Origin of the sequence: Roseivivax halodurans JCM 10272 (assembly GCF_000521785.1) — a bacterium.
GTDB classification, from domain to species: domain Bacteria; phylum Pseudomonadota; class Alphaproteobacteria; order Rhodobacterales; family Rhodobacteraceae; genus Roseivivax; species Roseivivax halodurans.
This window is the reverse complement of record NZ_JALZ01000012.1, coordinates 1-56,025: the sequence shown is the minus strand read 5'-3', so window position 1 is coordinate 56,025 and position 56,025 is coordinate 1. Positions and strand designations below refer to the sequence as shown.

Genomic DNA, 56,025 nt, shown 5'->3' with positions numbered 1-56,025 from the left:
CCGTCAGCAGCCGGCCGAAGGCGCGCGCGGCCACATAGCCGGTGGTGCCCTCGATGGGCCAGTCGGGCGGCAGCTGCTCGGGCCCTGTCAGGATCTTCTCCGCCCAGATGGGCGTATCCGGCAGACGCGCCCGAAGGCGGGCGAGATACTGCGCCGGGTCGAGCAGCCCGTCGATATGGTCGAGCCGGACGCCCTGCACGATGCCGGCCTCCACGAGCTCGAAGAGGAGCGCGTGGCTGTCCTCGAAGACTTGCTCCTCCTCCACGCGCAGACCGATGAGCCCGGTCACGTTAAAGAAACGCCGATGCGCGATTGCATCGGCTTCCGTCCGCCAATGGACCAGCCGCCAGGGCTGCTCGGCATGCAGCGCGCGGATGGCGTCCCTGTCTCCAGAACGCGCGGCGGCGAGGCCGGGCGTGTCGGCGAGCGGGATCCTGAGCCCGCCGGTATCGAGCGCAGGGCCGTCCTCCTCGTCCACCACGGTAAAGCCGTCCTCCGCCAGATGCGTCTCGAAGGGGGCTGGCAGCCAAGGCAGGCGCAGCCTCTGCGACCAGTCGATGTCGAAGTGACGGGCGTAGCGGCTGTCGGTGCCCCAGCGCATGACGTCGCGCAGCCATGGCGCCTCGGGCGAGAAGGCCATGTGGTTCGGCACGATGTCGAGCACGAGCCCCAGCCCCTCGGCCCGCAGGGCGCGCGACAGCCTCTCGAGCCCCTCGCGGCCGCCAATCTCCGGTTCAACCTCGGTCGGGTCGGTCACGTCGTAGCCGTGGGTCGATCCCGGCGCCGCGGTGAAAAGCGGCGAGGCGTAAAGATGGCTCACGCCCAGGTTGCGCAGATAGGGCGCAATGCCCGCGGCGCGGTCGAAATCCATCCCCTCGCGGAACTGAAGCCTGTAGCAGGCGGTGGGCAGCTCCATCATGTCCTCTCTTTCGGGGCGGGGCGTGGCCGCTCCTCGCGCATCAGCGCGGTCACTCTGGCAAAGACGGGATGCGCCGGGAGCGCGTCGAGATCGACGGGGCAGCGTGGGCGCCAATTGGGATATTCGTCGGTCGTGCCCGGCAGGTTCGTCGGTGCCTCAGGGCCCACGAGATCGGCAAGCCGAACCCCGGTCAGAAGACAGGGCGTCCGGGCGATGAAGCGGTGCGCGGCGTCGAGCACGGCGTCGGGCAGGGTGCCCGAATGGATGTCGGCTGCGCCTTCGAGCCCCGCGTCCCTGCGCAGCTTCGAGACGAGGTCGGCGCGTTCCTCGGCGCGGTGAGCGGCATCCGCCGCCGATCGCTCTGGGCCGACCATGCCGTATTCCCGGCGGAGCTCCACGTCCTCACCGCGCCACCAGCCTGCCAGAACCGGCAGATCGTGGGTCGAGAGGCAGGCGAGCGCCTTGACCGGATACTCCGCCGCGGAGACAAAGCCGCGCTCGGTCTGCTCGAAATAGAGGATCCGGTACGAGAGGATGTTCGCCTCGGCCATCGCGTCCCGGAACCCTGCCGGCACGAAGCCGAGATCCTCGCCGATGACGAGGGCCTCGTGCTCCCGCGATAGCCGGGAGAGCGTGCGCAGCATGTCGGGAAAGGGAAAGCGGAGATGGGTTCCGCGGGCCGGGCTTTCGCCTTCGGGTACCAGAAAGAGCTGCCACAGCGCCATCGCATGATCGATCCGCAACGCGCCTGCATCGTGGAGCTGCGCCGCGATCATCTCGGCGAAGGGGGCGAAATCCTGCGATTCCAGCGCGACCGGCGAGGGGGCCGAGAGACCCCAGACCTGACCTTCGGTCGCAAACATGTCTGGCGGCGCGCCGATGGCGAGACCGGGCAGTTCCGCGGCGGCGCCCGACCAGGTCGAGGAGCCGTCGGGCGCTTCGCCCACCGCGACGTCGAGATAGAGCCCGATCCGCATGCCCGCATCGAGCGCGGCCTCCTGCGCCTCCCGCAGTTGCAGTCTCGCGATCCACTGGAGCCAGAGATGGAACGCAACGTCCTGCGCCAGCCGCTCGGCCATCTCGGCCACCTGCGGGCTGTTGGGATCCCGCATCTCCTCGGGCCAGTCGCGCCAACCGGCACCGTGACCCTCGGCGGCCATGCGGGACGAGATCGCCTCGAAGAGCGCGTGCAGCCTCAGGGGAGTGCCCCCCTCGGCGCAGAAGGTTTCGAAGTCCTTCGCGTGCGCGCCGGCGGGTGGCTGCGCGTCGAACGCCGCGCGGAGGGCGCGCAGCTTGACCTCGGCGACGGCGGGATAGTCGACGAGATCGCCGGACCGCAGGGCGCGGGCCTCTTCGGTGTTTTGGGCCCCCGGGACGCGGTCCGGGGCGATGTAGAGCGGGTTCAGAAAGCGGCGGTTCGACGGAAAGAACGGGCTGCGCCGGTCAGGATCGGCAAGAAAGAGCGCGTGCACGGGATTGATGCCCAGAAAGTCTGCGCCTGCCGTGGCGCAGATCCGGGCGAGCTCGGCGAGATCCGCAAAATCGCCGATGCCCCAGTTCCGGGCCGAGCGCAGCTCGTAGAGCTGGCAGAAGATGCCCCAGGCCGGCGCGTCGGACAGCTCCCCGGGAAGATGGCATCGAGCCTCCTCGGGCACCGTCATCCGCTCGGGTGCGGGATGCCCCTCGGGCTCAGCCTCGGGATCGACGTGCAGCCCCTCTAGGATGAGCCGCTTGGTCTCGTCCGGGACGGGCCTCATGGGGCCACCCTCGGGATCGTCGTATGCGAGGGTCAGGCCGTGATGGCGCGAGATGCGGTCGAGTGGGCTCGTCATGATGCCTCCCGAAGCCAGTGTTGCACACTGTGCGGCGCGCCGAGCCCGCCGATGCTGTGGATCTCCGTGCCCTCGGGCGCGGGCAGATCGCAGGGGGTCTCCGAGAGGTTCGCGCGAAGCTGCAGCACAGCGCCGCCGAGCTGCCAGTCCACCGCGAGCGCGCCGTCACGGACCAAAAGGACACGGCCGGCATGCCCTCTCGCGCCGCCGAGAAGGGGTACGATGCGCTCGGACCTGATCTGCAGCAGGCGCCGTGTCAGATCGAGCCGGGCACGCCCTTCCGGCGTCTCGCGGCGGCTGCGGTCGAGTGTCGAGGCGAGAAAGGTGGCGCGGTCGATCGGGTCGGGTACCTGGCTCGTATCGCCCGAGGCGAAGGCGGCGAAGTCCGCGAATTCGCGGCGCCGCCCCTCGGTCACAGCCCGGCCGAGTTCTCCCTCGAAATCGGTAAAGAAGCAGAAGGGGCGCGTCTCGCCGTATTCGTCACCCATGAACATGAGCGGGATGTGCGGCGACAGCAGCAGGATGGCGGTCATCGCCTCCATCATGCTCTCGGAGGTCAGCGCCGAGAGCCGTTCTCCGAAGGCGCGGTTGCCGATCTGATCGTGGTTCTGCAGGAAGTCGACGAAGGCTGCGGGCGGCAGATGGCCCGAGGGCTCGCCCCGCTGCGCTCCCTCAAGGGTCGCCTCGCCTTGATAGGCGAAGCCCTCGGCCAGGGACCTCGCGAGGAGGTCCCAATGGCCGCGCGCGAAATCGCCGTAATAGCCTTCGGTCTCGCCGGTGGCGCAGACATGGGCGGCGTTGTGGAAATCGTCGTTCCATTCCGCCGTGAAGAGAGGCACCGATCCGTCCTCGGTGCGCCAGTGAAGATGCGTGACGTTGCGGTTGTCCTCGGTTGTCAGATGGATCGGGCGGTCGGTGACGCGGGCGCGGATCTCCCGAGCGATCTCGACCAGGAGTTCGGGGTCCGATGCGTCCCGGATCTGGTCCACCGCGTCAAGCCGAAGCCCGTCGAGGCCGAACGCCTCGAGCCAGTAGATGGCGTTCTCGATGAAGAACCGCCGAACCGGTAGCCGGGCGTAGTCGATCCCGGCGCCCCAGGGCGTATGTCGGTCCTCGTCGAAGAACGAGGGCGCGTAGGCGTGAAGGTAATTCCCGTCCGGGCCGAAGTGGTTGTAGACCACGTCGAGCAGCACCATCATCCCGAGCCTGTGCGCCGCCTCGACGAGGGCCCGCAGATCGTCGGGGCTGCCATAGGCGGGGTGGGGTGCGTAGGTCAGGACGCCGTCGTAGCCCCAGCCGCGGCTTCCCGGAAAATGCGCAACCGGCATCAGTTCGATCGCCGTGACGCCGAGATCCTTCAGCGGCGCAAGGTGTTCGATGGCTCCCTGGAAGGTCCCCTGGTCGGAGAACGTCCCGACATGCAACTCGTAGATCACTGCCTCTTCCCAGGGGCGGCCGGGCCATGTCGCCACCTTTGGCGCGGCGGTGACCAGCGAAGGGCCGTGCACGTCGCTCTCTTGCCGGCGCGACGCCGGGTCGGGCACCACCATGCCGTCCGGCAGAACAAAGTTGTAGGGCGTGCCTTCCGGGGCTTCGGTTTCGAACTCGAACCAGCCGTCGCCGGCGGCCGACATGGGAACGTCACCCGCGGGCAGGCGAAGGCCGAGCGTGTCGATCCCGGGCGCCCAAAGGCGGAACCGCGTCCGCGTGCCGTCCAACGGCACAGCACCCCAGGCGGGAAGGTCACTCATTCTCGAGCTCCGCGGAGGAGAAGGTTTCCAAAAGGATCAGCGACCGCGCGGGCAGGGCGATCTCGCCGCCGTCGACAACGCTCCCGTTCCAGGGATCCGCGACGCCCTCGGCGGTATGGACGAGACAGGTCCAGCGCCGCGAGGCGTCCCCCGGAAGCCGGAACGCCCGGTCCTCGTGACCTGCATTCATCGCCATCAGCACAAATGTCTCGGTCTCGTGAAGCAGAAGGCCCAAGGCGCGCCGGCTCTCGTCTTCCCAGTCCTCCGGCTGCATCTCGCCCCCCGAGGGTTTGAGCCATCTGGCGTAGCGACGCTCGCGGGGGTCGGCGCCCTCATGCAGGAACCGGTCGGCGCGGAAGAGGCCGCGCGAGGTGCGGATCTCGATCAGCGACCGGGTGAAGGTCTCGAAGGCCATGTCCCGTTCGGAGGGCTCCCAATCCAGCCAGTTGATCGGGCCCGGCTGGCAATAGGTGTTGTTGTTGCCGTCCTGAGTGCGGCCGCGCTCGTCCCCCATGAGGATCATGGGAGTGCCTTGGGTCAGCAGCTGTGTTGCCATCAGGTTGCGCCGCTGCCGGTCTCGGAGCGCGATGATCTCGGGATCGTCGGTCGGCCCCTCGACGCCGCAGTTCCAGCTCAGGTTGTGGCCGTGGCCATCCTGATTGTTCTCGCCGTTGGCCTCGTTGTGCTTCTCGTTGTAGCTGACGAGGTCCATCAGCGTGAAGCCGTCATGGGCGGTCACGAAGTTGACGCTCGCCCAGGGCCGGCGGCCGTTGTGCTGGAAGATGTCCGCCGATCCCATCAGGCGCGCACCCATCTCGGGTGCCATGCCGGGATCGCCCTTCCAGAAGGCGCGCGCGGTGTCGCGGTACCGGTCGTTCCACTCCGCCCAGCCCGGGGGGAAATTGCCCACCTGATAGCCGCCGGGGCCGGTGTCCCAGGGCTCGGCGATGAGCTTGACGGTCGAGAGGATGGGATCCTGCCGCACCGCCTCGAGAAACACGGCGTGCTCGAAATAGGTGTCGCGGTCGCGTCCGAGCGTCGTCGCGAGGTCGAACCGGAAGCCGTCCACGTGGCATTCCTGAACCCAGTAGCGCAGCGAATCCATCACCATCTGCAGCACGCGGCTTTGCCTCAGGTTCAGCGAGTTGCCGGTGCCCGTCGTGTCGAAGTAGTAACGCGGATCGTCCGCTAGAATGTAGTAGCTGGCGTTGTCGATGCCGCGGAAGCTGAGCGTCGGCCCGAGTTCCGAGCCCTCGGCCGTGTGGTTGTAGACGACGTCGAGGATGACCTCGATGCCGGCCTCGTGCAGGCGCCGGACCATCAGCTTGAATTCGTGCAGCCCGCCCTGATCGGTGAGGTAGCGCGGAGCAGGGGCGAAGAACCCCAGCGTGTTGTAGCCCCACCAGTTTGCGAGGCGATTCTCGACGAGATGGCGGTCGTCGTAGAAGGCCTGCACCGGCAGAAGCTCGAGCGAGGTGACGCCGAGTTTCACGAGATGCTCGATCACGCGCGGATCTGCGAGGCCCTCGAACGTGCCACGCAGATGCGGCTCGATATCCTCGCGACCGGCGGTCATGCCGCCGACATGCGCCTCGTAGACGATGGTGCGGCCCCAGGGCACGTCGGGCCGGACGTCTCCGCCCCAGGTATGGGCCGGGTCCACGACAACGCATTTGGGCATGACGAATGCGCTGTCGCGCCGGTCGAAGCTGAGATCGCCCTTCTCGTGCCCGACCTTGTAGCCGAAGACCGCATCGTGCCAGCGCAGATTGCCGTGATGCTGGAGCGCGTATGGGTCGAGCAGCAGTTTGTTGGGATTGAACCGATGCCCCTCCTCCGGCGCGTAGGGCCCGTGGACACGGTAGCCGTAGAGCTGTCCGGGACGCACCTCGGGAAGGTAGCCGTGCCAGACCTGGTGGGTGAACTCCGGCAACTCTACCCGTTCGACCTCGCGCTTCCCGCGGCTGTCGAAGAGGCAGAGCTCGACCTTCGTGGCGTTGGCCGAATAGATGGCGAAATTGGTGCCCGAACCGTCCCAGTGGGCACCGAGAGGTACGTCCGAGCCCGACTGAAGCCGGTACCCGGTGAGCGTGGCGGGAGCGTCCATTCTTTACTCCGGAATGAGGAAGAGCGTTGCCAGCGGCGGCAGCGTCAATGTCAGGGAGGCCGGTTGGCCATGCATTTCGGTGTCGCGGGCGGTGACGCCCTCGCCATTGGTCACGCCCGATCCGCCGTAATCGGCGCAATCGGTGTTTAGCCGTTCGCGCCATGCGCCCGATTGCGGCACGCCGAACGAGAAGCCCTCGCGCACGACCGGAGCCATGTTGCAGATCACGACCACGGGCGGTGTGCCCGCATGGCCGCGGCGCACGAAGGAGAAGGCGTTGTTCTCGGTGTCGCCGCCCTCGATCCACTCGAACCCTTCGGGCACGCAGTCGCGCTCGTGCAGCCCGGGCGCCTCGCAGTAGAGAGAATTAAGGTCGCGCACCAGACGCTGCAGACCCGCATGGTCCGGCTGCTCGAGCAGGTGCCAGTCGAGCGATACGTCGTGGTTCCACTCGCGCTCCTGACCGAACTCGCCGCCCATGAAGAGCAGCTTCTTGCCTGGGTGCCCCCACATGAATCCGTAATAGGCGCGCAGGTTCGCGAATTTCTGCCAGCGATCTCCCGGCATCTTGTTCAGCATCGAACCCTTGCCGTGCACGACCTCGTCGTGGCTGAGCGGCAGCACGAAGTTCTCTGAAAACGCGTAGTGCAGGCCGAAGGTCATGTGATGGTGATGGTATTTCCGGTTCACCGGATCCTCGGCCATGTAACTGAGCGTGTCGTGCATCCAGCCCATGTTCCACTTGAAGTCGAAGCCGAGACCGTCTTCGTCCAGCGGCCGGCTGACCCCCGGCCAGGCGGTGCTCTCCTCGGCGATGGTGAGCGTGCCGGGGACATAGCGTTGCACTGCGGCATTGGTTCCCTTCAGGAAGTCGATCGCGTCGAGATTCTCGCGTCCGCCGTACCGGTTGGGAACCCAGTCGTCGCCCTCGCGCGAATAGTCGAGATAGAGCATCGAGGCGACGGCATCGACGCGCAGGGCGTCGACGTGGAATTCCTTCAGCCAGTAGAGGGCGGAGCCGCGCAGGAAATTCGCAACTTCCTGGCGCCCGAAATTGTAGACGAGCGTGTTCCAATCCCGGTGGAAGCCCTGCCGCGGATCCTCGTGCTCATAGAGCGCCGTGCCGTCGAAACGGCCAAGCCCGTGCGCATCCGCCGGGAAATGCGCCGGCACCCAGTCGACAATGACGCCGATCCCGGCATTGTGCAGCGCGTCCACCATGGAAGCGAACGCCTTCGGCTCGCCAAAGCGGGAGGTGGGGGCGTAGAGCCCGACGGGCTGATAGCCCCACGACCCCGAAAAGGGATGTTCGGAAACGGGCAGAAACTCGACATGCGTGAAACCCATCTCGCCGACATAGTCGATGATCTGGTCCGCCAGCGCCTCGTAACCGAGCATTTCGCCGTCACCGCTGCGGCGCCAGCTTCCGAGATGCATCTCGTAGATGGAGACGGGCTTCTCGCGCTGATCGGCCCGGCGCGCCTCCATCCAGCCGGCATCGGTCCATTCGTATGAGATCGGGCCCTCGACGATCGAGGCGGTTTCGGGCGGCAGCTGCGCGCGGAAGCCGACCGGGTCTGCCTTCATCGGCTGCAGCTGACCGTAGGCATCGAGAATCTCGTACTTGTAGAGCTCGCCCTTCGACACGCCGGGAAGGAAGATCTCCCAGACGCCCGAGGCCCCGCGGCGCCGCATCGGATTGCGCCGCCCGTCCCAGGCGTTGAAGTTGCCCACGACGCTGACCCGTCGTGCGTTCGGCGCCCATACGGCGAAGACGGTGCCGTCTTGCCCGTCGATCCGCGCGGGATGTGCACCGAGACGCGTGTAGAGTTCCTCGTGCCGGCCCTCGGCCAGGAGATACTCGTCCATGTCGCCCAGCACCGGCGCGAAGGCATAGGGATCGATCCGTTCCCATTCGTGCTCCTGAGTGGACCGGCAGAGCAGACGGTAGGCAAAAGGTTTGCGGTCCATCCCGAGCGCGGCGTGGAAGAAGCCCTCGGGATGGATGCGCTCGAGCTTCGTCACCGCCGTGCCCTTGTCGTCGAGCAGCTCGACTTCGGCGGCATCCGGCGCAAATACGTTGATCACCATGCTGCCGTTTTCGGCTTGGTGCGGACCGAGGACGCGGAACGGATCGCCATGGGTGCCACGAAGGATCGCGTCGATCTCGCCGGCCGCCGGTGCGGTGGGCGGCATTGCGGTTTCCGTCATCGCCGGTCTCCGTTCTCCATCAGCGCCAGAAGTCCCCTAAGCGGAATGTCGGTCCAGTCCGGGCGCATCGCCATCTCGTAGCCCACCTCGTAGGCCGCCTTTTGTATCAGAAAGAGATCGAGAAGGGCCTCTTCGAACTCGGGATCGGACGGGTGCAGCGACGCCCCCGCCATGGCGTCACGATAGGCTGCGAGGAACGCGCCCTGAGTTGCGCGGCGCCAACCTTCCACGTTCTCGGCGGTGCGCTCGGGATCCGCGCCGAGCTCGATCCGGTGACGGACCGTGGACCAGAGCGCGTAGTCGAAGCTCCTCAGCATCCCGGCCACGTCCCGGAGCGGCGAGGATTTCGCCTGACGCTCGGCAAGGCCACGCGCGGGCTCGCCTTCGAAATCGATGATGAGCACGTCGTTCTGCACGACGAGGACCTGGCCCAGATGATAATCGCCATGGATGCGGCTCAGACCGCCGGAGGGCGCATGGTCCCGGACGGCGTCGAGACGAGCGAAGAGCGCGTCCCGACCCTGCCGAACCCGCTCGGCCAGGGCCTTGCCGTCTTCAGTCAGGTTGGCGTGACGCCCCTCGAGCCTCTCGAGAACGTCAGACAGCTCTCGCCTTGTATCCTCGACGAAGGCCTCAACCGAGCGCTGGGTCAGAGTCTCCTGCGAGAAAGCCGAACCTTCGGCACCGCTCGCCAGCGCGCAATGCAGCTCCGCGGTCCGCCGACCCAGGACAGAGCCGAGGTCGAGTCCCCCGCTCACCATCGGCGCATCCTCCTTCGCGCCGGGATCTGTGTCGTGGTCGCCCATTTCCTGGCGTTCCATGTCCCGGTCGAGGGTCTCGGTCACGTATGTCCAGGCATCGCCCTGATTGCGCACGAATTCGAACGCTGCGGCGAGCGTGGTGGTCGAGCCCTCGCCGGTCGTCCAGTCGATCGTGCCCAGCAGGGCGGGGCTGGCGTCGAACTCCGTCTCCTCGGTGAGAAAGCGGGCGATTTCGATATCCGGCTGCACGCCCTCGCGCAGACGCCGGTAAATCTTGAGGATCGCGGCGTCGGAGAAGGCGACCGAGGCATTCGATTGCTCTGCCGACAGGAGGCGCGGTTCTCCGAGCTCGCCGAGGTCGGCGAGGCGCTCGCTGCCGTGAAAGTCGATCCGGCCCGATCCCGCCTCGATCGCGCGACGCTCGCCCAGGCGCCGAATGAGCGCATGCGCCATCTCCTCGTCGACGACGCCATCGAGCACGGCGCCGACGCGGCTCGCGCGTCTAAGCTTCGCCAGAGTGGCAGGCAGGCGCGGCGACAGGGTCAGCGCATCCTCGCCCCAGACAGCCGAGAGCGGGAGGAAGTAGCGCTGGGTCTCGCCGCCGACCTCGACATCAATCACGGACAGCATGTGGCGCCCGTCTTCGAGCTCGGCCAGCTGGTGCAGCGCGACCTCCTCGATCCGCTTTTCCTTGCCTGCGAACCAGCGTTGCAGGGGAAGGTACTCGCGCAGCGTCCCGTGCACGAAATCGCGGCCCGAGCGGTCGGCGAGGGCGGTCGAGATCTTGCCGTCCCGCGTGGTCAGGGTCAGGAAGTCCGGCAGCATCGGCGTGTAGGACGTATGCCAGGCGGGCGCGTCCTCGTCCGTCAGCAGGAACCAGTAGAAGCCGTAGGCCGGCAGCGTCAGCAGATAGGGCAACTCGCCTACCGGCGGGAACCGCGACTGGCCGGTGAGTTCGACCGGCACCCGGCCGGCGAAGGCGCCGAGGTCGATCTCGGCCGCCTGCGCCTGCCGCGAGAGGTTGGCGACACAGAGCACAGCCTCGTTCTCGGTCCGGCGCAGATAGGCCAGAACCTTGCGGTTTTTCGGATAAAGCAGCTCGATCTCGCCGCGGCCGAAGACGTCGTGGCGCTGGCGCACGGCGATCATCCGCTTCATCCAGTTGAGGAGCGATGAAGGCGAGCTCTGCTGCGCCTCGACGTTGACGGCCTGATAGCCGTGCACCGGGTCCTGAAGCGTCGGCAGGTAGAGCTGCTGCGGGACCGCGCGCGAGAAGCCCGCGTTGCGGTCGGCCGACCATTGCATCGGCGTGCGCACGCCATCGCGGTCGCCGAGGTAGTAATTGTCGCCCATGCCGATCTCGTCGCCGTAATAGACGATCGGGGTGCCGGGCATCGAGAAGAGGAGCGAATTCAGAAGCTCGATCTTGCGCCGGTCGTTCTGCAGCAGCGGCGCGAGCCGGCGGCGGATGCCGAGATTGATGCGCGCACGCTTGTCGGCGGCGTAGGTCTCCCAGAGATAGTCGCGCTCCCGGTCGGTGACCATCTCGAGGGTCAGCTCGTCGTGGTTGCGCAGGAAGATCGCCCACTGGCATTCGGCGGGAATATCTGGCGTCTGGCGAATGATGTCGGTAATCGCGTGGCGGTCTTCCTGCGCCACCGCCATGTACATCCGCGGCATGAGCGGAAAGTGGAAGCCCATGTGGCACTCGTCGCCGTCGCCGAAATAGGGTCTCGTGTCCTCGGGCCACTGGTTCGCCTCGGCGAGCAGCATCCGGCCTTCGTAGTGCTTGTCGAGATCGGCGCGGATGGCCTTCAACACGTCATGCGTCTCGGGGAGGTTCTCGTTGTTGGTCCCGTCGCGCTCGATCAGGTAGGGGATTGCGTCGAGGCGCAGCCCGTCCACGCCCTTGTCGAGCCAGAAGTGCATCACGTTGAGAACCGCCTCGAGCACCTTGGGGTTGTCGAAATTCAGATCGGGCTGGTGGTGGAAGAAGCGGTGCCAGAAATACTGGCCGGCGACCGGGTCCCAGGTCCAGTTCGACGGCTCGGAATCGGTGAAGATGATCCGGGTTTCGGGCCATTTGCCCGGATCGTCGGACCAGACGTAAAAATCGCGCTCCTCGCTCCCGGGCGGCGCGTTACGGGCGCGCTGGAACCACTCGTGCTGGTCGCTCGTGTGGTTGATCACCAGCTCGGTGATGACCTTGAGGCCGCGGCGGTGCGCCTCGTCCACGAAACCCTGGAAATCCTCCATGTCGCCGTAGGAAGGGTTGATCGCCTTGTATTCCGCGATGTCGTAGCCGTCGTCCCGCAGCGGGGAGGGATAGAAGGGCAGGAGCCAGATCGCTGTCGCCCCCATCTCCTGCACATGGTCGAGCCGCTGCATTAGGCCCTTGAAGTCGCCGATCCCGTCGTTGTTGCTGTCCTGGAAGGCCTTCACGTGCAGCTGGTAGATGACCGCGTCCTTGTACCAGTCCTCGGGCGTCGTCTTGGGATCGGCTGCGACGAGTTGCGGAGCGACATTCATGCGGCGCCTCCCGGTGGCGTGAGTTTCCAGATGGCGTAGGGACGGCTCTGCGGATCGAGCGCGAGCGTGTGATCCTTGCCGTGCCAGGAGAAGCGGTTGCCTTGGATGAGGTCCTGCACCTCCACCGACGCCTCGTCGGGCAGATCGAACTCCCAGAGCGGCACCTCGAAGCCGAACTCGGCGGCGCCGTGCGGGTCGATCAGGACATGGAACAGGAGGTAATTCTGGCTCGCCGCGTCGAACCGTCCGTAATAGAGGACGCGGTCGTCGAAGGCGGGGAAGAACTTCAGGTTCAGGAAGTCCTTCATCGCCGGCTCCTCGCGCCGGATACGGTTGATGAGCCGGATGTCGTCCTTGATGTGGCCGTCCGCGTCGAAATCGCGGTGCTTGAGCTCGTATTTTTCGGAGTCGAGATATTCCTCCTTGCCCGGCAGCGGCGCCGCCTCGCAGAGCTCGAAGCCCGAATACATCCCGTAATTGCCGGACAGCGACGCCGCCATCAGAAGGCGCGTCCGAAAGCCCGCACGCCCCGAACTCTGGAGTAAGACGGGATTGATGTCGGGCGTGTTGGTGAAGAAGTTCGGGCGCATGTAATGGCGGCAGCTCTCGGTGGTGAGCTCGGTGAGATACTCCGTCAGCTCCGCCTTGGTGTTTCGCCACGTGTAGTAGGTGTAGCTTTGGTTGAAGCCCACTTTTGCAAGGCGCTTCATCACCTTGGGCCGGGTGAAGGCCTCGGAGAGGAAGATCGCGCCGGGATGCCGTGCGCGGATCTCGTCGATGAGCCATTCCCAGAACGGGAACGGCTTGGTGTGCGGATTGTCCACTCTGAAGCACAAGACGCCATGGTCCGCCCAGTGGAGGAACATGTCGCGGATCGCCGTCCAGAACGGCAGGTTCGGGCGGCCGTCGTCGAGATAATACCGGAAATTGACGATGTCCTCGTATTTCTTCGGGGGGTTCTCGGCGTATTTGATGGTCCCGTCCGGGCGCCGCTCGAACCAGTCGGGATGCTCGCGGATCCAAGGATGGTCCGGCGAGGCATTGAGCGCGATGTCGAGCGCGATCTCGAGCCCCTCCTCCGAGGCGGCGCGTACCAGAGCGTCGAAATCCTCCATCGTGCCGAGCTCGGGATGCACGTCGGTCATCTCGCCGTCGTCCGAGCCGATGGCATAGGGCGAGCCAACGTCGCCCGGCTCCGCCGTCAGCGAGTTGTTCTTGCCCTTGCGGTTGGTCGCCCCGATCGGGTGGATCGGCGGGAAGTAGAGAACGTCGAAGCCGAGATCGCGGATATAAGGAAGTGCCGCGATCACGTCCCGGAATGTGCCGTGTCTGCCTTCCGGCCCCCAGGACCGCGGAAAGAGCTCGTACCAGGCGGAGAACGCCGCACGTTCGCGATCGACCCAGACCGGCACGTCGCGGATGTAGCGCGTCTCGTTTGCGCGGGGCCCGACGCGGGCCATGTATTCGGCGGTGTCTTCGGACAGCAGCGTTTCCGTATCGCCAGCCTTCGCGGCCTTCTCGAGCGCGCGCAATTCGGCCTTCTCGCCTCGGGGCGGCGTCATGGCCGCGAACATCCGCCGCGCCTCTTCCATCTCGACAGAGATATCCTGCCCCGCTGCGACCTTCCGCGACGCCCCGTGGCGCCAGGTCGCGAAAAGATCGCGCCAGGCGACGATCGAGAATCTGGCCGGACCGACTGTGTCGAAGGTGACGTCGGCAGCCCAGCGATCGTTCTCCACATGCGTCATGCGCACTTCGGATCCGTCCGCCAAGACGATGGCAGCGCCGATCTTCTCGTGGCCGTCTCCGAAGACATCCGCCGAGATCGTGACCGGCCAGCCCGCAACCGCCTTCGCGGCGAAACGACCACCGTCGATCTCGGGTTCTACGGATTCGATTGCCAGCCGATAGGCCGCAAGAGCTTCGGCCGTGTCCGGCCTTGCACCCGTCTTCGTTCTCGCCATGTTTCGCTGCCTCGCCTCGTGGACCCATGTCCCGCCGGTCAGATGTCAAACTCGGCGCCTGCCTTGGCTGTTCCCGCTGACCGCCGGCTCTGAACATTCCGCAATCCAATCCAACTGTTGAGCATCATTCGCCCGCTCAAAACCTTGCTCTGTCGCGGGAAGAGGCGGTCCGTTCTTAGCGGGTTGGGGCGACCATATCTCCGCCTTTCGGAAGCCCGGAGTTGCGAGGCCGGCACACTCTGTCGGGTTACGACCCTTGAAAATGCCGCGGCAACAGCCGACGTCAGAGAGATGCAACAGGGGCGTCCGCTACGCGCGGGCTGAGAAGCACCCTTCGAACCTGACCCGGATCATACCGGCGGAGGAAGTTGCGGACACGTGTCGGTCTGCTTGAGTCCAGCCCCGTGTCCCGCGCCTCCGTCCGAAAGGAGGCGACGTGCAGACATCAGGCCGATTTCTCGGAGCCGTGCGGGAGGCCGTTCCGCTCGTTCACAACATCACCAATTTCGTCGCCATGAACGTCATGGCAAACGTGCAGCTGGCGATCGGGGCCTCCCCGGCGATGGTCCACGCGCGCGAGGAGGTGGCAGAATTCGCCAGCCTCGCGCAGGCGCTCACCGTCAATATCGGCACCGCCGATGCGCAATGGGGCGCCGCGATGGAAGAGGCTGCAGGGGTCGTGCGCAAGGCCGGGCGGTGCTGGGTCTTCGATCCCGTCGGCGTGGCCGCGACGCGGTTCCGACAGGACCTCTCGGACCGTCTGCTGGCGCTCGAGCCCAGCGTCGTGCGCGGCAATGCCTCTGAAATCCTCACTCTTGCGGGCCTCGGCGGTGCGGCGCGCGGGGTCGATGCCGGAGACAGCGTCGCCGCCGCCGAGGATGCGGCCCGGGCGCTCGCAGACCGCACCGGCGGTATCGTTGCCGTTTCGGGCCCGGTCGATTTTGTCACCGACGGCGCGCGCGCCGCGCGCGTCTCGAACGGTCACCCGATGATGTCGCGGATCACCGTGATGGGCTGTTCGCTCAACGGGGTGATCGCCGCGTTCTGTGTCGACCAGCCGGTCTTCGATGCGACTGTCGCGGCTCTCGCGGCTTTCGGCATTGCCGGAGAGGATGCCGGCCGGACCGCTCGCGGCCCCGGGAGTTTCCAACCCGCCTTCATCGATGCGCTCTATCACCTGACGCCCGAGGCGCTCGATGCTGCCGCGCGCATCGAGGAGGTGGCATGATCGGCTCGGTCTATGTGGTTACGGACCCGGATGCGCCGCATACCGTGCCGGAACAGGCCCGTGCCGCCGCCCGCGGCGGAGCCTGGGCCGTGCAACTCCGCGACAAGACCGCGAGCGACGCCGAGCTCGCGCGCCTCGCGCGCGAGCTTCTCGCCGAGTTCGCGCCGCTTGGGCTCCGGGTCTTCGTCAACGACCGGCTCGAGGTCGCGTGTGCCACCGGGGCGGATCTGCATCTGGGGCAGGGCGACGGAGATCCTCGCGCCGCCCGGTTGCGCCTCGGCCCCGACACCCTTTTGGGCCTGTCGGTCGAGACCGCCGCGCAATGCACGCGCATCCCCGGCGGCATCGCTTATCTCGGCGCGGGTCCCTACCGCGCCACCGCGACCAAACCCGACGCGGCCGAGGCCATCGGCACCGAGGGGCTGGCGCGCATCGTCGCGGCGTCACCCGTACCGGTGATCGCGATCGGCGGGCTGACGGTCGGGGACGTTCCGGCGCTGAAAAGCGCCGGCGCGGCGGGACTGGCGGTCGTCACGGCCGTGACCCGCGCTCCGAATCCCGAAGCGGCGACCCGAGACCTCGCACAGGCATGGAGACAGGCATGATCCCGAACATTCTCGCGATCGCGGGCTCGGATCCGTCCGGCGGGGCGGGCATCCAGGCCGATCTCAAGGCGATCTCGGCCAATGGCGGCTACGGCATGGCGGTGATCACCGCGCTGACCGCGCAGAACACGCAAGGCGTCCAGGCCGTGTCGCTCGTCGATCCGGACATGGTCCGCGCGCAGATCGCGGCGCTGCGCGAGGACGTCCGGATCGACGCGATCAAGATCGGCATGCTGGGCAGCGCGCCGATCGCGCAGGCGGTCGCGGACGCGATCGCGGGGTTGGAGGTCCCGGTCGTGCTCGACCCCGTGATGGTCGCCAAGGGCGGCGCCCGGCTCTTGCCTGCCGATGCCGTGGATGCCTTAAGCGCGCTGCTGCTTCCGCTGGCCTCGGTGCTCACGCCGAACCTTCCCGAAGCGGCGGATCTCCTCGGGGCCGAGGTCGCCACTACCCGCACCGAGATGGAGCGGCAGGCGGACCGGTTACTGGCCCGCGGTCCCGCCGCCGTTCTTCTGAAGGGTGGCCATCTTCGGGGCGACGAGAGCCCCGATCTCCTGCGCACCGCCTCGATCACGCACTGGCTGGGCGGGAAGAGATGTGCCACCCGGAACACCCATGGCACCGGCTGCACCCTGTCGTCGGCACTGGCAGCCGAACTCGGTCGCGGAGCGTCGCTGCCGGAGGCGGCAACAAAAACAAAGGCCTACGTTCAGGGCGCGATCTCGCATTCCGGTCACCTCTCCGTGGGCACCGGTCACGGACCGGTGCATCATTTCTTCTCGCAAGCGAGAGGGTGATGCGACGATCGCCTGACCACGTCACGGAGGACCTGGCCGAAGCCTCGGCGGAGATCATCCGCCCGCAGGCTTCCGCATTCGCTAATGGGTGATCTGATCCGTGCCGCCCTGTGATCACCCCGCCGGGGCGGTGGCCTGGCTCTGCGGAGGCGGTTCGGGTGCGGTGACGGCCATGGCGAGCGCGAGAGCCGCGGCCACGGTCAGGATCGCCAGCGCGCCGCGTTCGGGCCGCGGGAGGCGCGGTTCGCGCCGGCGTGGCACGAGGGCATGCCCGCGCCGTGGCGGGGCCGGCAGCGCGAGGACCGGCGCGCTCGTGGGAGCCCGTTGCAGCAGCGCAAGGATTTCCCCCGGCGGCATCGGTGCAAGACGCAGGCCCACCGCTCTCGTGCCGGCGACGAAGAGACCAGCAAGGAGGGCGGCCGCGGCGAGTGGGGCGAGATCCTGAAGGGAGGCTGTCAACGGCGCGACCGAGCCGACGGGAACAACCCAGAGCCCTGCGACGACGAGGCCGGTCATTGCGAGCCAGGGCAAGCCGACGTCCCGGGGCGTGCCAGGCCGTGCCTCGATCCGGATCAGCAGGGCGCCGGCCCGCAGCATCAGCAGGGACGTGCCCAGGCTCGAGACGAACAGCGCCGCGCCCAGCCAGACGTGCCAGCCGAAGGACGCTTCCCCGAGGGCGGTCTTGAGCGCATCCTTGGCGACCCATCCGGTGGTCCCGGGCAAGCCCGCGAGCGCCAGGGCCGGCACGGCAAGACCCACGATCACGGCGCTGCGCAGCAGCGGACCGGAGCTTGCCCAGACCGCCGGAACGCCGAGAAAGAGCGCCGCCTTGGCAAAGGCGTGATGCGCAGCGAGCAGCACCAGCGCCGGACCGATCGCAGGCCAGGCCTCGGGTGCGGCAAGCGCGGCGGCGAGGCCGAGCGCCATGAGGCTCATCTGCCCGACGCTGGAATAGGCGAGCACCGCCTTGGGATCTGCCTGCAGAAGTCCGAGCGCCGGGGCGAGGATCAGTCCCGTCAGGGCCATTGCCGCCAGCGCCGCCGCGCTCTCCGGTGCGGCCACGCTGCCGAGCGGGAGCACGGTCATCAGCCCGAAGAGGCCGGCCTTCAGCATCGCGCCGGACAGCACCGCGCTCGCCGGGGCGGGGGCGGCGGCATGGGCGAGCGGCAGCCACAGATGCAGCGGAACCGCGCCGAGCTTCACGAGGAAGCCGACAGACATCAGGACGGTCGCAAGCGCCGGCACCTCGAGCGAGGCCATCGCGGCAAGCTGCACCTCTCCGGTCGCGAAGGCCCCGAGGGAGAGGCCCGCGAAGAGCGCGATCTCGCCAGCGACGGCGAAGGAGATGTAGACCCGCCCCGCCAGCATCTGCGCCGGGCCGCCCGCGTGGAGGACGAGACCCCAGGAGGCAAGGCTCATCGCGGCGAAGAAGGTGTAGAAGGCGGCGATGTCCTGCGCGAGGAGAAGGCCGAGATTGCCGGTCATCGCGAGCAGGAAGCAGGTAATGAACCGGTCGCGGCCTGCGTCTGCGGCAAGGAGCCGGATCGCCTGCCAGGCCGACAGGGCCCAGAGAAGCGCGGTGAAGGCGAGAAAGACGCGCGCCATGCCCGTGACAGCGAATTCCGTCCCGAGCAGCAGCCAGTCGAGGCGCACGGGGGCCGGAACCGGATCGGCGAGCGCGGCGAGCAGGGCGGGCAGCGGCGCGACCGGTACGAGAGCCCGGACGACCGGCCGAGCGCCGGGGATCAGCGACAGGGCGACCAGAGCCAGCGGCAGGGCCGGGACCAGCCAGAGCGGAACGGCGATCATAGATACTCCAGCGAGACGATGAAGCGGGTCCAGCCGAGCGGGCTGAACGGCGCGTTGGCGAGAAGGCCCGCGGCGACGACGAGCGCGGCGGTGACGGCGGGCGGCAGCGCGAGCATCCAGCCGATGCGGCGTTTCGGCACCGCTCCCTCGGGCGGATCTCGGAACCACGCCCGGTGCAGGATCGGCAGGAAATAGGCGGCGTTGAGGAGGCTCGATCCGGCGAGGAGCGCGATCACCGCCGGCTGGCCCGCATCGAGACCGCCCGCTCCGAGATACCATTTGCTCACGAAGCCGGCGAGCGGCGGCACCCCGATCATGCCGAATGCGCCCACGGTGAAGGCGAGCGTCGCGCCGGGCATCAGCCGTCCCATCCCGTCCATCGCGCTCACCGTCTTGACCCCACGCGCCTCGGCGAAGTTGCCGGCGGCCAGGAAAAGCGTGATTTTCATGATGCCCTGGTGGATGAGATGCGCGAGCCCTCCCACCGCCGCCACGGGCGAGACGAGCGCGACACCGAGCGTGATGTAGCTGACCTGGCTGACCGTCGAGTAGGCGAGGCGCGTCTTGAGATCGTCCTGCCTCAGCGCCCGGATCGAGCCGTAGAGGATCGTGACCCCGGCCAGCGCCGCGAGCGGCAGCGCGAGGCCGAGCGCCTCTACGGTCTCGACGCCGTAGACGTCGTAGACGATGCGCATGATCCCGAACGCGCCGGACTTGACCACCGCGACGGCGTGCAGGAGCGCGCTGACCGGGGCGGGAGCCACCATCGAGACCGGCAGCCATCCGTGCAGCGGCACCAGCGCCGCCTTGACGCCCACGCCTGCGATCAGCAGCACGAAGATCGCGGTGACGGCGAGCGGGTCGGTCTGCGGCAGATCCCCGAGGACGCCGCGCGGCAGGAACGGCACTTCTCCGGCCAGCGCATAAAGCCAGACCGCGCCGAGCGTCAGGGCAAGGCCGCCCCCGAGGGTATAGACGAGGTAGATGCGTCCCGCCCGGTGGGCCTCGGCCGAGCCGCGATGGACGACAAGCGGCCAGGTGGCGAGGGTCAGCAGCTCGAAGAAGACGACGAAGGTGAAGAGGTTGGCCGCCATCGCGATGCCGACGGTCGAGGCGACGCAAAGGCTGAAGAACCCGAAGAACCGGCTGCGGTCGGTGCCGCCCTCGAGATAGCCGACCGCGTAGATCGTGGTCAGCAACCACAGAACGGAGGACAGCGCGAGAAAGAGCACCGAGAGCGCGTCCGCCTTGAGCGCGAGCGCGAGCCCCGGCGCGATCTCGAGAGAGAGGCCGAATTCCGCGCCGCCCGCGACGGCCCATGAGAGCCACGCAACGAGAGCGAGCTTCATGCCGGCCGCTGTGAGGTTCAGCGCCGTGCGCAGACGGCTCCAGCCGTCGGGCAGCGCCAGGATCACCGGCGCGATGCCGAGCGAGGTCATCAGGATGGCGAGCGGTAGAAGTTCGGTCATGTCAGCGTCGCGTCGAGGAGGGTCAAGGGGAGGGCGGAGGCAAGGCCGAGCGCGAGGGCGGCGGTTGCAAGGCCGAGTGCCGCCGCGTCGCCGGCGCGCCAGGCCGGCCGCCGCGCACCCGGCGCCACGTGAGGTCCGCCCCGCAGGCAGCGCGACACGACGCGGGCGAGATAGGCCGCCGACAGTACCGTTCCCAGAAGGACGAGGGCGACCCAGGGCCAGGCGCCGCGATCGATCAGCCCATCGAGGAGCAGCCACTTCCCGACGAAGCCCGCGGTCGGCGGCAATCCGATCAGGCTGATTGCGGCGATGGCAAAGGCGAACTCGGCTGCGCCGGGGCGCAGCTCCTCGCGGTTGAGACCGGAGATGCGGTCGTGGCCGAGCTCCTCGGTGATGCGGCCGACGGCGAGGAACATCGCCGCCTTCGCGAGCGCATGGCTGAGCATCAGGAGGGCCGCGGCCCGCCAGATCGTGCCGTCCCTGGCGCCCGTGGTGAGGCCGATGGCGAGCGCGATCAGCCCGACCTGCGCCACGGTCGAATGTGCGACGAGCAACTTCAGCCGGTCGGCGCGCAGCGCGTGCCACGCGCCCCAGAGCATTGCGCCGGCCCCCGCGACCGCAAGCACCAGGCGGAGAAGCTCCACCGCCGCGCCGCCCTCGATCGACAGCCGCAGCGCGACGTAGATCGCCGCCTTGACGACAAGCGCCGACAGGAGGGCGCTGGCCTCGGGCGCAGCACTCGAATGCGCGGCGGGCATCCAGAAATGCAGCGGGAAGAGGGCGGCCTTCACCGCAAGGCCCGCGAAGATGAGGCCGAGCGCGACCCGGCCTTCGTGACTGCCGGCAAGCTCCGGCACAACGGCGAGGTCCACACGACCCGCGGTCGCATAGGCGAGCGCCACGCCGAGGAGCAGGAGGAGGCTGCCGGCAAGGCCCGCGCTCAGATAGTCGAATGCGGCACGCAACGCGGTCCGCGTGCCGCTGAGCGCGGTCAGACCGACGGCGGCGAGGCCGAGAATCTCGAAGGTGACGTAGAGGTTGAAGAGGTCGGCGGACAGAAAGAGCGCGTTCATGGCGCCGAGCGTCGCGAGCCAGAGCGGCCAGAACGCAGTGCGCTGACCTGTGCGCCCGGCGTCCGGGAGAGGTGCGCCCGCGACCTGTACCGATACGCCGAGGCCGACGAGCGCGGTCATCACCAGCATGAGCGCGGCGAGCCCGTCCGCGGCAAAGCCGATCCCGAGCGGCGCGGCCCAGCCCCCGAGCGCCTCCGCCTCGGCGCCACCTTGTCCGATCCGGATCGCGAGCACGACCGCGAGACCGGCATTGCCGAGAGTCGCGATCACCCCCGTGATCGTCGCCGCCCTCGGCCACGCCGCCGCGACCAGTGCCGCAATGAGGGGCAGCGATACGAGGAGCGAGGTCTCATTCATCGGATGACCCCTCGAGCCGCTCGGCCAGGGCTAGCAGCGCCGCGGTCACCGCCACGAGCACGACGATGCCAGTTAGGACGAAGGCCTGCGGGACCGGGTTCGTCACACCGGTGGCGGGATCATGGCCCGAGGCGAGCAGAACCATGGCGATGCCGATCGCCAGCACGTTGAGCGCCGTGATCCGCCGCAGCGTGTCGCGGCAGGTCGCGAGCCGCCAGAGCGCTATGGCGAGCAACCCGGCGCCCGCGACGTGGTAGACGAGATCCGATGTCATGAGGTCTTCCTTTTTTCGAACCCCGTGAAAAGCAGGCAGAGCGTGGCGGCGATGGACAGGGTCAGGGCCGCCTCGATGGCGACGATCCAGACCTTTTCCGCGCGATTGGGATAGCCGAGAAGGCTGCCGGTCAGCGCCTCGCTGCCGAGCGCTGCGATCAGAAACACCGCGAGGCCCGACAGCCCTGCAATCAGCGCGCCACGGACGACGAGCGTGCCGGTCGGTGCGAGGCCCGCGAGGACCAGCGCGAGCAACCCGCCGGCCAAGACCGCGCCGGCCTGGAAGGCGCCGCCGGGGGCGGACGAGCCCTGCCACAGAAGGTGTCCGGCGAGGAGGATCGAAATCGGCGCGACGATGCGCGCGAAGGGCAGGGTCATCTCGCCGAGGCTCACCGGAACGAGCCGCCGGCTGCCGAGCAGGTTCGCAACGAGGAGTGCCACGACCAGCACCGCGATTTCGAGGAGTGTGTCCCAGGCTCGGAAGTTCAGAAGGACCGCGGTGACCGGGTTGCTCACGCCGCTTTCCGGCAGGCTCGCCGCAACAAGAGGCGCGTAGATGGCGGGGGGCGACGCCGACGCGAAGACCCACGCAAGTCCGCCCCCGAGGCCGGACGCGACCAGCGCCGCCGGCACGGCGAGTGTCCGTCCGGCGGCGGGGCGCAGGGGGCCGAGCCTCCGCGCAGCGCGCAGGAAGAGCGCCCCGGTCAGACCCGCACCGATGGCGGCCTCGGCCAGCGCGACGTCGGGTGCCGCGAGCCGCACCCAGGAGAGCGCCACTAGCAGTCCGAGCACCATGAATGCGGCGACGGAGGCGGTTCGGTCGCGGCGTGTCAGGGCCGAGACCGCGCAGAGCAGGATGCCCGCCGCCAGGGCGAGGTCGAAGGCGATCATGATCGTCCCCCGCGCGGCGTCACCGACCGGGCGACGAGGTGACCGACGGTGGCGCCGCTGATCGCCGTGAGCAGGACGCAGAGGCCGAGCGGCAGGATACTTGCGGGCGTGCCTGTCAGGCAGGCCGCTCCGAGCGCTACCAGCGACAGACCGGCCGTGTCCGCCTTGGTCAGGACGTGCAGGCGCGACAGAAGATCGGGCAGGCGCCAGAAGCCGATTGCGGCCACGGCGAGAAAGCCGACGCCGGCGGCGATCAGTCCTGTGCCGAGGACGGACGGGAGCGTTGTCATCGCCGCGGGCTCCGGAGGGCGACGAAGGCAAGGCCCGAGACCGCGGCGAGCGCGGCGAAGACAAGCGCGACGTCGTGAAGAGCAGAGGTGCCCGTGGCGGCGCCAAGCAGGATCAGTGTCGCGACCGTTCCGGTTCCGGCGAGTTGCGCGGCGATGATCCTGTCGGCGGCGCTCGGACCGACGACGAGCCTCGGAAGCGCGGCCAGCGTGGCGAGGAGGGCGACAAAGGCCAGAAAGTCGAGCATCAAGAGCGCCCCTTCTGGACGGAAAGGCCAGAGAGGTCGGCGATCCGCGCCTCGAGCGCCCCGATATCGGCCCGCGTTACGGCACTCCGCTCGAGCGCGTGGATGACGAGGGTGCCGCCGTCGAGCCGCGCGGTCAGCGTTCCAGGAAGAAGCGTGATCGTCAGGGCAAAGAGCCGCCGCGCGCCGCCCTCGGGGAGAGCCGTGTGCCAGATCAGGATCCCGGGCCTCAGCGAGGACGGCTCGAGGCTCCGCCGGGCGACATCGAATGCGCCGCGCATGATCCCGGCCGCCACGAAGACCGCCAGGCGCAGGGCCCCGACGACCGAGATCGGGTTCGGGACGGCGGGCGGCAGCAGCAATGTGACCGCCGCGCCGAGGATCACGGTCGGTGCGCCGACGACCCAGCTGGCGGGATCGCCGGCATTCAGCCCCGCCCAGAGGGCTGCCAGGGCGGCACCCGTCAGAAAGGCGCCACGCAGGCGGCCCGGGATCTGCCGCGCAGGCGCGGGCTCGGATCGGGGCGGGGGCGCGCACGGCTGGAATTCGTGGCGGACGTTCATGGGGCCTCCTCGTGGCAGCGTCGATCGACTGGCGCTGATCAGGGGACCGACATCGCAACCCGCTGCCACGCGGTTGCCAGAGGGGCCCGGTCCCCGGGGTTTCCGTTTCGGAAACCGATGCCGCTCCGAGCCAACGATGGCCGGTGCGCGGCGTTTGATAGACATACGCGGGACGAGGCTACTTCATCCGACATCCACAATAAAAAGGGGCCGGTCTAGGACCGGCCCCAAGGTTGGCGGAGCTCAATGGGACAGCGGGGGGGGGCGAGCGAACTCCGCCAGGCAGATCGATCAGTGCGCCGTATCGGCCGGGCTTTGCGTTTCACCGTTGCGGAACGCAAGACGCAGGCCAATCGCGGCAGTCATGGCGCCGAGCAGAAGCAGGCCCCAGGCCCCACCTGCAGGCATTTGCCAGGCAAAGACCGGGATCACGATGGCAAGGGCGCCGACGCTCGCCAGAAGAAGCCCGTCGCCGCGGCCGGGCCATTGGATGGCTTTTGCTGCGATGGCTGCGATCGTAAGTCCGATGAGGTGCGCGGCCACGGCTTTTTCAGGCGATAGAGACACCATGAACGGAAGAATTGCGGCAAGAACGCCGAAGACCAGCGCGACGGTCACTGCGCGCTTACCGGTCGGAACAAGGGTCGACATGTCGGTTCTCCTCCTCTCTCTGGTCATGAACGCGATCGGGATCGTGCCCGTCGCATGACACTGATTGGAAAACGCGGAGGCGAACGGTCTCATCCTCGATTTTCGTTCCTATCACGGAAAAGAGATACCGCCCGGGTGGCCGGGCGGTATCTTCGCTACGCGAGAATGGTCTCGCGTCAGATCTGATTTGCCAGATCGGCTGCAAGGGTCTGCATCGATCCGCCATCCGTCTTGCCGATCAACGCGAAGTCGATATTCGGCGTGCTCCAGTACCCTACTGCACGGTCGGGATAGTCCACGACCTGGAGCGGCGCTACGGGGCGGTTGTCAGGGTGCTTTGCGAGCGTCAGAGAATAGCGCACGCCGCCTGCATCCTCATAGATGAATTGCGCCAGCGGTCCTTCCTTGGTGCCCAGAAGGCGCGCGCCCACGACAGACATGCCGTACCCTCCGAGGTCGGGCGCGTTGACCGGCACCCCGATCTTGGCCGAGAACCATTCGGCTGCGCTGTCCATATCGGTAGCGGTAAACTCGGCCGGCCTGACGATATCCTCCGCAAAAACGGTATGCGCGCCGACCGCTTCGGAGACGTATTCCGGCACGCCCGATGCCTTGGACACCGACATCGATGGCGGTGTCCAGGCGGCGTGGCCCCACCAGCCAAGCGTAACCAGCGTCACCGCAGCGGCAATCCGTGTTGCGCCGTGCAGCCACGGCCCGGCCGAAAAGCTGCGGGGCGCTTGTCGCCGGTGCAGCCGTGCTGCCAGGCGCTTCTCGAGCCGTGCGGTCTTGAGCGGAACAGGCCCGGTGGCCGCTATTCCGGCCAAGGCGTCTCCGATCTGGTCCTTGTGGCGCGCATAGGCCTCAAGCCGCTCCTGCGCCTCGGGGTCTCCCTCGAGACGCGCCTCGATCTCGGCGGCTTCGTCGGGTCCGAGCTCTCCGTCGAGATAGGCGTTGATGTCGATCTGTTCCGCGAGTGTCATTTGACCTCTCCTCACACGACCAGCTTGAACTTGGCCGATTTGGCTTTTCCGACAATCTGGCGGAGGGCTTCGCGGCCCCGGCCGAGCCGGCTGTAGAAGGTGCCCAGCGGCACATCGAGCGTGCTTGCCGCCTCGGCGTAGCTCATCTCTTTCAGCGCCACGAGAACGATGGGCAGGCGCTGCGCTTCGGGTAGCTGTTCCAGGGCGTCGAGCACCTGCTGAAGCTCGATCCGTTTGGTCGGATCGCTCTCTTCCACCGGATCGGGCAGCATCAGCCGCGCATCGTCGCGCGTCTTGGCGCGGCGCCGTTCGCTGACATGGGTGTTGTGCAGGATGCGGAAGAGCCAGACCCTGAGGTCTGATCCTGGCTGCCAGCTGTCAGAGGCGGCAATCGCCTTGGCCAGCGTTTCCTGGACCAGATCCTCGGCCTGATCCCGGTTGCGGGTCAGCACCAGAGCGTAGCGCCTGAGGCTGGTCACGTAGTCGGTCAGTCGTCGCTCGAGTTCCGCGCGTGCGTCCATCTCTTACCCCCTGCTGTCTGAAGATGAATACGCGCCCGGCGGATGGATCATCCCTGTCCTGCGGCAAAATTTTTCGTCATCGCCTTCCTCGCATTTCAAGCGGATGAAAGCCGGTCTCCATGCGTCTTTGTCACGAACCGTCGGGGAGGCCTCAGCCAGTGACCATGACATCGGCACAATCGGGATCGGTACTGAGGGGGACGCTTGTTCCCGCCGGAGCGGCCACGTCGCGCCGCAGGATAAGACTCGGTCGCCGAAGCGCGAAAATGACCGCTGTGGCGCTCGTTCTCGGCGCGGTGCTCAATTACGGCGTGCTCGCTCCTCTGACGCACGACATCGATGCCGATCCGGCCTTCCGCGCGACGCTTGTCCCCGAGGGGGGAAGCGCGGCTGTCGCGACCGCCGCCGCGCTGATCGACCGGGAAGTGGGAGTGCATGGCTGGACGCCCAATGATCCGCTGATCGCGCCCTCGGCGGTGCTCGACAACATGCCGAACTTTCAGGCCGGCGTGGTGAAGGCGGTCGGGCGCTTCAGTTTCGAGTTGCTCGACCAGATCGCCCGGACCCGCGGCTCGTCCAGCGCCGATCCCGACCTCGAACGGGCCAGCGGCTTCCTGCAATTCCCGCCCGACATCTGGGTCTGGGAGCCCTCGCGCTCGATCCTGCCCACCGTTCCCTCGGAAAGCCAGTATCTGCAGGGACAGGCGGCGCTCGAGCGCTACAACATGCGCCTCGCCGCCGGCAATGCCGTGTTCGAACGAAGGGCCGATACGCTCGCGGGAACCCTGTCGCGGATCTCGGCCGATCTCGGCTCTCAGACCGCGCAACTCGAGCGCGCGCAGCGGACCGGCTGGTGGATCTTCAGCCGCACCGCGGACGATGTGTTCTACCAGAACAAGGGCATGCTCTACAGCTATTTCGTGATGCTCGCCGCGCTCGGCGAGGATTTCGAGCCGGTAATCCGCGAGAGGAACCTTGCGACCGTCTGGACGCAGGCGCTCGAAAGCCTGCGGCAGGGCTCACAGCTTGCTCCGGCCATCGTTCTCAACGGGGATCGCGACCGGTCGATCTTCGCCAATCATCTGGCGTTGCAGGGTTTCTACATGAAACGGGCGATCCTGCAGCTCGAGGAGGCGGTCAGTGTCATGGCCGTCTGAAACGAACGTTCAACCCAACAGGAGGATTAGAGAAATGTTCACCTTCCGCTCGCGCCGCGCCGAAGACATGTCCAGCGATCCAGCCGCTTCGTCCGGCCTGCGGGAGCGCTACGAGAGCTGGCGCTTCCGCCGCGATCTCGCCGCGATCATGGCGGCGCTCGACCGCCTCTCCGATCGCCGTCTCGAGATGATCGGCATCCGGCGCGACGACCTCTTCGAGGCCGTGTCCGACATGATGATGCGCGCCGAAGAGGAGAGAGCGATCGGTCGCGAGGTCATGGCCCTCCTCGACACGCCAAAAGCCAAGACGCCGGCCGCCGCTGTCGCGGACGGGGCCGGGGTGCCGCAGAGCGTTGCGGCCTGAAAAGAGGTTCCGTGCCTCGCGCAGAGCCGATCCAACTTTATGCGACAGAGCCGGCCGAGTGCCGGCTCTTTTGCGTTCGCCACCGGCTTATCCGCGGGAGGTGGACTTCCGGAGCCTGGAGCGTTCCGGCGGTTTCAAGGCCCTGCGATCTCGACCCGTATTTATCAATCGCCGGATCCGAGCCCTGCCGAGCCGCCTTCGCCCCGAGCAGCAGGAGGCCGGATTTGCAGACCATCACGAGACTAGCTTCGGCCGGATCGGCCGCCACCGCCGTCGCCTTCGGCCCGGCACGCATCGGTTTCGGCCTTTTCCTGCCGCAGTTCCGTGAGACGTTCTCGATCTCCACAGGCGCGGCGGGACTGATCTCGAGCCTCGGCTTTGCCGCGTTCTTTCTGGCCCTCGGCTGTTCCTACAAGCTGATTGCCCGCACGGGACCGCGCGTGCCCATCGTGTGCGGCATGATCGCGGCCTGCTCGGGACTGGCTGCGGTTGCCGCTGCGCCCAACGTTGTCGTGCTCGCGGCCGGCATCTGCCTGGCCAGCGCCAGCGCCGGGTTTTCATGGACGCCGTTCAACAACGCCGCTCAGAGGGTCCTCTACGAGCAGGATCGCCCCGGAGCATTGTCGGCGATCAGTTCGGGAACGGCTGTCGGCGTGCTTCTGGCGGGTGTTCTGGCGCTGTCACTGGTCTTCTTCGGCTATGATTGGCGGATCATCTGGGCGATCTTCGCCGCCTCCGCGGCCGGAGCGGGACTCGCCAATCTCCTTGCTCTGACCGACACGGTGGAGCCGGCAGGCGAGGCACCGCCGCGCAAATGGGGCGAGCTCGTCACCCGCTCCGCGATCCCGCTCTATCTGGTCGCGTTGTCCTTCGGGGTCACCAACGGCATCTACGTCACCTTCGCCGCCGACCGCGTGACCGAACAGGGCGGTCTCGTCGGGCTGCCGTCGCAGGCCAGCGGTGCCGTCGTCTTTGCGGCATACGGCGCGCTCGGGCTTCTCGGTCTCCTGACCGCCCGCATCAAATCCGCCATAGGCCTGTCATGGCTCCTCCGGGCGCTCAATCTCGGCGCGGCGCTCTCCATCGCAATCATCGCCTGGACGCCCACGTCGTGGCCAGGCGTGGTCGTCTCCGCGGGCCTTCAGGGCATCTTCGTCATGATGATCAGCGCGGTCCTGTCGCTCTGGTCCGAGCGGCTCTTTCCCGACCTTCCCTCGCTCAGCTTCACGGCGGCGCTCTTGATCACCGGGGCGGGCAATATCGCGGGGCCTGTGCTTGCGGGGGCGGCATCTTCGGCATTCGGACCGGGGCCGATGTTCGTCGGGACGGCGGCTCTCGCGCTCGCCACCTCGGTTGTGCTGACGCCGGGCATCATCCGCGAGAAGGCATCCTACGGCGAGACCTGACGGCTACGTGCCATTACTGAAGATGGCACGATAGGTGGATGCGCTCTGGCGATCGCGCGGGGCAGATGCAAGCCTCTCGACCTCTATCCGCCACAGATCGACTGCAGCCGAAGCCATTCGGAATCGGTCAGGACCTGACGGCTGCCCTCGCCGCGGCGCGGGTCGGCCTCGATGAGCCGGAAGGTGCTCTCTCCGGTCACGTCTTCCCAGTAGGCATAGGGACCGGAACGCAGTTCGGCCTTCTCGAAGGCCGCGAGCAGAACATCTGACGGCACGTGGCGCGTGCTGCGTTCCGTCAGCAGATGCTCGGCGTAATCGTCGAGGGCGCTGTCGGGCATGGCGCCGGTCGTCAACAGCCGCAGGCTCGCCATCAGTCCGGAATGGCGGAGGAGGTCCTCCAGCGGATCGGTCCCGGCGGCGCGCACCGCCTCGGCGAGGACGTAACCCGCGGGCACGTCGGGATCTTCGGGATCTTCGAGCAGAGAGCGCGACATCAGGATGCGCCCACCCGGCAGATGGGCAGTATCCTCGAGCCCTTCCGGCAGCACCACGAGCGCGCCGCGCCTCCGGTCGCCGAGCACCCTCGCCGCCAGCGCCGAAAGAGGCGCGCGCGCTTCCGGTGCCGAACAGGGCTGGCCGGAGACGCGGGTGATCCGGCCGAGAAGGGCCTCCCCGATCTCGGCGCGTTTGACCTCCGGCACGACGGCCGTCGCGTAGGAGAGCAGCGCCCCCGGCACCACGACAACAGCGGCCGCGATGATCGCCGCGGCAATGGAGGCCGAAAGCCATACCCGAAGCTTGCCGGGCCGCGGGCGCCGCCGCTCGACCGCGCGCAGGATGCGCTCGAGCGCCTCGATCATGTCGCTCGCATCGGACGCGAGTTCGAGTGTCTCGTCCGGATCGCCGTCGGGAAAGTAGATCGCCGGATCCTGCCCCTTCGGCCCGGCGCGGGCGACCGCGGCGAGGGACCAGTGCGAAAGCGGGCGATCCTGGAAATCCTTGATGGTGAGGGAGGCATCGCCGAGCGCCACGACGACCTCGCGGCGCTGCGCACCGAGTTCGGGGCGCCAGAGGCCGGTTGCCTCGAGCCGCTGGTATTCCTCTAGCGCTGTCATCCTCAGGGCTGCTCTGCCTCGATTTTTCGAAACCTAACACGTGCCGTTCGGGGCGTCCATCGCGACCCCGCGCGCCCCGCACCTCCGTTCCGGGGGGCGACTAAAGGCTTATCCCCGCTTCGGAGCTTCGCGTGCTCACGGTCTTTACAAGGCGTCGCGGGTCCGATGATCTGCCAGTGATCGGGTATCGGGATCGCCGAAGAGAGGCTTGCTGAGCAGTCAGACATGCCGAGCCGGCCGAGGATGCCGACAGGGAAGGGAGGATCCGAGATCGTGAGAGACAGAGGAAAAGCGTTGCAGATGCGGGCGTTTGGCGCGGCCATCGCGCTCTCGCTCGCCGCCGGACCGATGGCGGCGCAGGAGAGTGGTGGCACCGGGTTCGGTCTCGCCGGAGTCCTTTCGGCGAGCAACAAGGAGGATCTGCCCCCGATCACCCTGTCCTCCGGAACGCCGCTGGCGGAGGAGGGGTGGACCCTGAAATCCGGAACCTACTACGAGTTCGAGATCGAGGGCGACGGCAGCCAGGAGCTGGCTCTCGTCGGCCCGGAGTTCTTCCGCGCCGTCTGGGTCGACGAGATCGTGGTCAACGGGCTCGAAATCCGCCCGCTCGGCCTCGACTCGGTGGAGTTCGACGAAGCCGGTGTGATGGAGATCGGCTTTGTCGCGATCAAGCCCGGGCGTTATTACATGAAGATCCCGGGCTCGACGGGAGAGTCGCAGCGCATTGACATCACCATCGAATAGCGGGCTCCGGGTGCGCGGGCTCTCGCATGCCTACGGTGCGAAGCAGGCGCTCGACGATGTGTCGTTCGACGCGGAGCCGGGGCGCTTCACCGCGCTTCTTGGCCCGAACGGTGCGGGGAAGTCGACGCTCTTCGCGCTCCTGACGCGGCTTTTCTCGGCCGGCACCGGGTCAATATCGGTAGGTGGTCATGATCTGAACCGCGCCCCGCGGCAGGCGCTCGCGTGCATGGGGATCGTGTTCCAGCAGCCGACGCTCGACCTCGACCTGACGGTCCGCCAGAACCTCGCCTATTTCGCCGCGCTCCACGGGCTTTCGGGCAGGGCCGCGCGGCTGCGCATCGACGAGAGCCTCGAGCGCCTCGCGATGGGAGAGCGCGCCTCCGAGAAGGTCCGCGCCCTGAACGGCGGGCATCGCAGGCGAACGGAGCTCGCGCGGGCTCTGGTCCATTCGCCGAGGGTCCTGCTCTGCGACGAGCCGACCGTGGGCCTCGACGCCGCATCCCGCGCGGCGATCGTCTCGCATGTCCACGCGCTTGCGGCCGAAGGGCTGACGGTGCTCTGGGCGACGCACCTGACCGACGAGGTCGGCCCCGACGATCACCTCATCATCCTGCACCGGGGCCGGATCCTGCGGGACGGCGCGGCACGCGACATCACCGAGGACGGCGATCTCTCGGGGACCTTCCTTCGCCTCACCGACAGCGGAGAGACCTCTGGCATCGCCGGCATCAGTCGGGAGGGGCACGCATGACGTGGCTCGTCGCGCTCCGTGCCATTGTCCAGCGCGAGGCGCTGCGCTTCCTGCACCAACGCGAGAGGTTCCTCGCCGCGCTCGTGCGCCCGCTCGTCTGGCTCCTGGTCTTCGCGGCTGGCTTCCGCGCCGCGCTGGGGCTGTCGATCATCCCGCCCTACCAGACCTACATCACCTACGAGACCTACATCGTTCCGGGCCTCTGCGGGATGATCCTGCTCTTCAACGGAATGCAATCCTCGCTCAGCCTCGTCTACGACCGCGAGATGGGTTCGATGCGGCTTCTGCTCACGGCCCCCTTGCCGCGCTGGTGGCTCCTTTTCTCGAAGCTTCTCGCCGCGACCGCCATCTCGATCCTGCAGGTCTACACCTTCCTGCTGATTTCCGGGCTCTACGGCATCGACCACCCGCCCTGGGGATACGTCCTCGTGCTGCCGGCACTGCTCGTGGCCGGCCTGATGCTCGGGTCTCTCGGTCTTGCGCTCTCGTCCTTCGTGCAGCAGCTCGAGAACTTCGCTGGTGTGATGAATTTCGTGATCTTCCCGATGTTCTTCCTGTCTTCCGCGCTCTACCCGCTCTGGAAGATGGCGGAATCCTCGCCGCTCCTGCGTGACATCTGCGCCGTCAATCCCTTCACCCACGCGGTCGAACTCATCCGTTTCGCCCTGCACGGGCAGCTCAACCTGCCGGCCCTCGGCTGGACGCTGCTGGCCACTGCGGCCTTCACCGCGCTCGCGCTCTGGGGCTACGATCCCGCCCGCGGCATGTCCCGCCCGAAAGGCTAGGCGAGGCCTTCAGTGCGATTCCGAAAGGCGGCGCCAGCGCGTAGTGCGGCGCTCCCATGTCTGCAGCAGGGCGACGTCGATCGCCAGCATCACGGCGACGAAGGTCAGGGAATAGGCGAGCACGTGCCCGACCTCGAAGAGCTGGAAGTAGAGGTGGATCTGGAAGCCGACGCCGTTGGACCGTCCGAGGAACTCGACCACCAGCACGATCTTCCAGATGATTGCGAGGCCGTTCCGGGTGGAGGCCGCGAGGAACGGCCAGAGCTGCGGCAGGATGACGTGCCTGAGCCGCGCCAGAGCGCTCATCCGGAACACCCGCGCCATGTCCGACAGCCGTGGATCGAGCGCCCGCACGCCCTCGCGGATGTTCACCGCGACCATGGCTGTCTTGTTGAAGGCGGCCGCCGCGATCGCGGCGACCTCGTTCAGGCCGATCCAGAGATAGCAGAGCACGATGACGACGAGAGCCGGCACGTTCAGCGCGACGATGACCCACGGGCCGAACCAGGCGTCCACGGTGTCGGAGCGGCCGAGCGCGAAACCAATTGCGAGACCGCCGAGCATGGCAAGCGAAAATCCGGCGACGACTCGCCAGAGTGTCCAGGCGACGTGATGCAGCAGCTCGCCCGAGGCAAGCTCTTCCCGAACGATGCCCAGCACCTCCACCGGGCCCGGCAGCAGCTCGGCATCCGCGTTGATCCACGCGGCGAGCATCCAGATCACGACGAGGGCGCAGAGGGACAGCGGCAGGGTCGCCGGGCCTTGTCCCGACAGGAGCGACCGAGCCCCGCCGTGCCTCCCTGCCGCCACGCGTTCCACGCCGTCCTCCATTGCTTCGTACCTGCCGGGCCGGCGGATGCCCCCGACCGGCCCCTCGTCCCCGATGGAACCCGGTCGGCCGCGGAGAGACAACACAGCCGATGGTCCCGGCAGCTTTGCCGCGCCCGCCCGGTCAGGCGCCCTCCGCCTGCAGCCGCGCCGGGGGGCCCCCAAGCCGCAGCACCCTGTCGGCGAGCCGTTCCGCCTCCGCCTCGGCATGGGTCACGAGGAGCGTCGTCGTACCCTCGGCGGCCCGCAGACCTTCGAATACCGTCATCATCTCGTCCACCAGCCCCGGATCGAGAGACACAAACGGCTCGTCCATCAGGAGCAGCTCGGGCCGGGCGGCAATGGCGCGAGCGAGCGACAGGCGCCGCTGCTGGCCGAGAGACAATTGCCCCGGGAAATAGGAGTGCCGCCCGCCCAGCCCGACCCGGTCGAGCCAGATGGCGGCTTCGGCCTCGCCGATCCCCGTTGTCACCGTCAGGTTCTGGATCGCGCTGCGCCAGGGAAGCAGGGTGGGTTCCTGAAAGGCCGTCGACAGACGGTCAGGGGCGGTGATGTGTCCCTCGTAGCGCCGCTCGAGTCCCGCAATGCATCTCAGGAGCGTCGACTTGCCGATGCCGGACGGGCCCAGAAGCGCGATGGTCTCGCCCCGCCGCTGCGAGAAGCGGATGGCTCCCAGGATCTGCTGTGCCGACAGCCAGAGCCCCTCGAGATCGACCTCGAGTAAAGCCAATCAGCTGGCCGGATCGAAGAACGTGCCCTCGGGCAGGCTGTCCGCGTCGCCGACGAGCGCGTCGCCACCACTTTCGGCCATGAAGCGCAGCATCTTGTCGACCTCCTCCTCGTCGACCGGCCCCGGTTTCGGAACGCCGGCGAGAAAGCCCTGTTTCAGCGCCTCGAACTCGGCGTCGTTCTCGGCATTCATGGCGGGTCGAAGCGCGTCCCATGCCGCGTCGTCCTCGGCCAGAAGCGCCTTGGCGTCGCGACTTGCCGCGGCGAGCCCCCGGATCAGGTCGGGGTTCTCGCGGACCAGTTCGCCCTTGACCACGTAGCCGAGAAGCGGGGTGTCCGGATCGAGCCCGAGCGCCTCGGCCGCATCGGCGATGTCGACGAGCTTTCGCATGCCGGCCGCTTCCATCTTGGCCATGTAGTGCCAGTAGTTGATCGCCCCGTCGAGCTCGCCCGACGTCGCGGTCTTGTAGATCAAAGGCGGCGCCCCGAAGACCTGTTCGGTCTCCGCCACGAGATCCATGTCCAGCACCTGCCGGGCATAGGCCTGCACGATGAGCCAGGACTTGTCGAGCGGGCCCCCGGCGATCCCGATCTTGCCGCCGGCGAGATCGGCCAGCGTTTCGGCCGGGCTGTCGCCCGCCACCATCACGCCTCCGACGGCGGTCGAGTAGGGGATGAAGACGAAATCCTTGCCAGCGGCGCGCTGCCGCGCGACCCACAGCCAGTCCGAGACGATCACGTCCACCGCGCCGCCCTGAAAGGCGATCTCGCCGGCCGAGCCCGACGCGACGCCGCGCACCTCGAGGTCGAATCCGCGGGCCTCGTCGAGCCCGTTTTCCCGGATCGTCGTAAGTTCCCAGTTCACGGTCCCGAACTCGAGCACGGCCGCCTCGAGGACGGGGCGGTCCTGAGCGGCGGCTGACGTCACGAGGCAGCAGAGACCGAGGATTGCGCCGCTGAACGCTCCGATACGCATGGGCATGTCCCCCTCCCTTGTCGCTGCCGAGACTACCACTCGTGCGGCCGAGACAAATGCGACCAAAGGCTCGGCCAGGCCCGGGACCGCGTGGGCGCGGGGACGGACCGGGCTGCGGAAGGTGGAATCTGTCGGGAATGCCTGGAGAGACACCGTCCGGAAAGCTCCAGGTGCAGGCTGCCCGCCGCCCGAACCCCTCGGCGACGGGAGAGCTTTAAATCCTTATCATGCAGCAGCTTTTCGCCCGAGGATCCCGGCCACGGTCTCTCCCATCGCGGAAGGGTTCGGGGCGACTGTGATCCCTGCCGCCGAGAGCATCTCGACCTTCTCCTGCGCGCTTTCGCCGAAGGCCGAGATGATCGCGCCGGCATGACCCATCTGACGGCCCTTCGGAGCGGAAAGGCCCGCCACGTAGGCGGCGACGGGCTTCGTCATGTGATCGCGGACATAGGCCGCGGCCGCGGCCTCTTGCGGACCGCCGATTTCCCCGATCATCATCACCGCGTCGGTGTCCGGGTCCGCCTCGAAGAGTTCGAGGATGTCGCGGAAGGACGAGCCGTTGATCGGATCGCCGCCGATCCCGATCGAGGAGGACACGCCGATGCCGAGCGCCGCCATCTGCGACGCCGCCTCGTAACCGAGCGTGCCCGAGCGCCCGACGATCCCGACACGGCCCGGCAGGTAGATGTGCGGCGGCATGATGCCCATGAAGCCAAGGCCGGGAGAGATGATGCCGGCGCAGTTCGGTCCGATCAGACGCATCTTCCGTTCGCGCGGATATCGGCGGAGGAACCGCTTCACCCGCATCATGTCCTGCGCCGGGATGCCGTCGGTGACGCAGACCGCCGTCCGGATGCCGGCATCGGCAGCCTCCATCATCGCGTCGGCGGCAGCGGGGGGCGGCACGAAGAGAAGCGAGGCGTCGGCGCCCGTCGCCTCCACCGCTTCGCGCACGGTGTCGAAGACGGGCCGGCCGAGCACCGTGGTGCCGCCTTTGCCGGGTGTGACGCCGGCGACCACGTTCGTGCCCGCTTCGATCATCTCCTTCGCATGGAATTGTCCGATACGGCCCGACAGGCCCTGAACGACGACGCGGGTCTTTTCGGTGATGAGAATGGCCATGATGAATCTCCGTCTCAGGCGGCGGCGGTCTGCGGGCGGGCGCGCACCGCGGCGTCGGCCGCGGAGGCCAGGGTGTCGGCCGAATGGATGGGCAGGCCGCTCGTCTCGATGATCCTGCGCCCCGCTTCGACATTCGTGCCAGCGAGCCGGACGATGACGGGAACGCGCACCCCGACCTCGCGGAACGCCTGCACCACGCCTTCGGCGATCCAGTCGCAGCGATTGATGCCGGCAAAGATGTTGACGAGGATGACGCTGACCTTGGGGTCCGACAGGACCGTGCGGAAGGCCGTGCAAACCCGCTCGGGGCTCGCGCCGCCGCCGATGTCGAGGAAGTTGGCCGGGGCTCCGCCGGCAAGCTCGATCATGTCCATCGTCGCCATGGCGAGCCCGGCGCCGTTGATGATGCAGCCGATGTCCCCGTCGAGGCCGACATAGGAGAGCCCGTTGTCCCGTGCTGCGCTCTCGCGGGGGTCCTCCTGGCCGGGATCGCGCAGCGCGGCGACCTCGGGACGGCGGAAGAGGGCGTTGGTGTCGAAGGACATCTTCGCGTCGAGTGCGACCAGCCGCCCGTCGCCGGTCACGACCAGGGGATTGATCTCGACCATGGTCGCGTCGAGGTCGCGGTAGGCGCGGTAGCAGGCCCGGAGTGCGGTCACCATCTGCGCCGTCTGCGTACCCCCGAGGCCGAGCTTGAAGGCGAGTTCGCGGGCCTGATATTCGGCGAGGCCCACCGCGGGATCGATCACCATGCGCACGAGGCTCTCCGGATCGTCCTCGGCCAGGTCCTCGATCTCCATGCCGCCATGGGCGGAGGCGACGATCATGATCCGCTCGGATGTCCGGTCGAGCACGAAGCCGAGATAGAGCTCGCGCGCGATGTCCGACACTTCCTCGATCCAGAGGCGGTGGATCTGTCTGCCGCCCGCGCCGGTCTGCTTTGTGACGAGCGTCGTTCCAAGGAGCCTTTGCGCAGCCTCGCGGACCTCGGCCTCACTCCTGCAGACCTTCACGCCCCCGGCCTCGCCCCGGCCGCCCGAATGAACCTGCGCCTTGACCACGCAAGGGCCCCCGCCAAGCTCGCGGCAGCGAAAGGCGGCCTGTTCGGGCGTGAAGGCGATCCCGCCGCGCGGCACCGGCATGCCGAAGCCGGCAAGGATGTCCTTCGACTGATGCTCGTGGATGTCCATCGTTTGATCCTCCCTTTGCCCCCTTGCGTCGGTCAGACGCTCGGAGCGGTCTCCTTGGCGGCAATCGCCTTGGCGATGTCGATCACGTTGCGGGCCATCTTCTCGCTCGCGGCGTCGATCATCTTGCCGTCAAGGCTGGCCGCGCCGCGGCCCTCCCGTTCGGCCTCTTTCAGCGTTTCGATGATCCGTTCGGCCTTGGAGACCTCGGCCTCGGGTGGGCTGAAGACATCGTTGGCCATGTCGATCTGGCTGGGGTGGATCGCCCACTTGCCCTCGCAGCCGAGAGCCGCGGCCCGCCGTGCCGCATCGAGGTAGCCATCGGGATCGCGGAAATCGCCGAACGGGCCGTCGATGGCGCGGAGCCCGTAGGCCCGGCACGCGACCACCATGCGCGAGATCGACGCGTGCCACTGGTCGCCGGGATAAACGGGATTGAGCCCGCCGATATTGACCGTGCGCGCCCGCATCGACGCGGCGTAATCGGCGACGCCGAAATGAAGCGCCTCGAGACGCCCGCCGAACCGGGCGATCTCCTCGACATTGGCCATGCCGAGCGCGGTCTCGATCAGCGCCTCCAGCCCGACCTTCCGCTCGAGCGCGCAGGCCTGCTCGATCTGGTTGACCATCGCCTCCACGGCGTAGAGATCGGCCGGCACGCCGACCTTGGGCACGAGCAGGGTGTCGATCCGATCGCCCGCCTGCTCCATCAGATCGACCACGTCGCGGTACATGTACTGCGTGTCGAGCCCGTTGATCCGGACCGACACGGTCTTGCCCCGCGCGGACCAGTCAATGTCGTTGAGCGCCGCGATGGCGTTGCGCCGCGCCTGCGCCTTCTCGGGCGGGGCGACGGCGTCCTCGAGGTCGAGGAACACGAAGTCGGCTGCGCTGACCGCGGCCTTCTCGATCATCGCGGGATCGGAGGCCGGGACCGCCAGTTCGGACCGCTGAAGCCGCTGGCTGCGGAGGGGGTGCAATGTGTGGGACATCTTGCTGCGCCTTTATTCTGCGGCGAGAGCGATGCGCTCGCGCGCCTCGGTGCCGAAGGCGTAGAAGGCCTGCGCCGCCGCGACGCCCGATCCGAGCTGGAGCCGAACACCGGAGCGGGCGAGCGCCATCTCCGCGATGCCGAGCGCCGAGAGACACATGCCCTCGTTGAGATCGCCGAGATGCCCGATGCGGAACACCTTTCCGGCGAGCTGCGCGAGGCCGGTGCCGAAGGAGGTGTTGTACTCCTCGTAGGCGATGCGGATGACCTCGCGGGCATCGACCGCCTCCGGCACGCGGATGGCCGACACGGTGTCCGAGTAGAGTGCGGGCTCAGCCGCGACGAGGTCCAGCCCCCATGCCGAAACGCCCCGGCGGACTCCCTCGGCAAGCCTGTGGTGACGCGCGATGACCGCATCGAGCCCCTCAGCCTCGATACGGGCGAGGGACTTCGCGAGACCGTGCAGGATCTGGGTCGGCGGCGTGTAGGGGAAGTATCCGTCGGCGTTCATCTTCCGCATGTCGGAGAATTCGAAATAGGCCCGGCGCATCGTCGACCGCGTCGAGGCGTCCATCGCCTTTTCGCTGACCGCGAGGATGCCGAGGCCCGCGGGGCACATCAGGCCCTTCTGGCTGCCAGTGACGGCGAGATCGACGCCCCATTCGTCCATCCGGAAGTCGATCGACGCGATGGACGAGACCCCGTCGACGAAAAGGAGCGCGTCGTGGAAGGTCTCGTCGAGCGCGCGGCGTACCCCGGCGACGTCCGAGGTCACGCCGGTTGCGGTCTCGTTATGGGTGACGAACACCGCCTTGATCGCGTCCTCCCGATCCTCTCCCAAGCGACGCTCGAACTCCGCGACCGGGACGCCCTGGCCCCAGGGCACGTCGATCACCTCGACATCGAGCCCGAGCCGCTCGGCCATCTCGACCCAGAGCGTCGAGAACTGGCCATGCCGCGACATCAGGACCTTGTCACCCGGGTTCAGCGTGTTGGTGATCGCGGCCTCCCAGGCGCCGGTGCCCGATCCGGGAAACAGGAAGACCTCGGCGGAGGCGGAGCGCATCACACGGCGCAATCCGTCGAAGAGCCCGAGCGTCAGCGCGCCGAAATCGGGGGCCCGCATGTCCTGCATCGGCACGTTCATGGCCTGTCGGACGCTCTCGGGAATGTTGGTGGGGCCGGGGATGAACAGGTGGGTCTGGCCGGTGCGCATGGATAAGGTCCTCCTCAAGGTTGTCCCAGGCTGCGTCGCTTGCCACCATGCTGCAAAGCAATCCGGGTCCTGCTGTGAATGCACCCGTTTACAAAACGGCGAGATTGTAAAAATGTAAAAGCCGGACTAGTGTTCTTCATGGCGAAGACGTTCATCGGACCCCGGCTGCGCCGGCTTCGACAGGAGCGCGGCGAGACCCAGGCCCTCATGGCGAAGGGCCTCGGGATTAGTACGTCCTACGTCAACCTTCTGGAGAAGAACGAAAGATCGGTCTCGGTGCCGGTGCTCCTGAAGCTCTTCGAGACCTATGGCGTGGATTGGCGCGACATCGCCGAGGACGAAGACACCGCGACTTTCGCCGATCTCCGCGGGGCGCTGGCCGACCCGATCTTCGAGGGGGCGCGACCCGATTTGACACAGCTCCGCGCGGCGATGGCGCACAGCCCGGACCTTGCCGCGGCCTTTCTCAGGGTGCACCGCGCCTACCAGGCCGCAACCGAGCAGATCATGAGCATGTCGGGAGCGCAGGATGGCGATTCCCCGCATCTCAAGGCCTCACCCGAGACGGTCGTGCACAATTTCTTCCGCGATCACCGCAACTACTTCCCGACACTCGAGAAGGCGGCCGACCGGTTCTGGTCGGAACGCGACGTGCCGCTCGACGAGGTCTACACCGCCCTCAAGGACCGCCTCCGGTTGAAGCTCGGCCTGCGCGTGCGGCTGGTGCCGGTCGCCGACATGCCCGAGACGCTTCGCGAATACGACGAAGATCGCAAGGAAGTCCGGCTGTCGGAGGCACTCGACCATCCCAACCGGGTCTTCCAGCTCATCCATGTCAGCGCCCTCATCGAGCAGCGCGAGGGGCTCGACGCCATTCTCTCGAAATCCGACCTCGACGATCCGGCGCGTCTGGCGCGCTGCCGGGTCGAGCTGGCCAACTACTTCGCCGCGGCCGTGCTCATGCCCTACAAGAGATTTCTTTCCGAGGCGCGGGCCAGCAAGTACGACTTCGACCACCTTGCCACCCGCTTCGGCGTCAGCTTCGAACAGGCCTGTCACCGGGCGACGACGCTGCAGCGGGGCAGCGCACGGGGCGTGCCCTTCTTCTTCATGCGCGTGGACAAGGCCGGCAACGTCACCAAGCGCTTCAATTCGACCGATTTCCAGCTCGCGCAATATGGCGGAGCCTGCCCGCGTCTCGACGTGCACGTCTCGTTCCGCACGCCCGGCCGCGTCGTGCCGCAGGTGGTCGAAATGCCGGACGGAAGCCAGTTCTTCGTGTTCGCGCGCAGCGTCGACCGGCCGAGCTTCTCGCGCCATACCGCCGACATGCGCCTCGCGGTCGCGATGGGCTGCGCGATCGAGCACGCGGCAGACATCGGATATGCCGAGCAGGTCAGCTTCACCGGCACCCGCGCCACGCCCATCGGCATCAATTGCCGCGTCTGTCCGCGCGCCAATTGCGACCAACGCGCGCACCACGCGATCCTTCTTGCCAACGCTGTGAACGAGAACCGGCGCGGGGCGACGCGCTACGGGGTCTAGGAGTTCCGCGCCCCCGACCTTGGGCTATGTTCCGTGCGTGTTTCGGCCCCTCTAGCATCGAGACAGGAACTGCCGGGGAGGAGGCATGGACACCATCGCAGCGCCATCCGCGATCGCGACGATGCGCGCCCATCTCGCGGCGGGTCTCGTCGGTCACGAGACGCTGATCGAACGTCTGCTCATCGGCGTCCTGTCGGGGGGGCACCTGCTGGTCGAGGGGGCGCCCGGCCTTGCCAAGACGCGGGCGGTACGCTGGCTCGCCGAGGCGATGACCGGCGGTTTCGCGCGGATCCAGTGCACGCCCGACCTTCTGCCGTCGGACCTTACCGGCACGCCGATCTTCCGGCCCCAGACCGGCGATTTCGAGTTTGTGCCGGGCCCGGTCTTTCACAACCTCGTCCTCGTCGACGAGATCAACCGCGCACCGCCCAAGGTCCAGTCGGCCCTCCTCGAGGCGATGGCCGAGCGTCAGGTGACGAGCGGCGGCACGACCCATCCGCTCCCCAATCCCTTCCTCGTGGTCGCGACGCAGAACCCGATCGAGCACGACGGCACTTTTCCACTGCCCGAGGCGCAGCTCGACCGCTTTCTGCTGCATGTGGTTCTGGACCTTCCGGACCCGGAAACCGAGCGGCGGATCCTCGATCTCGTCGAGGCCGAAGGCACCGGCGGACACCGGGCGCCGAAACCTCTCGGCCTCGACGCCGTGCGCGAGGCGATGCGCGAGGTCGCCTCCATCCATCTCGCCGATCCCTTGCGCGACTACATCGTCCGGCTCGTCGTGGCGACTCGCGAGCCACCGTTCTCGGACGAGGTCGAACATGCGGTGAGCCCGCGCGGCAGCCTCGCCCTCGCCGCAGCGGCGCGGGCGAGGGCCTACCTTCACGGCCGCGACCACGCACTCCCCGAGGACGTCACAGCGGTCGCTTCCGACGCGCTCGCGCATCGGCTGGTGCTGACCTGGCGCGCGGTGGCGGAGGGGCGGACCCCGCGCGCGCTGATCGCGGACGTCCTGCGCGCGGTGGAGCCGCTGTGAAAGCGGCTCTGCAATCGGACGGCGTCGCCCTCGATGTGGGGCACCTCATCGGCCTGCGCGCGCTCGCGCGGCACGGGCCGGAGACGCCGCCACTGTCGCGGCAGCCCGGCGGCTTCGTCGCGCGGCGCCGGGGCCATGGGCAGGAAATGGAGGACACGCGCGAATACGTGCCCGGCGACGACATCCGGCACCTCGATCGCGGCAGCACTGCACGCACAGGTGTCCTGCATGTCCGCTCGTTCCGGCAGGACGCGGATCGGGTGACGCTGCTCGTTGCGGATTTCCGCACCTCGATGCTCTGGGGCATCGGACGCGCGCTGCGGTCGGTCGCCGCGGCGGAGGCGCTCGCCCTTGTCGGCTGGCGGAGCGTCGAGGCCGGCGGCCGCGTCGGCCTTCTGGCGCTCGGCGACGACGCGGTGACGGTGACGCCGGTGCGGGGACGGGCGCGCGGGATGCTCGGTGCAATAGGCGGCATGGTCCGCGCGCATCGCGCGGCGCTCGACCATGCGGCCGTGGGCGGCGGCCGCGAGCCGCCGCTCGAGGCCGGGCTCGCGCGGCTGCGGTGGATCGCGCCGCCGGGGTCGGAGATCGTGATCGCCTCCGGGTTCGACGGCGCGGGCAGGGGGCTCGCGGACCGGCTCGACGAGATCTCCCGCCGCCGCGTGCCGCGCCTTCTGTCGGTGATCGATGGCGCTGCGCTGCGCCTGCCCCGGGGGCTCTACCCGGTGCGCCTGCCGGACGGCACTCGCATCCGGGTGACCATCGACGGAAAGCGCGCGGTTGCGGCCGAGGGCGAGGTTCTGCGAAGGCCCGCCCTCACAATCGACGCCGACGCGGCGCCCGAAGATACGGCCCGCCTGATCCGCTCGGCCTTCCCGCCGGACCGGGCGCCGTGACATGGCCGAACGCGCGCTCAGCGAAGAGGCGGTAGTCGCCGGGCTTCAGGACATCCGTCTGCCGGAAGATGCCCCGGGTGGAGTGATTGCCGAGATGCTGGCCGGGGCGGGCCTCGGCCTGAGCCTCGCGCTGCTGGTCGGTCTGGCCCTGCGGACCTTCGCCCCGGTTCGAGGACCTGCGGCCGAAGCCGCGCCCGTTTCGGGCGAGACGGCCCGACGCCGGGCGCTTCTGCTCGAACTGCGCGAGCGGCGTCCCGAGGTCTATGCGCGTCTCAGGCGCGATCTCTACCGGCCGGGCGGGCTCCCCGACGTGGCCGCGCTTGAGACGGAGCTGGCTCGCGATGCCTGAGCTTGCCTATCCGCTTGCGCTGCTCCTCCTGCCGTTGCCGCTGCTAGTGCTGCGCTTCGTCAGGCGGAGCCGGTCCGACGGAGCGGCGCTGGTCGTGCCCGAAGGGGTGGCGCGCGGGTTGCTCACGGGATCGGGGCCCGCGCCGGGCGCGGAGCGGGGGCGCTTCTTCTACGCCACGATCATGTGGGCGCTGCTCGTCATCGCCCTTGCGGGGCCGCGGACGCTACTGCCGGTTCCGGCGCTTCAGGCCTCGGGCCGCGATCTCGCCATCGCGCTCGACCTTTCGGGCTCGATGGTCCGCGAGGATTTCTTTCTCGACGGCGAGGAGGTCACCCGGCTCGACGCAGTCAAGCGCGTCGGCGCCGATTTCGCGCGCCGCCGGGCCGGGGACAGGGTGGCCCTGATCGTCTTCGGGTCCGAGGCCTATTACGCGGCACCCTTCAGCTTCGACACGGAGGCCGTCGCGCAGCGGATCGAGGAGGCGAGCATCGGCATTTCGGGCCGCGCGACCAATATCGCCGATGCGCTCGGGATCGCGCTCAAGCGCATGCGCAATTCGCCCGCTGCCTCGCGGGTGGTGATCCTGCTGTCGGACGGCGTCAACAATGCCGGGGCCGCCAATCCGCGCGGGGTCGCGAAGCTTGCCGCCGACCTCGGCGTCCGCGTCCATACCATCGCCTTCGGTCCGAAGGACCTGAGCGACGCGGACGAGGGAGAGCGCGGCGTCGTCGATGCCGCGACGCTCGCGGCCATGGCCGATCTCAGCGGCGGCGAGAGCTTCCGGGTGCGCACCACCGAGGATCTGGTCGCGGTGACCGAGGCGCTCGACCGGCTCGAGGCGACGGCCGGCGACGGGCTCGCTGCCGAGGTCTTCCGGGAATTCTGGATCTGGCCCGCCGCGCTGGTCGGCCTCTTCGGTGTCCTGGCCGCGTGGCGGGGGGCGGAATGACCGACCTGACGCTCCTGAGACCGTTGTGGCTTCTTGCGCTGCCGCTTCTCGCTGTGGCCGCCGTCTGGGTGGTGCGGCGTGGCGGCGCGCTCGGCGGATGGACCCGGGCGGTGCGTCCGGACCGGATGGCTGCTCTGCGGGCGCTCGGGCGCGTCGATGGCGGAAGGGGACTTCCGCTGTCGCTCGTGCCGCTCGCCGCGTCGGGGCTGATCGCGCTCGCGCTCGCGGGACCGGCGGTGGAGCGGCGCGGCGCTGCGACGTTCCGCAACATGGATGCGGTGATCCTGGTTCTCGACGCCTCGCCCTCGGCCACGGAGGGGGCGCACTGGACCGACCTGCAGACCATAGCCCGCTATGCGGCCGCCTCGCTCGGAAGCCGGCCCGCGGCGCTCATCGTCTATGCGGGGGACGCCTATGTCGCCTCGGACCTTTCCTCCGATCACGCGCAGCTCGGACAGACCCTGTCGCTCGTCGGCGCCGAGACGGTGCCCGATCCGGGCACCCGTCCGGGGCTCGCGCTGGCCCGGGCGCGCGATGTCCTGACGCAGGCGCGTAGCCTCGGCGGCGACGTGATCCTGCTGACCGATGGCGGGGGCCTTGGCCAGGGCACGCTCGGCGACGCCGCGGCGATCGCGGATGCCGGCGCGCGTCTCTCCGTGGTGATGCCGGCACCGGACGCCGTGGCGGACACGCTCGCGCGCGTCGGGGGCGGCGCCGTCTTCGCCACGCGTGACGCGGAGGGCCTCGCCGCGTTCCTCTCCGACGCCGCACGCGCGCGGATCGAGCGGCAGGACTGGCCGCTCCTCTTCTGGGCCGATCAGGGACGGCTGGTTCTCGTCCTCGCGCTGGTGCCGGTGCTCCTGATGTTCCGGCGGAGGGCGTCATGAGACCGGCGCGCGTCGTCGCACTCGCCGGGGCGCTGGCGCTCCTCGCGGCGGCTCTTCTCGGCGCCGGGACCGCGCCCTTCGGCCGGCTCGCGCTGGCGCTCGGCCTGCCACGCCTCGCAGCGCCGCTCTTCGACGATCCCGCATGGCGCGGAGTGGCGCAGTACCGCGCCGGGAACCCCGCCGTGGCGGCCGAGAGCTTCCGCGCGGCGGGGGCGATGCTCAATCTCGGCAATGCCGAGGTACGGCAAGGCCGCTATGCCGCAGCGCTCGAAGCCTACGACGTCGCGCGTCGTTCGGGCGATCCGCGGGCGTCCGCCAATTTCGACTTGGTGGCCGCCGCCTATGCCGGGCTCGCCCTGGACCCCGCGGCGCCCATCGCCTGGTTCACCGAGAGGGACGGCGGCGAGGGCGCGGTGGTCCGCTCCTTTGTCGCGCGCGGCGACGCCCGTGCCGCCGGGACCGGATCGGGCACGACGAATACCGGCGCGCTCCTCGGCCTGCCGGAGCTTGAAAGCTTCGGCGACGGGCAGGTCCGCAAGGTCTTCGACGATCAGTTCATGGTCGCCAACGAACGCTGGCTGGAGACCCTGAGCGACGTTCCCGGGGAGTACCTCGCCGCCCGCATCAGCCACGAGCGCAAGCGGCGCGAGGATCTCGGTCTCCTGCAACCGCCGCCGGAGGATCCCGAATGAGGCGCCTTGCCGTTTTCCTGTTGCTGGTGTGGCCCGCGCTCGCGACTGCGCAAAGCCGCGAGGTGCATCCCGGAGAGCTGGATCTCACGGTGACCATCGAGAACGGCGCTGTCGCCCCGGTGCAGGGCGAGATGGTCCTCGTCACGATCCACGGGCGATACCGGCGACATGTCACGCTCGAGACTCTCGAGCAGCCCGAACTCGACGGCTTCAACTGGATGCAGCTCGGTCAGGACTGGTGGTACGAGACCCAGGAGGCGGGGCAGCCGGTCAAGAACTTCAAGCGGCGGATGGCGCTCTTCCCCGACAGGCAAGGCGAGGTCACCATCGGACCCTTCGTCCACCGTCTCACGCTTACCGACGAAGGCGACGACTGGTTCGAGCATCCCGTCGCCTCCGAGCCCGTGACCCTGACCGTCGAACCCGTCCCTGCGGCCGCTGCCGGCACGGAATGGTGGTTTCCGGTGCGCCGGCTCGAGATTTCGGACGATTGGTCAAATGCGCCCGACCAGCTTGCCGAGGGGGAGGGTGTGCTGCGCGTGATCCGCGTGAGCGCCGTCGGTGCCAGCCCGGAGATGATCCCGCCGATGCCAGAGCTGTCCTCGCCGAGTGCGATGATCTTCGCCCATCCCGAGAAGCGGCTCGTCGAGCTCTCTCCTGAGGGCCCGGTGTCGATCGCGTTCTGGCGCTGGACGATCCGCCCGACCAACGGGGTCTCGGCGATCCTCGAGCCGATCGAGTTCGATTATTTCGACACGGTGACCCGCGAGCTGCACAGCGTCTCGATCAGCGCGCAGCGCGTTGCCATGGCCGAGGCGATGCCACCCGCGCAGATTCCGCCGCCGGAGGCGCGGCTGCATCCAATCTCTTCGGTGGCAGGGATCCTCGTTGCGTTTCTCGGCGCTCTTGCAGTGGTCTCCCCGAGCCGCGTGGCGCGCGAGGCCGGGCTGCGGCGGTTGCCCTGGCTCGATCCGCTGGCGCGCAGCTTGCGGCGCGCCGCCGCCCACGGTGATCTGGTCGGAATGCGCCGACATGCGGCACGCCTGGTCCTGCGGGACGGAGCGACGGCGGAGCGCAAGCGTCTTCTCGACGTGATGGATCACGCCATCTTCGCGCGGGTCGCCGGGGGTCCAGAAACCCGGCGGCTCGCGCGGGATTTCCTCTCGCGCCGCGCCCGGACCGATACGGAAGGCTGAATTGCTCGAAGCGGGGGCGAGGCGCAGAATGGTCCTGCCGCGATGCCTGATCGCGGTCATGGGAGGATCATAATCATGGGACTGCTGTCATCCCTTTTCGGGGAGAACAAGACCACGCCTCAACGGGACCACCACACGCCCCGGAGCGATCCGAGCGTGAAGATCCACCCCTCGGTGGACAACGGGGTGAAGTCCGGAAAGAGCGGCTTCACCGGCGGAACGCTGCGCTGTCATTGCAAGAGCGATCAGGTGGTTGTCGAGGTGTCCGCCCAGACGGCACACAACCACGTCTGCGGCTGCACCAAATGCTGGAAGCCTGACGGCGCGGTCTTCTCGCAGATCGCGGTGGTCGGACGCGACAAGGTGAAGATCACGGCGCATCCGGAGAAGCTCGAAATCGTCGATCCAAGCGCGGCGATCCAGCGTCACGCCTGCAAGGCGTGCGGGGTTCACATGATCGGGCGGATCGAGAACACCGGACATCCGTTTCACGGGCTCGACTTCGTGCATACCGAATTGTCGCGCGAGGGCGGCTGGTCGGCGCCGGAATTTGCGGCCTTCGTGTCCTCGATCATCGAGTCCGGTGTCGATCCCGCGCGGATGGACGGCATACGGAACCGTCTGCGGGATCTCGGCCTGACGCCCTACGATTGCCTCTCGCCGCCGCTGATGGACGCAATCTCGACCCATGTCGCCAAGCAGAAGGGCGTTCTGGCGGCCTGAGCGGCGCGGAACCGGCCGTCTTTCGCGCGGCAGACGACAGAGCGAAAGACGGCCGGTCACGGCATACTGAGCACAGCACTCTTGCTTGGGAGATTCCGTTGCGGCAACCTTCCGAACGGGAGGAAAATTCACATGAAGCACGAACCGGTTTCACCACCGGACTGTCGCATTGCATCAGTTCTGGTGGTGGACGATCATCCGCTCTACGCCGAGGCCCTCTGCTCTGCACTTCGCCACGTCTTCGACGATCCGCACATTGAGACGGTAACCTGCCTGCAGGACGCGCTTGACACCTTGCGCCCCGGCTTTTCGCCCGATCTCGTCATGCTCGACCTAAAGCTGCCGGACGTGACCGGGATCTGCGGGCTCCTGCGCCTGCGCGACCAGATGCCCGACACGCCGATCCTCGTCAATTCGTCGCTGGCTTCCGACGACATCGTCGCAGCGGTCAAATCCGCGGGGGCCGCGGGTTTTCTTTGCAAGGACGCCCCGATCCAGACGCTGAAGCTCGCGCTCTCGGAGATCCGGCTCGGGCACAAGTTCTTCGAGACTGTACCCAGGAACGGCTCTGTATCCGGGCAGCGCTCGCTCGACGTGCGGGAAATCAGCCAGCGGATCCTGCAGCTGACGCCGCAGCAATCGCGGGTGATGCGCCTCATCTGTGCAGGCAAGCAGAACAAGCAGATCGCCTACGAGATGAACCTCGCAGAGGCCACGGTGAAGGCGCATATCACGGTCCTGCTGCGCCGCCTCGGGGTCCAGAACCGGACGCAGGCGGCGGTGCTGGTCGAAAGCGTGGGTCTCAACTTCTCCGGTGACTACGCCGAGTCCGAGGCCGAAAGCTCGGTCGGGCGATAGAATGTTGCAGAAGCCGGGCGGTCCGACATTTGCCACCGTGGCGATGTCGTATGCGCGCGAGCCGCGCATAGCCGTCGCGGAGATCGCCGGCCAGCTCGATCCGCGGGAGGCGTGCTGCCTGCTGGTGTTCGTTCCCGAGGGGTTTGATCTCGCGGAACTCGCCGATCGGATGAACCGCCGGTTCCGGGGGGTCTCCGTCTTCGGCTGCACCACGGCCGGTCAGATCACGCCGCAAGGGTACGAAACCGATGCGCTTCTGGCGATCCAGCTGCCGCGGGCGCATTTCCGCGTCGCCTCGATGCTGATCTCTCCCCTCCAACCGCTGCAGATCAGCCAGACCGCGGCGGCTGTGCGCAAGCTCAACGCCCAGTTTCAGAAGACGGCGCAGAGGAACCGTCTCGCGCTTACCTTCGCAGACGGGCTCTCGAAGCAGGAGGACGTGCTCGTCGTCGCGCTCGAGGAGGCGCTCGGGCCGCTGCCGGTTTTCGGGGGCTCGGCCGGAGACGGGCTGCACTTCCGCTCCACCTTCGTGCTGCACAACGGCGCCTTCCATTCCAACGCCGCGCTCCTCCTTCTGCTCGAGACCGACCTCGAGGTGGCCGGCATCGGGTTCGACCATTTCCTGCCGACCGAGAAGCGTATGGTCGTCACCGACGCGGTTCCCGAAGAGCGGATGGTGCTCGAGCTGAACGGCGCGCCCGCTGCGCAGGAATACGCGCGCCTCGTGGGCACGAGCGTGGCAGAGCTCAATCCGCGCGTCTTCGCCGAGAACCCGGTCCTCGTGCGGAACTCGTCCCTCTACCATGTCCGCGCGATCCAGGGCGCGCGGGAGGACGGCGCGCTCACGTTCCTCTCGGCGATCGACGACGGGCTGCTACTCACGCTCGGCCGCGGCCGCGAGGTGCTGCGCACGCTCGACGAAGGGCTCGCGGTCGAAAGCCGCAGCGGACATGCGCCTGACTTCATCCTCGGCTTCGACTGCATCCTGCGCAAAATCGAGATCGAGCAGAAGCAGCTGACCGCCGCGGCCTCGGACATCCTGCGCGCCCGCAAAGTGCTGGGGTTCAACACCTATGGCGAGCAGCATTGCGGCGTGCACGTGAACCAGACCTTCGTGGGCGTCGCGTTCTTCGACCCGCCGCCCGCAGGAGGTCTGCAATGATCGACCCCAGTGACCCGCCGGAGGTGCAGGTCGTCAAGCAGTCGAGGATCATCGACGCCCTCCTGCGCCGCGCCGGCCGCCAGCACGAGGTCGCCACCACCGCTTATTCCGCCTTCCAGTCGGCCGTGTCGTTGCAGGCGCAGGTCTGGGCGAAGGCGCGCGACCTCGAGCGTGCGTCCAACGAGCTGGCCGAACTGCGGCGGGACCGTGAGCGCGCGCAGAAAAGTTTTGCCGAGGCCCTCTCGGTCATGGAGGGCGGCTTTGCCCTCTTCAGCGACGGACAGCTCCAGATCTGCAACGACCAGTTCCGCCAGCTCCTGCCGGACATCGCCGAGCATGTCTTTGCCGGCATCGGCATCGACGAATACTTCGTCGCCGTGGCCGGCAGCACCCATCTTGTATCGCGAGACGACACCGTGCGCGATCACCTGATGCGCGCACGACGCGGCCCCGAAACCGCCGGTGTCATGTCCTTCGTGCTCGAACTGGCCGAAGACACGTGGTTCCAGGTCAACCTGCAGCGCACGTCTTCGGACAACGTCATCGTCCTGCAGACCGAGATCACCGGCATCGTCCGGGCGAGCCGGTCCGAGAAGGACCAGCTCATCGACCGGCAGGCGCATTATCTGCAGGCGGCGTTCGACCACATGAGCCTCGGCATCTGCACCTTCGCGCGGCCCGGCACGGTGATGATCTGCAACGACCGGTTCCGGACCCTGCTCGGGTTGCCGTTCACACTCGTGCAGCGCGGCACCCGGTTCGACGACATTCTCGCCTTCCTCAAGAACAACGGCACGGTCGTCGCCGGAGGCGCCGACAACCAGGTCGAGCATTGGCCGCGCAAGCTGCGCACCGACGGGCAGCTGCGCCAGAGGCTCTTCAACGGGCGGGGGCAGGTGCTGGACCTGCATCTCCACAGCCTGCCCGACCGGGGCTTCCTCGCCGACATCGCCGACGTCTCGCTCGAGTACCGCGCGACCGAGATGCTCGAGCGCCGGGTCGAAGAGCGCACCGTCGAACTGACCGAGGCCAACTGTCGTCTGACCGCCCAGTACGAGGAACAGGCGCGCGTCGAAGACGAACTCCGTCTCGCCAAGGAGGCGGCCGAGGCGGCGATGTCGTCCAAGACGCGTTTCCTCGCCGCCGCGAGCCACGATCTGCTCCAGCCCGTGAACGCCGCCAAGATCCTCATCTCGACGCTCGTCGACAAGTCCCGCGGCAGCGAGATGCACACGCTCATCCAGCGGCTCGACAGTTCATTCGGGTCGATGGAGACGCTGCTCCACGCCATTCTCGACATCTCGCGTCTCGACAGCGCGGGCGAGGGGCTCGTCGCGGCGGATCTCTGCCTCGGCGACATCCTCGATGCGGTCGTCTCCGATCAGGCCGTGTTCGCCGCCTCGCGCGGGGTGAGGCTCGACTGCGTTCCCTCTTCCGCATGGGTGCGCAGCGATTACCGCTATCTCATGCGATCGGTCCGCAATCTCATCGTCAATGCGGTCCAGTACACCCCCGAAGGCGGACGCGTTCTCGTCGGCTGCCGCAACCGAGGCGAGAAGGTGGTGCTCGAAGTCTGGGATACCGGCATCGGCATCTCGCGCCGCGACCAGGCCCGCATCTTCGAGGAATTCGCGCGAGCCGACAACGTGACCCCCGGCTCGGGGCTCGGGCTCGGCCTCTCGATCGTCGACCGGACCTGCCGCCATCTGGGGCACGGCGTGGGCGTGCGCTCGAAACCCGGGATCGGCTCGGTGTTCTGGATCGAGATGGAGCGCGTCGCACCCCCTGCGAGTGCGGCGCTCGCCGAGCCCGCGTCGGTGGCCGACATTGCGCCGCCCGATGCCGACATGGATCTCGTCGCGCTGGTGGTGGAGAGCGACGCGGACGTGCTCTTCGCGACGGTTCAGCGGCTCGAGAGCTGGGGCGCAAGCGTTCTCGGCGCGCACACCACCGAGGAGGCGCTCGCGCTCGTGCGCGACATCGGTTGCGCGCCCGACATCGTCATCGTCGACTACAGGCTCGACCGCGGGGATACCGGCTTCCGCACCGTCGAGGAGGTCCGGCGGGCGACCGGTCAGCACGTCCCGGCGATCATGATCACGTCCTGGTCGGGCGGTACTCTCGAAGCGGCGGCGCAGACGCACGACCTGACCCTCCTGGCAAAGCCCGTCGATCCGTCGCGCCTCCGGCCGCTCATCGACTGGAAGACGCGGGGACGGACGATGGCGGCGAGCGCAGACCAAAGTCTGTCATGACAGTCCGCAGGCGAGGCATAGGGTCGGAACCGAAGGAGGATCTGCCATGAGACAGTTGCGGATCGCGTCCGCCGCCGCGCTGGCCCTGCTGGGTGCCGGCGCCGTCGTGGCAGCGGAAGAGGGTGGGCCGAGCGCCTATGACAGGATCTTCGTGAACGGCACGCTCGACGAGGTGCCGGCCGACCGGACGCTCGTCTACGACAGATCCATCACGAACGGCTTTGATCCTGAGCCGGAGGAAGACGGCCGGATCGAATTGTCGATCGAGGGCGAGATGGCGCGGCTGACCCTGCGCCGGGACGGCAGGCATCGCGTGCTCGGCGAGTTCCCCGCGGGCGTCGGCAATCCGATCATCATGTATTTTGTGGAGACCGTGGTCCGCGACGTCGCAGAGGCCGCCGGCGGCAATCCGTTCTACATCCGCAACCGCATGAAGGAGGCACTGCTCGAGGCGGGCGAGGTGCGCGATGTCCCCGGGGCGACCGAAGTCACGCTGCATCCCTTCGCGGACGATCCGAACGCGGCGCGGATGCAGGGCTTCGACGCCCTGACCCTCTCCGCGGTCATGTCGCCGGAGGTGCCAGGGCTCTACCAGACCCTCTCCGCGAGCATCCCAGAAACCGGGACTGAAGCCTACAGCACGACGCTGACCTTCGACCACATGGGCGACCGCACCGCCGAGGAGACCTCACCATGACCCTTCGTGCGATCACGCTGACGCTGTGCCTGCTGGCGGCGCCTGCCGCAGCGCAGGACGTGGCCGAACGCTACAACGACTATCCGACGGAAGTGAGAGCCGATTACGTCTTCGCCTGCATGGCGACCAACGGCCAGAGCCGGCAGGTGCTCGCGCAATGCTCCTGCTCCATCGACCGCATCGCCTCGATCCTGCCCTACGAGGATTATGTGCAGGCCGAGACCGTCCTCTCCATGCGGCAAACCGGGGGCGAGCGCATGGCGGTGTTCCGCAGCGCGGCGAGCGCGAACACCATGGTCGCCGATCTCCGCCGCGCGCAGGCGGAGGCGGAGATCGTCTGTTTCTGAGCCTCAGCTCTGCTGGTCCTTCGGCAGGACCTCCTCGAACCAGTTGCCGTCCGTGTCGTGCGCGCGGACGGTCAGAGCCTCGGTGCCGTTGTCGGCATAGCTGAAGCGGAAGACGGGGTTCTCGCTGATCGAGATGCCGCCGGTCATTCGGAAGAGCAGCTCGTCGCCCTGCAGCACCTCGATCTGGTCAAGGAAATGCGCCGCGATGAAGAGATGCGTGATCTGGTTGCGCTGCAGCCCCGAATAGTTCGGGTGCCGGATCATCACCTGAGCCTCGCGACGCGGCATCGACATCGCCCCGGTCTCGTCCTTGCCGAAGAGCCGCAGCCGCATCTCTCCCATCGAGGCCAGCGCCTCTTCGGGATCGCGTGTCGCGGGGGCCGAGCACCCGCCCGAGGCCTTCACGAACCGCCCGTCCATGAAGGTTCCGGCATCCGTTTCGGCGAGGACGCGGACGTTGGAATACTGGTTCACCCGGACCCGCATCTCGAGATCGAGCGGCAGCATCGCCTCGCCGAATGTGAACTCGGCAGCGACGGGCGAGGGGTTCTCGTCGATCACCACCGTTGCGCCGGTGATGCGCGCCGAGGGATCGGTCTGCCGTATCGTCACCGGCACCGCGGCGGCGTGCGATGCGCGGTAGGGGGCCACCACCTCGAAAAGGTCGCCGGCCTCGGAAATCTGAATGTCTCCGGCGACGTCGGCGCGGATGGCCTGCCAGCTGTCGCTGTCGGTCAGGGGGTTGGCGGTCTCGGCCGCATGGGCCGCGCTGCCGAGCAAGAGGGCCAGCGCGACTTGTGCCAGGATCTTCATGACGCTCCTCCTGCATCATTCCAAAGGCTGCGCCATCCTGCCACTTCGGCGGCGACCGGCATACCCATCCCATCGTCGCGGTGGTTCGTACATGGGCCGCGGCCGCAGGATCGGTCCGCCGAGACCGCAGGAGGCATCTGCCATGTTCGAAGCCGTGCTGACTCTCTGCCTCGCCGCGGAGCCCGGCATTTGCCGCGACGTCCTGATCCCCGGTCACGCGGCAGAGACGCGCAGCGCCTGCGTTGAGACGTTGAAGGACATCTCCGCGGAAGCTCCCTCAGGGCTCGTCGCGTCCGGGCCCCCGAGCTGTCGTGCGGCCGGCCCGGCGCTCGATCTGACGGAGGTGGCGGCGGGGGTCTTCGTGCACGAGGGTGAGGTGGCGACACCCGGCGAAGAGAACGGCGGCGACGTGGCCAATCTCGGCGTCGTCATCGGCGGCGCCTCCGTGGCCGTGATCGATACCGGCAATGCGCGCTGGATCGGTGAGGCGCTCTGGCGCGCCGTCCGGGCGCGCACGGACCTGCCGGTCACCCACGTGATCCTGACCCACATGCATCCCGACCACGTCTTCGGCACGAGCATCTTCACCGAGGCCGGCGCGCAGGTCGTCGGGCACCGGCATCTGTCGCGGGCGCTGGCCGACCGGCGGCAGGATTACCGGGAGAGCCTCGATGCCGATATCGGCGCCGGACAGGCCATTGGCTCCGAGCTCCCGGAGGTCGATGTGGCAGTGACCGACCGGATGAGCATCGATCTCGGTGGCCGGACGCTGAGAGTTCAGGCCTGGCCCACGGCGCATACACCGACGGACCTGACGGTACTGGACGAGGCGACGGGCACGCTCTTCGCTGGCGATCTCGTCTTCCACCGGCACACCCCTTCGCTCGACGGTTCTCTTCCCGGATGGCGCGCGGTGCTCGACAGGATCGACGCCCTGGAGCCGGCACGTGTCGTGCCCGGACACGGCGATGCCTCGCTAGCCTGGCCCGAGGGCGGCGCCGCTCTGCGCCGCTATCTGGAGGTTCTCGCCAGCGACACGCGTGCGGCGATCGAGGCCGGCGAACGGCTTGGCGACGCGGTTCCGGACATCGCCAGGTCGGAGGCGGGGCAATGGGAGCTGTTCGAGATCTTCAACCCGGCGAACGCAACCGTGGCCTTCACCGAACTCGAATGGGAATGAGCGCCGGGCTTCAGCTCTCGACGCGCTTCAGCAGCATCTGCGCGATGGCATAGAGGCGTTTTTCCAGAAGCACCGGCGTCTCGCAGACATAGGTCAGGGATTGGCGGCGCTCGTCGTAGATGCGTTCGTCCCAGGCGAGCTGTTCCTCCGCCGCGTCCACCTTGTCGAAGTCCGGCTCCTCTTTCGCCATCTCCGCCTCCATCACGTTGCGCGCGGCATCGATGCGTTCGGCAAGGTCGATCTGGGACAGCGAGTATTCCTCGATCCCCGTCATGATCTCGGCCCGCGTGCGCGACATGATGTCGAAGACTTCCTGAAAGACGTGGCCCATCAGCGCGGGATCACGCCCGTGCTCCGCCGCGAAGGTATCGAGCGCCGGTTCAACCTCAGGTAGGTCCAGGCGCCGCAGCGTAAGTTGCCCGACGAGGCTGCGGATATCGGCGCGCGTCGCCTCGTCCATCGCCGGCTCGGTCTCTGGCAGCGGCTGGGGCCACATCAGTCCCGGTGATAGCCCTTCGACCTTGGCCTGCTGGCAGGGCCAGGTCGGATCGGAAAAATCGGCAGCCGAAACGTGCCCGGCGAGACCGAGCACCAGTGCCGTGGCGGCGAACGCGCGTGGTGTCATGCCATCCTCCCTCTGCGTCCACACTATCCGGCGCGCGGCCCATGTCCACGCATCACGGGTACCCACCTTGGTCTGCATTGTTCGGCGCTCGCGGCCACGCTTAAGTTTTTTCCATGAGATGCCGAAGCGGCACGGACAACCGGGAGGTGACTGCATGAAGACGCGCGCGGCGGTTGCGATGGAGGCGGGAAAGCCGCTGGAGATCATGGAGGTGAACCTCGAAGGTCCGAAGGCGGGCGAGGTCCTGATCGAGGTCAAGGCGACCGGCATCTGTCACACCGACGAGTTCACCCGGTCGGGCGCGGATCCCGAGGGGCTCTTCCCCTCGATCCTCGGCCACGAGGGCGCGGGCATCGTGCTCGAGGTCGGCGAGGGCGTGAAGAGCGTCGTGCCCGGCGACCACGTGATCCCGCTCTACACCCCCGAATGCCGCGAATGCGAATATTGCCTCTCGGGCAAGACCAATCTCTGCCAGGCGATCCGCGGCACGCAGGGCAAGGGCGTGATGCCCGACGGCACCTCGCGCTTCAGCCTCGACGACGGCACGGTCCTGCATCACTACATGGGCTGTTCCACCTTTGCCAATCACACGGTTCTGCCCGAGATTGCGCTGGCAAA

53 protein-coding genes and 1 riboswitch (1 of these 54 only partly in view) are annotated in these 56,025 nt (G+C 67.9%); of the genes, 25 read left to right on the top strand and 28 right to left on the bottom strand.

Annotated elements, in window-relative coordinates:
- The 7 genes in view from treY to OCH239_RS12360 are tightly spaced (at most 3 nt apart) and all read right to left on the bottom strand, a layout consistent with a single transcriptional unit that may run on beyond the window.
- Positions 1 to 919: the 5' end (the start) of a malto-oligosyltrehalose synthase gene (gene treY / locus OCH239_RS12390; RefSeq protein WP_244430353.1), read on the bottom strand. Its footprint begins 1,391 nt before the window's first position; the window shows 919 of its 2,310 coding nt (coding positions 1-919); the start codon lies at positions 917 to 919; the stop codon falls past the left edge of the window.
- Positions 916 to 2,751 carry a 4-alpha-glucanotransferase gene (malQ, locus tag OCH239_RS12385; protein WP_051489451.1) on the bottom strand — a complete coding sequence of 612 codons (1,836 nt, stop codon included), beginning with the start codon at positions 2,749 to 2,751 and terminating at the stop codon, positions 916 to 918. The genes treY and malQ overlap by 4 nt, the downstream gene beginning before the upstream one ends.
- On the bottom strand, positions 2,748 to 4,502 hold the full coding sequence (treZ, locus tag OCH239_RS12380) for a malto-oligosyltrehalose trehalohydrolase (RefSeq protein WP_037263068.1): 1,755 nt from the start codon (positions 4,500 to 4,502) through the stop codon (positions 2,748 to 2,750). Before treZ ends, malQ begins: the two co-directional genes overlap by 4 nt.
- A complete protein-coding gene (glgX, locus tag OCH239_RS12375) occupies positions 4,495 to 6,609 on the bottom strand; it encodes a glycogen debranching protein GlgX (protein WP_037263065.1) in 2,115 nt (704 codons plus the stop codon). Before glgX ends, treZ begins: the two co-directional genes overlap by 8 nt.
- Positions 6,610 to 6,612: 3 nt before the next feature.
- Entirely contained in the window at positions 6,613 to 8,820 is a 2,208-nt protein-coding gene (glgB, locus tag OCH239_RS12370; RefSeq protein WP_037263064.1) for a 1,4-alpha-glucan branching protein GlgB, read from the bottom strand.
- Complete coding sequence (treS, locus tag OCH239_RS12365; protein ID WP_037263061.1) at positions 8,817 to 12,110, bottom strand: maltose alpha-D-glucosyltransferase; 3,294 nt, start codon at positions 12,108 to 12,110, stop codon at positions 8,817 to 8,819. The genes glgB and treS overlap by 4 nt, the downstream gene beginning before the upstream one ends.
- The gene (locus OCH239_RS12360) at positions 12,107 to 14,074 is read right to left on the bottom strand and encodes an alpha-1,4-glucan--maltose-1-phosphate maltosyltransferase (protein ID WP_051489450.1); all 1,968 of its coding nucleotides are present in this window, start codon (positions 14,072 to 14,074) and stop codon (positions 12,107 to 12,109) included. Before OCH239_RS12360 ends, treS begins: the two co-directional genes overlap by 4 nt.
- 288 nt (positions 14,075 to 14,362) lie before the next feature.
- A riboswitch (TPP riboswitch) is annotated at positions 14,363 to 14,458 on the top strand.
- 52 nt (positions 14,459 to 14,510) lie between these two features.
- On the opposite strand from OCH239_RS12360, the gene thiM reads away from it, so the two are divergent.
- Genes thiM through thiD form a run of 3 tightly spaced genes read left to right on the top strand, consistent with a single transcriptional unit; the run spans position 14,511 to position 16,704 of the window.
- Positions 14,511 to 15,302: a hydroxyethylthiazole kinase gene (gene thiM, locus OCH239_RS12355; protein WP_037263058.1), complete on the top strand. Its 792-nt coding sequence runs from the start codon at positions 14,511 to 14,513 to the stop codon at positions 15,300 to 15,302.
- Positions 15,299 to 15,907, top strand: a complete 609-nt coding sequence (locus OCH239_RS12350; protein WP_037263057.1) for a thiamine phosphate synthase — start codon at positions 15,299 to 15,301, stop codon at positions 15,905 to 15,907. Before thiM ends, OCH239_RS12350 begins: the two co-directional genes overlap by 4 nt.
- Complete coding sequence (thiD, locus tag OCH239_RS12345) at positions 15,904 to 16,704, top strand: bifunctional hydroxymethylpyrimidine kinase/phosphomethylpyrimidine kinase (RefSeq protein WP_037263054.1); 801 nt, start codon at positions 15,904 to 15,906, stop codon at positions 16,702 to 16,704. Before OCH239_RS12350 ends, thiD begins: the two co-directional genes overlap by 4 nt.
- A 114-nt stretch (positions 16,705 to 16,818) precedes the next feature.
- Here thiD and OCH239_RS12340 read toward each other — a convergent pair whose 3' ends face one another.
- From OCH239_RS12340 to OCH239_RS12290, 11 genes are all read right to left on the bottom strand, one after another.
- A complete protein-coding gene (locus OCH239_RS12340) occupies positions 16,819 to 18,513 on the bottom strand; it encodes a proton-conducting transporter transmembrane domain-containing protein (protein WP_051489449.1) in 1,695 nt (564 codons plus the stop codon).
- A complete protein-coding gene (locus tag OCH239_RS12335; RefSeq protein ID WP_037263051.1) occupies positions 18,510 to 19,982 on the bottom strand; it encodes a complex I subunit 5 family protein in 1,473 nt (490 codons plus the stop codon). The genes OCH239_RS12340 and OCH239_RS12335 overlap by 4 nt, the downstream gene beginning before the upstream one ends.
- A complete protein-coding gene (locus OCH239_RS12330) occupies positions 19,979 to 21,412 on the bottom strand; it encodes a complex I subunit 5 family protein (RefSeq protein WP_037263048.1) in 1,434 nt (477 codons plus the stop codon). Before OCH239_RS12330 ends, OCH239_RS12335 begins: the two co-directional genes overlap by 4 nt.
- Entirely contained in the window at positions 21,405 to 21,686 is a 282-nt protein-coding gene (locus OCH239_RS12325; protein ID WP_037263045.1) for an NADH-quinone oxidoreductase subunit K, read from the bottom strand. Before OCH239_RS12325 ends, OCH239_RS12330 begins: the two co-directional genes overlap by 8 nt.
- Positions 21,683 to 22,576, bottom strand: coding sequence for a hydrogen gas-evolving membrane-bound hydrogenase subunit E (gene mbhE / locus OCH239_RS12320; protein ID WP_037263042.1), 894 nt, complete (start codon positions 22,574 to 22,576; stop codon positions 21,683 to 21,685). Before mbhE ends, OCH239_RS12325 begins: the two co-directional genes overlap by 4 nt.
- Complete coding sequence (locus OCH239_RS12315) at positions 22,573 to 22,866, bottom strand: cation:proton antiporter (RefSeq protein ID WP_037263040.1); 294 nt, start codon at positions 22,864 to 22,866, stop codon at positions 22,573 to 22,575. The genes mbhE and OCH239_RS12315 overlap by 4 nt, the downstream gene beginning before the upstream one ends.
- Entirely contained in the window at positions 22,863 to 23,111 is a 249-nt protein-coding gene (locus OCH239_RS12310) for an MrpF/PhaF family protein (protein ID WP_037263037.1), read from the bottom strand. The genes OCH239_RS12315 and OCH239_RS12310 overlap by 4 nt, the downstream gene beginning before the upstream one ends.
- Positions 23,111 to 23,671, bottom strand: a complete 561-nt coding sequence (locus tag OCH239_RS21705) for a Na+/H+ antiporter subunit E (RefSeq protein WP_051489448.1) — start codon at positions 23,669 to 23,671, stop codon at positions 23,111 to 23,113. Before OCH239_RS21705 ends, OCH239_RS12310 begins: the two co-directional genes overlap by 1 nt.
- 291 nt (positions 23,672 to 23,962) lie before the next feature.
- Entirely contained in the window at positions 23,963 to 24,322 is a 360-nt protein-coding gene (locus tag OCH239_RS12300) for a hypothetical protein (protein WP_037263035.1), read from the bottom strand.
- Positions 24,323 to 24,498: 176 nt separating this feature from the next.
- Positions 24,499 to 25,305, bottom strand: coding sequence for an anti-sigma factor family protein (locus OCH239_RS12295; protein WP_037263032.1), 807 nt, complete (start codon positions 25,303 to 25,305; stop codon positions 24,499 to 24,501).
- Positions 25,306 to 25,316: 11 nt separating this feature from the next.
- Positions 25,317 to 25,826, bottom strand: coding sequence for a sigma-70 family RNA polymerase sigma factor (locus tag OCH239_RS12290; RefSeq protein WP_037263030.1), 510 nt, complete (start codon positions 25,824 to 25,826; stop codon positions 25,317 to 25,319).
- 266 nt (positions 25,827 to 26,092) lie between these two features.
- Here OCH239_RS12290 and OCH239_RS12285 point away from each other — a divergent pair, with 266 nt between their 5' ends.
- The 3 genes from OCH239_RS12285 to OCH239_RS12275 all read left to right on the top strand — a co-directional run bounded on the left by OCH239_RS12285 (position 26,093) and on the right by OCH239_RS12275 (position 28,753).
- Positions 26,093 to 26,983 carry a DUF2333 family protein gene (locus OCH239_RS12285; protein WP_244430352.1) on the top strand — a complete coding sequence of 297 codons (891 nt, stop codon included), beginning with the start codon at positions 26,093 to 26,095 and terminating at the stop codon, positions 26,981 to 26,983.
- A 34-nt stretch (positions 26,984 to 27,017) separates the two neighbouring features.
- Positions 27,018 to 27,347, top strand: a complete 330-nt coding sequence (locus OCH239_RS12280) for a hypothetical protein (protein ID WP_051489447.1) — start codon at positions 27,018 to 27,020, stop codon at positions 27,345 to 27,347.
- Between the two features lie 224 nt (positions 27,348 to 27,571).
- Positions 27,572 to 28,753 carry an MFS transporter gene (locus OCH239_RS12275; RefSeq protein ID WP_037263027.1) on the top strand — a complete coding sequence of 394 codons (1,182 nt, stop codon included), beginning with the start codon at positions 27,572 to 27,574 and terminating at the stop codon, positions 28,751 to 28,753.
- An 83-nt stretch (positions 28,754 to 28,836) separates the two neighbouring features.
- Here the strand turns inward: OCH239_RS12275 and OCH239_RS12270 are convergent, their stop codons facing one another.
- Complete coding sequence (locus OCH239_RS12270) at positions 28,837 to 29,868, bottom strand: hypothetical protein (protein ID WP_037263024.1); 1,032 nt, start codon at positions 29,866 to 29,868, stop codon at positions 28,837 to 28,839.
- A gap of 300 nt (positions 29,869 to 30,168) precedes the next feature.
- Here OCH239_RS12270 and OCH239_RS12265 point away from each other — a divergent pair, with 300 nt between their 5' ends.
- Genes OCH239_RS12265 through OCH239_RS12255 form a run of 3 tightly spaced genes read left to right on the top strand, consistent with a single transcriptional unit; the run spans position 30,169 to position 32,148 of the window.
- The gene (locus OCH239_RS12265; RefSeq protein WP_037263021.1) at positions 30,169 to 30,612 is read left to right on the top strand and encodes a hypothetical protein; all 444 of its coding nucleotides are present in this window, start codon (positions 30,169 to 30,171) and stop codon (positions 30,610 to 30,612) included.
- The gene (locus OCH239_RS12260) at positions 30,593 to 31,363 is read left to right on the top strand and encodes an ABC transporter ATP-binding protein (RefSeq protein WP_037263019.1); all 771 of its coding nucleotides are present in this window, start codon (positions 30,593 to 30,595) and stop codon (positions 31,361 to 31,363) included. Before OCH239_RS12265 ends, OCH239_RS12260 begins: the two co-directional genes overlap by 20 nt.
- A complete protein-coding gene (locus OCH239_RS12255; RefSeq protein ID WP_037263016.1) occupies positions 31,360 to 32,148 on the top strand; it encodes an ABC transporter permease in 789 nt (262 codons plus the stop codon). Before OCH239_RS12260 ends, OCH239_RS12255 begins: the two co-directional genes overlap by 4 nt.
- 9 nt (positions 32,149 to 32,157) lie before the next feature.
- Here the strand turns inward: OCH239_RS12255 and OCH239_RS12250 are convergent, their stop codons facing one another.
- The 7 genes from OCH239_RS12250 to OCH239_RS12220 form a co-directional block, all read right to left on the bottom strand.
- On the bottom strand, positions 32,158 to 32,967 hold the full coding sequence (locus OCH239_RS12250; protein ID WP_244430351.1) for an ABC transporter permease: 810 nt from the start codon (positions 32,965 to 32,967) through the stop codon (positions 32,158 to 32,160).
- 133 nt (positions 32,968 to 33,100) lie between these two features.
- Positions 33,101 to 33,706 carry an ABC transporter ATP-binding protein gene (locus OCH239_RS12245; protein WP_084782416.1) on the bottom strand — a complete coding sequence of 202 codons (606 nt, stop codon included), beginning with the start codon at positions 33,704 to 33,706 and terminating at the stop codon, positions 33,101 to 33,103.
- On the bottom strand, positions 33,707 to 34,687 hold the full coding sequence (locus OCH239_RS12240) for an ABC transporter substrate-binding protein (protein WP_341871947.1): 981 nt from the start codon (positions 34,685 to 34,687) through the stop codon (positions 33,707 to 33,709). It lies immediately after the preceding gene.
- 219 nt (positions 34,688 to 34,906) lie between these two features.
- On the bottom strand, positions 34,907 to 35,803 hold the full coding sequence (sucD, locus tag OCH239_RS12235; RefSeq protein WP_037263014.1) for a succinate--CoA ligase subunit alpha: 897 nt from the start codon (positions 35,801 to 35,803) through the stop codon (positions 34,907 to 34,909).
- Positions 35,804 to 35,817: 14 nt separating this feature from the next.
- Entirely contained in the window at positions 35,818 to 36,993 is a 1,176-nt protein-coding gene (locus tag OCH239_RS12230) for a malate--CoA ligase subunit beta (RefSeq protein ID WP_037263011.1), read from the bottom strand.
- Positions 36,994 to 37,025: 32 nt separating this feature from the next.
- Positions 37,026 to 37,982: an HpcH/HpaI aldolase/citrate lyase family protein gene (locus OCH239_RS12225; protein ID WP_037263009.1), complete on the bottom strand. Its 957-nt coding sequence runs from the start codon at positions 37,980 to 37,982 to the stop codon at positions 37,026 to 37,028.
- Between the two features lie 12 nt (positions 37,983 to 37,994).
- Positions 37,995 to 39,197, bottom strand: a complete 1,203-nt coding sequence (locus tag OCH239_RS12220; RefSeq protein ID WP_037263007.1) for a pyridoxal-phosphate-dependent aminotransferase family protein — start codon at positions 39,195 to 39,197, stop codon at positions 37,995 to 37,997.
- 138 nt (positions 39,198 to 39,335) lie between these two features.
- On the opposite strand from OCH239_RS12220, the gene OCH239_RS12215 reads away from it, so the two are divergent.
- The 14 genes from OCH239_RS12215 to OCH239_RS12150 all read left to right on the top strand — a co-directional run bounded on the left by OCH239_RS12215 (position 39,336) and on the right by OCH239_RS12150 (position 52,789).
- A complete protein-coding gene (locus tag OCH239_RS12215; RefSeq protein WP_037263173.1) occupies positions 39,336 to 40,742 on the top strand; it encodes a helix-turn-helix domain-containing protein in 1,407 nt (468 codons plus the stop codon).
- An 85-nt stretch (positions 40,743 to 40,827) separates the two neighbouring features.
- A complete protein-coding gene (locus tag OCH239_RS12210) occupies positions 40,828 to 41,778 on the top strand; it encodes an AAA family ATPase (RefSeq protein WP_037263005.1) in 951 nt (316 codons plus the stop codon).
- Positions 41,775 to 42,674 carry a DUF58 domain-containing protein gene (locus tag OCH239_RS12205; protein ID WP_037263003.1) on the top strand — a complete coding sequence of 300 codons (900 nt, stop codon included), beginning with the start codon at positions 41,775 to 41,777 and terminating at the stop codon, positions 42,672 to 42,674. The genes OCH239_RS12210 and OCH239_RS12205 overlap by 4 nt, the downstream gene beginning before the upstream one ends.
- A gap of 1 nt (position 42,675) precedes the next feature.
- Positions 42,676 to 43,023, top strand: coding sequence for a hypothetical protein (locus OCH239_RS12200; RefSeq protein ID WP_037263000.1), 348 nt, complete (start codon positions 42,676 to 42,678; stop codon positions 43,021 to 43,023).
- Complete coding sequence (locus tag OCH239_RS12195; protein ID WP_037262998.1) at positions 43,016 to 43,972, top strand: VWA domain-containing protein; 957 nt, start codon at positions 43,016 to 43,018, stop codon at positions 43,970 to 43,972. Before OCH239_RS12200 ends, OCH239_RS12195 begins: the two co-directional genes overlap by 8 nt.
- Positions 43,969 to 44,859 (top strand): VWA domain-containing protein, encoded by an 891-nt coding sequence (locus OCH239_RS12190; RefSeq protein WP_037262996.1) that lies wholly within the window; start codon positions 43,969 to 43,971, stop codon positions 44,857 to 44,859. Before OCH239_RS12195 ends, OCH239_RS12190 begins: the two co-directional genes overlap by 4 nt.
- Positions 44,856 to 45,551 (top strand): hypothetical protein, encoded by a 696-nt coding sequence (locus tag OCH239_RS12185; RefSeq protein ID WP_037262993.1) that lies wholly within the window; start codon positions 44,856 to 44,858, stop codon positions 45,549 to 45,551. Before OCH239_RS12190 ends, OCH239_RS12185 begins: the two co-directional genes overlap by 4 nt.
- Positions 45,548 to 46,747 (top strand): BatD family protein, encoded by a 1,200-nt coding sequence (locus OCH239_RS12180; RefSeq protein ID WP_037262991.1) that lies wholly within the window; start codon positions 45,548 to 45,550, stop codon positions 46,745 to 46,747. Before OCH239_RS12185 ends, OCH239_RS12180 begins: the two co-directional genes overlap by 4 nt.
- 75 nt (positions 46,748 to 46,822) lie before the next feature.
- Entirely contained in the window at positions 46,823 to 47,470 is a 648-nt protein-coding gene (gfa, locus tag OCH239_RS12175; RefSeq protein WP_084782413.1) for an S-(hydroxymethyl)glutathione synthase, read from the top strand.
- A 132-nt stretch (positions 47,471 to 47,602) separates the two neighbouring features.
- Positions 47,603 to 48,328, top strand: coding sequence for a LuxR C-terminal-related transcriptional regulator (locus OCH239_RS12170; RefSeq protein WP_037262988.1), 726 nt, complete (start codon positions 47,603 to 47,605; stop codon positions 48,326 to 48,328).
- Between the two features lies 1 nt (position 48,329).
- Positions 48,330 to 49,490 (top strand): FIST N-terminal domain-containing protein, encoded by a 1,161-nt coding sequence (locus OCH239_RS12165; protein WP_051489445.1) that lies wholly within the window; start codon positions 48,330 to 48,332, stop codon positions 49,488 to 49,490.
- Positions 49,487 to 51,745: a hybrid sensor histidine kinase/response regulator gene (locus tag OCH239_RS12160; RefSeq protein WP_037262987.1), complete on the top strand. Its 2,259-nt coding sequence runs from the start codon at positions 49,487 to 49,489 to the stop codon at positions 51,743 to 51,745. The genes OCH239_RS12165 and OCH239_RS12160 overlap by 4 nt, the downstream gene beginning before the upstream one ends.
- Before the next feature lie 46 nt (positions 51,746 to 51,791).
- Positions 51,792 to 52,442: a hypothetical protein gene (locus tag OCH239_RS12155; RefSeq protein ID WP_051489444.1), complete on the top strand. Its 651-nt coding sequence runs from the start codon at positions 51,792 to 51,794 to the stop codon at positions 52,440 to 52,442.
- Positions 52,439 to 52,789, top strand: coding sequence for a hypothetical protein (locus OCH239_RS12150; RefSeq protein WP_037262986.1), 351 nt, complete (start codon positions 52,439 to 52,441; stop codon positions 52,787 to 52,789). Before OCH239_RS12155 ends, OCH239_RS12150 begins: the two co-directional genes overlap by 4 nt.
- Positions 52,790 to 52,792: 3 nt before the next feature.
- On the opposite strand, the gene OCH239_RS12145 is transcribed toward OCH239_RS12150, so the two are convergent.
- The gene (locus OCH239_RS12145; RefSeq protein ID WP_037262984.1) at positions 52,793 to 53,602 is read right to left on the bottom strand and encodes a quinoprotein dehydrogenase-associated SoxYZ-like carrier; all 810 of its coding nucleotides are present in this window, start codon (positions 53,600 to 53,602) and stop codon (positions 52,793 to 52,795) included.
- Positions 53,603 to 53,744: 142 nt separating this feature from the next.
- Between OCH239_RS12145 and OCH239_RS12140 the strand changes: the two genes are divergently transcribed.
- Positions 53,745 to 54,782: a quinoprotein relay system zinc metallohydrolase 2 gene (locus OCH239_RS12140; protein ID WP_037262982.1), complete on the top strand. Its 1,038-nt coding sequence runs from the start codon at positions 53,745 to 53,747 to the stop codon at positions 54,780 to 54,782.
- A 10-nt stretch (positions 54,783 to 54,792) separates the two neighbouring features.
- On the opposite strand, the gene OCH239_RS12135 is transcribed toward OCH239_RS12140, so the two are convergent.
- Entirely contained in the window at positions 54,793 to 55,407 is a 615-nt protein-coding gene (locus tag OCH239_RS12135; RefSeq protein ID WP_037262980.1) for a hypothetical protein, read from the bottom strand.
- 154 nt (positions 55,408 to 55,561) lie between these two features.
- On the opposite strand from OCH239_RS12135, the gene OCH239_RS12130 reads away from it, so the two are divergent.
- On the top strand, positions 55,562 to 56,025 hold a 464-nt coding region (locus OCH239_RS12130; RefSeq protein ID WP_037262978.1), incomplete at its 3' end, for an alcohol dehydrogenase catalytic domain-containing protein.

Coding starts and splice junctions, on each gene's coding strand:
- malQ (WP_051489451.1), bottom strand. CDS start 2,751: ATGACGAGCCCACTCGACCGCATCTCGCGCCATCACGGCCTGACCCTC.
- treZ (WP_037263068.1), bottom strand. CDS start 4,502: ATGAGTGACCTTCCCGCCTGGGGTGCTGTGCCGTTGGACGGCACGCGG.
- glgX (WP_037263065.1), bottom strand. CDS start 6,609: ATGGACGCTCCCGCCACGCTCACCGGGTACCGGCTTCAGTCGGGCTCG.
- glgB (WP_037263064.1), bottom strand. CDS start 8,820: ATGACGGAAACCGCAATGCCGCCCACCGCACCGGCGGCCGGCGAGATC.
- treS (WP_037263061.1), bottom strand. CDS start 12,110: ATGAATGTCGCTCCGCAACTCGTCGCAGCCGATCCCAAGACGACGCCC.
- OCH239_RS12360 (WP_051489450.1), bottom strand. CDS start 14,074: ATGGCGAGAACGAAGACGGGTGCAAGGCCGGACACGGCCGAAGCTCTT.
- OCH239_RS12350 (WP_037263057.1), top strand. CDS start 15,299: ATGATCGGCTCGGTCTATGTGGTTACGGACCCGGATGCGCCGCATACC.
- thiD (WP_037263054.1), top strand. CDS start 15,904: ATGATCCCGAACATTCTCGCGATCGCGGGCTCGGATCCGTCCGGCGGG.
- OCH239_RS12340 (WP_051489449.1), bottom strand. CDS start 18,513: ATGATCGCCGTTCCGCTCTGGCTGGTCCCGGCCCTGCCGCTGGCTCTG.
- OCH239_RS12335 (WP_037263051.1), bottom strand. CDS start 19,982: ATGACCGAACTTCTACCGCTCGCCATCCTGATGACCTCGCTCGGCATC.
- OCH239_RS12330 (WP_037263048.1), bottom strand. CDS start 21,412: ATGAATGAGACCTCGCTCCTCGTATCGCTGCCCCTCATTGCGGCACTG.
- OCH239_RS12325 (WP_037263045.1), bottom strand. CDS start 21,686: ATGACATCGGATCTCGTCTACCACGTCGCGGGCGCCGGGTTGCTCGCC.
- mbhE (WP_037263042.1), bottom strand. CDS start 22,576: ATGATCGCCTTCGACCTCGCCCTGGCGGCGGGCATCCTGCTCTGCGCG.
- OCH239_RS12315 (WP_037263040.1), bottom strand. CDS start 22,866: ATGACAACGCTCCCGTCCGTCCTCGGCACAGGACTGATCGCCGCCGGC.
- OCH239_RS12310 (WP_037263037.1), bottom strand. CDS start 23,111: ATGCTCGACTTTCTGGCCTTTGTCGCCCTCCTCGCCACGCTGGCCGCG.
- OCH239_RS21705 (WP_051489448.1), bottom strand. CDS start 23,671: ATGAACGTCCGCCACGAATTCCAGCCGTGCGCGCCCCCGCCCCGATCC.
- OCH239_RS12300 (WP_037263035.1), bottom strand. CDS start 24,322: ATGTCGACCCTTGTTCCGACCGGTAAGCGCGCAGTGACCGTCGCGCTG.
- OCH239_RS12295 (WP_037263032.1), bottom strand. CDS start 25,305: ATGACACTCGCGGAACAGATCGACATCAACGCCTATCTCGACGGAGAG.
- OCH239_RS12290 (WP_037263030.1), bottom strand. CDS start 25,826: ATGGACGCACGCGCGGAACTCGAGCGACGACTGACCGACTACGTGACC.
- OCH239_RS12285 (WP_244430352.1), top strand. CDS start 26,093: ATGACCGCTGTGGCGCTCGTTCTCGGCGCGGTGCTCAATTACGGCGTG.
- OCH239_RS12280 (WP_051489447.1), top strand. CDS start 27,018: ATGTTCACCTTCCGCTCGCGCCGCGCCGAAGACATGTCCAGCGATCCA.
- OCH239_RS12270 (WP_037263024.1), bottom strand. CDS start 29,868: ATGACAGCGCTAGAGGAATACCAGCGGCTCGAGGCAACCGGCCTCTGG.
- OCH239_RS12265 (WP_037263021.1), top strand. CDS start 30,169: ATGCGGGCGTTTGGCGCGGCCATCGCGCTCTCGCTCGCCGCCGGACCG.
- OCH239_RS12255 (WP_037263016.1), top strand. CDS start 31,360: ATGACGTGGCTCGTCGCGCTCCGTGCCATTGTCCAGCGCGAGGCGCTG.
- OCH239_RS12240 (WP_341871947.1), bottom strand. CDS start 34,687: ATGCCCATGCGTATCGGAGCGTTCAGCGGCGCAATCCTCGGTCTCTGC.
- sucD (WP_037263014.1), bottom strand. CDS start 35,803: ATGGCCATTCTCATCACCGAAAAGACCCGCGTCGTCGTTCAGGGCCTG.
- OCH239_RS12230 (WP_037263011.1), bottom strand. CDS start 36,993: ATGGACATCCACGAGCATCAGTCGAAGGACATCCTTGCCGGCTTCGGC.
- OCH239_RS12225 (WP_037263009.1), bottom strand. CDS start 37,982: ATGTCCCACACATTGCACCCCCTCCGCAGCCAGCGGCTTCAGCGGTCC.
- OCH239_RS12220 (WP_037263007.1), bottom strand. CDS start 39,197: ATGCGCACCGGCCAGACCCACCTGTTCATCCCCGGCCCCACCAACATT.
- OCH239_RS12215 (WP_037263173.1), top strand. CDS start 39,336: ATGGCGAAGACGTTCATCGGACCCCGGCTGCGCCGGCTTCGACAGGAG.
- OCH239_RS12210 (WP_037263005.1), top strand. CDS start 40,828: ATGGACACCATCGCAGCGCCATCCGCGATCGCGACGATGCGCGCCCAT.
- OCH239_RS12200 (WP_037263000.1), top strand. CDS start 42,676: ATGGCCGAACGCGCGCTCAGCGAAGAGGCGGTAGTCGCCGGGCTTCAG.
- OCH239_RS12195 (WP_037262998.1), top strand. CDS start 43,016: ATGCCTGAGCTTGCCTATCCGCTTGCGCTGCTCCTCCTGCCGTTGCCG.
- OCH239_RS12190 (WP_037262996.1), top strand. CDS start 43,969: ATGACCGACCTGACGCTCCTGAGACCGTTGTGGCTTCTTGCGCTGCCG.
- OCH239_RS12185 (WP_037262993.1), top strand. CDS start 44,856: ATGAGACCGGCGCGCGTCGTCGCACTCGCCGGGGCGCTGGCGCTCCTC.
- OCH239_RS12180 (WP_037262991.1), top strand. CDS start 45,548: ATGAGGCGCCTTGCCGTTTTCCTGTTGCTGGTGTGGCCCGCGCTCGCG.
- gfa (WP_084782413.1), top strand. CDS start 46,823: ATGGGACTGCTGTCATCCCTTTTCGGGGAGAACAAGACCACGCCTCAA.
- OCH239_RS12170 (WP_037262988.1), top strand. CDS start 47,603: ATGAAGCACGAACCGGTTTCACCACCGGACTGTCGCATTGCATCAGTT.
- OCH239_RS12165 (WP_051489445.1), top strand. CDS start 48,330: ATGTTGCAGAAGCCGGGCGGTCCGACATTTGCCACCGTGGCGATGTCG.
- OCH239_RS12160 (WP_037262987.1), top strand. CDS start 49,487: ATGATCGACCCCAGTGACCCGCCGGAGGTGCAGGTCGTCAAGCAGTCG.
- OCH239_RS12155 (WP_051489444.1), top strand. CDS start 51,792: ATGAGACAGTTGCGGATCGCGTCCGCCGCCGCGCTGGCCCTGCTGGGT.
- OCH239_RS12150 (WP_037262986.1), top strand. CDS start 52,439: ATGACCCTTCGTGCGATCACGCTGACGCTGTGCCTGCTGGCGGCGCCT.
- OCH239_RS12145 (WP_037262984.1), bottom strand. CDS start 53,602: ATGAAGATCCTGGCACAAGTCGCGCTGGCCCTCTTGCTCGGCAGCGCG.
- OCH239_RS12140 (WP_037262982.1), top strand. CDS start 53,745: ATGTTCGAAGCCGTGCTGACTCTCTGCCTCGCCGCGGAGCCCGGCATT.
- OCH239_RS12135 (WP_037262980.1), bottom strand. CDS start 55,407: ATGACACCACGCGCGTTCGCCGCCACGGCACTGGTGCTCGGTCTCGCC.